The following is a 55437-nucleotide window of genomic DNA, read 5'->3' as shown; positions in this document are numbered from 1 at the left end:
TTTAATTTGTATAACGCTGCTAACTTTGGTGTTCCACAATCACGAGAGCGAGTAATTATAATTTGCAGTCGTGATAAAAATAGAGTTCCTTTTCTTGCTCCTACCCATTCTAATGATAAAAAATATGGCCTATTACCTTGGGTAACATTTAGAGAAGCAACAAAAGAATTAGATGAAGAGCAAGATTATATACCCTTTCCAGAAAAAAGATTAAAATATTACAATATGTTGACAGAAGGGCAAAACTGGAAAAATCTACCTGAGGCTTTGCAGGTTGAAGCGCTAGGAAAGGCTTATTATCTAGGGGGAGGAAAAACAGGCTTTCTTCGTCGAGTTGCCTGGGATAAACCTTCACCTACTCTTGTTACGCATCCAGCTATGCCAGCTACTGATTTGGCACACCCTGTGGAGAATAGGCCGTTATCTGTTCAAGAGTATAAAAGGCTCCAACAATTTCCTGATTCTTGGATCATTGAAGGGAAATTATTACAGCAGTATAAACAACTTGGAAATGCTGTTCCAGTTGGATTGGGTGAAGCTATAGGTAAAGCTATAACTAATCATATGAATGGAAAAGAAGAAAAATCTATCGAGGGTTTTAAGTATTCAAGATATAAAAACACTTCGGATATAGATTTTCAAAACAAGTTTTCAGACATAAAACAAGCAAATCTGTTTTAAAAGGGCCTGCCATTTTACAAGCCCTTTTAGACTGCTTACTGGAGATAAGTATATAGGAACTGTATGAAGTTTTCTTCAGATAGCCCATAACCTTGCATCAAATGTGGGACGTTATGCCAATTGGTTTCTGGTCTCTTGGAGAAAGTTCTAAACCATTTTTCAATAGTAGTTCCATTGCGTATAGCTGAACTTGATGAGTTCTCGGAGTTGTCACGGTTTTTAATTTGCAATGCATACCACTGATTTTTGCTTTGGTCATACATTATGAAGTCAACTGCTTTCACCATATCGCCACAGCACCAGCTCCAACCATGGGGACGAAGTTGTGAGTCTAGATAGCGTTCTAATAGTGAACCAACCGCATTTTCAGCACACATCGCATACTGATGATCCAGAATGGTCTGTTGCATGCCTTGAGGGTAGCCAAATGCTAACTGCATCACGATTGACAGAGCAGGGTCTGGGCAGGTTGAAGGATGTGCTGGGTGGTCGTTGCGCACATATGCATCGAAGTATTTTTTGGCTAGCATGCCAATATCGTTATCACTCATTGTGGCCACGTCAGGTTTCAGCTTGGCGCGCCAGGAAAGAGCATCTGGATTTATATGTAAAAAAGCACAGTTATCGGCAAATGCTCGCGCAATATGCGCCTGTTCATTTTGTGGTATACCGTAATTTTTTGCCCAATTTAAGCCAATTTGGTATGCATTTTGCAACATTGTGTTCCCTGCTGTTTGTTTCGTGGGATAGGCAGCATACCAGAAATAAAAAAATTATCTAAGTTGGCAGAGCTTTCTAAAAAAATCCTTATATTACAATTGGATAGTGATATGACAATCGCTGTAGCTTATGTTAGGTACTCCACGGCCGTCCAATCTGAAGGCGATTCAGTCGATAGGCAAACAACTCCACTTGAGGCTTTTGAGAAAAAGTTTGGTGTTAAAGTTCGTGACATATATATAGATGAAGGCGTTTCATCTTACAAAGGCGAAAACATTAAAAAAGGCAAGTTTAAAGAAATACTAGATGAAATAGATAACCAGGTTATATCAAGTGGAGATTATCTTGTAATAGAGAGCATTGATAGAGTTAGTCGCCAGGCTCTAAGTAAAACCACTAGTATTTTATATGGCATCCTTGATAAAGGAATAAATATATATACTACAAGCGATGAACATTTATATTCTATCGAGGACTATTCTAAAGATTTTGAAAACTATTTAATGATGGGGTTAATTGCAAAGCGTGCTAACGAGGAAAGTGAGACTAAAAGTAAACGTAGAAAATCAGCTTGGAACAAAGCAAAGAGATTGGCCGAAGATGAAGGAAAGGTATTTACCAGCTCCAATAATGTCCCTTATGGATTAACTGTAACAGAAGATGGTAGGCTTGAAATAGTTGATGAAGAAGCAGATGAAATACGAGCAATTTTTGAAAGCTTAAAATATGTTGGTGTTTTAAAAACAATAAGAGAAGTGAATAAATGGTCAAAAAGGAAATGGGCCTCTAAGCATATAGCTTATATGCTAAAGTCTAAATACCCAATAGGAGTTTATAGAGCTAGTAGAAGAGAGAATGGGAAGAAAGTTTTTGAGCATAATATAGAAAATTACTACCCTAAGATTGTTGACGAGGATGTTTTTTACAACGCTGTATCTGCAATGCAGGATAGAAAGAGAAAAACGCACTATGGTAACGAAAGTGTTGGAAGTTTAAATATATTTAAACATTGTGTAAAGTGTGCTGAGTGTGGTGAAACAATGTCTTTTACAAGGGGGAAAAACCCTTCTGGAAATCAATATGCTTATTTTAGGTGTAGCCGAAAAAAAGAAACGGCAACCGGTTGTGAAGAACAGTCCTTCCGCTTTGACTACGCAGTTGGAACGCTTCTGATATACTTGAAAATAATGTTTGAAAAACATTTGCGTGAACAAGAGTTTAAAATGTCTAGCGCTAGTGTATCAATAGACTTACCTGAGACTTATTTTTCTAAAGAAGCTATTGAAAAACAAAAGTTTGCCAACGCATCAAGTATGTTGATGCTTGAAATGACAAGGAAAAAAGATGGCGAAGCTAATAAACAACAAGAAGCCATAAGGATTGAGCTAGTTAAAGAAAAATCTATGTTGAGAGATTTAGAGGACTCCGCTAAAAAATATGGAGGTAAACTGCCACACTTTGTGATAAGAAGTATGGTTGAACAAGAAGATAAAATCTTAATGCTCAATAAGAAAATGGATGAACAAATATCTGAGAAGGAGTCCCTTGAAGTGGTTGATTTTAACCATTTTGTTGAGATGTTGAAATATGAAAAAAGTAGACAAAAAATCAACAAGTTTTTCAAAGATAATAATTTTGTTTTTAGTTTTCATTATGCACGAAAATATAGACGCGTTGATATGTTTGTCAAAAAGGATGGAATAGAGGTGGTTGGGATTACAGAGAAGTTTAATCTACATCATCCATTAAAAAACTTCGGTATTAAAAATATCAATGATTATTCTACACAATAGCTCTTCCTCAAGGTAGGTTTGTTTGTATTCCCATCTTACCTTGTAATCGTCTGTCAGGCTTTATTTTTAATGTTCATTGGCATCTTTAAAAATTAAAAGCCTGGCCTAAATGGCTCTTTATCTAAGTGTTTCCTTTTCAATAACTCGATTTTATTTTTTGAAATATTAAATCGCCTCGCAATAGACTCTGCATCTTCGTTTTTGTTTCTTTTAATATAAGATATTATTTCTTTTCTTTTTTCTTTTGATAGACTTTCAAACATCAACATATTAGCTCCTTTTTCCTTTATTATAACACAAATATTTATAATAACTTAAAATTAAGTTTATATGTTATAATGTTTTAAAAGGTTATAAGCCAGCATACACTTGTAATGACGCCACTTCGTGGCTCGCTTCGCGCATTACCGTGATACTGGCAAAGGGGCTCCGCCCCCTTGACCCCCGAAAACTATCCCCAGCAATGGAGACAAAAATAAAAATATGGAGGTTCATTTATGGCAAAGAAAAAAGAGGTTCGAGACTTATTTATATATGTTAGGGCGTCCCGAAACGAGAAAGAGTTATTAAAGGCTAAAGCTCATTCTTACGACTTGACCCTTAGTGAATGGCTTCGCCAACTTGCCTTTACAGGCAAGCCAAGAACGCAAGTTCGAACAGTTCCCGATGCTGACCCACTTTTAATTCGTGAAATTAACCTGCTCGGTAGAAATATGAATCAGTTGGCGAGACACGCCAACGAAAGAGCAAAAGTAGGGCTATCACTTGATGCCTTGGAGATTCTAACCGAGCTTAGCGTTATTCAGAAAGAGCTAGCAGTAATCCGCCAGAGCTATACGGCTTTTGGAGGTGCTGAATATGATAGTTAAATTATTCAAGCACGGTAAAAGCCAAAAAAACCCGCTTAGAGCTGTTAAAAACTCGGTGGGGTATTTGTTTAGCGATAAAGATGCGAACGGCCAGCAGAGAGCCATTGAACCCGCTTTAATGCGTGGTAGCGTGCAGGAGTTCAGCGACATTGTAGGCTATGGCAAGTTCGCTGGACGCTACACCAGTGGTGTATTGAGCTTTGCAGAGAATCGGTGATTTTCAACCCAGTTGTCCAAATGGCTGCGCTTAAGCAGCCTGTTGATTACGCTCGATTTCGTGCATTTTTCCCGGGTTAAGCGAGACTGGGCCGGTGACTTCCCAGTTTCGAGTGTGGCCCGACCAGCGTTGCGGATGTCGCTGCTTCGCACGTTGGTATACCGCGTTCCGGCGTTCCAGGCGCTCTTGGTCTACGCCGCGATGACGGTCCGCTGGCGTGACATACTGGATGCCACTGTGCAGGTGCTGTTCGTTGTAAGCCCGCTCGAACGCTAGCATCCATTCTCGTACCGCGCCCAGCGATGCGAAGCCCTTGGTGGGCCACGCTGGACAGTATTTGACGGTACGGAACAGCGCTTCCGAGTAAGGGTTATCATTGCTTACTCTCGGCCGACTGTAAGACATCAACATGCCCAGCTCTGTTAGCCTCGCTTTGAGCGTATAGGAGGTCATCGGTGCTCCGTTATCAGAGTGCAGTACTGGCGGCTGATGCCAGCAACCTTCTCGCAGCAAGGCACGTTCCAAAAGCTGTTTAGCCAACTCGCCCGATTCCGTGTCGTGGACTTCCCAAGCAATGATTTTGCGGCTGTAGATATCCATGATCAGGTAAAGATACCAGTGCTGACCTCGCACAACGGAGGCACAATAACTGATGTCCCAGCTCCAGACCTGGTTTGGCCCTGTAGCCGTAAAGCTAGTCGGCTCGGGGACTGAACGACGTGGTTTCATACGGCCACGATGGTGCTGCTGATGATGCTTTTTCAAGACCCGATAAAACGACGATTCGGAGGCCAGATAGACGCCTTCGTCGGCCAATAAAGGAACGATTTGAGACGGCGGCAAGCTCTGATACTCGGGGCGATGGCACGTGTTCAAAATGGCTTGCTCTTCCTCATGCGTCAGCTGATGCGGCTGCCTGTGTTGCCCTGCATGTGGACGCTGATCCTCGACAATAGCGCCGCGCTCAGATCGCCACCGCTTCAGTGTGCGTTCGCTTATGCCGATCACGGCAGCCGCTTGATAACGGGACGCGCCACCCATAACCGCTTCGTCAAATAGCGCGATGAGCCTTGCACGTTCCTTGAGAGGCGTTAGTCGTCCTCGCCGCTGTCCGGATCCTCGCCGTACAAGGCTTCGAGCTTTTTTGAAAGCACTAGCAACGACGTTGTTTCTGCCAGCACCTTGTCTTTGCGCCGTACTTCCGCTTTGAGCTGCTTGATGGTCTTTCGGTCTTCTTTGCGCTGTTTCTGCGCTGCTTTTGCCTGCTCTTCTTGCCGACCAGCTCCTTCGAGACAAGCGGCTTTCCATTGCTGGATTTGCTCGGGATAAAGGCCTTTTTCACGACAGTAAGCGCCAAGCTCTGTTTCTGACATCGTCGCGGTTTCGATGACAACGGCTAGCTTGGCGTCAGGTGACCATTCGTTGTCGCCTTGGGTGTAACCCGGCACAGGGACTCCTTTTTCTCGACACTGTTTTAACCAACTATACAGCGTCGCGTTGGAGATGCCTTCTTCCGTTGCTACCGACGCCACACTGCGATTGTGGGGCGGCAATAACTTTTTCAGGATGGCGGCTTTACGCTCTTCAGAATAACGTGGCACATGAATTCCATACCGCTCCCTCTGGACTGAGTTTAGGCGATATCGCCAACCGGACAACTAGGCTGACAGAGGGGGATACCTTATAAACTCACCTTCTCGGCCACCCCCCCCCCCCAGCCAATCAATCCCTGCCAGCGAGGCTTTTAGGTCGCTTCTAGCTTGCCCTAACTAGCCTCTTCCGGTAGAACAGGCACAACACGAACCGCGAGAACCTAAATGAAAGACATTATCGAAAATATTGAACGGCTATCACTACGAATCGTTCACATCGAACCACAAGCCGTATACATTAAGACGGAGCTAATGGGCGAGCACACCTTACCCTGTGACCTTAATGCGTTCAGAACCGACCCAGAAGCCCTAGAAAGCCCCGAGCTTGAGGAATGGGCGATGGAAGCCCTTGAAGAGCTTAGAAAGGCCGAGGATGCAGATTTTGACCCCAATCAGGAGCCAACAACGAGAGACGAATTGTATTTTTTAGAAATAAAAAGCTATGCGAAGGAACAGATAGAAGAACAGCTTGGAAATTGGTAATAAATATATAGGCCAGTTATTTGCTGGCCTTATCATTTTCTAAGCTGCTCTAAGCTTTACTTCAAATGGCCTATCAGCAAACTCTTCTTTTAATTCTCGCATTAAATCATAGTGGTCTTTTGCTTTCCCTCTCCAAATTATAAATGGAGAAACCAACACTTTTTCTAAAGCGTGGCCTGACTTCGTGAAGTTTATTATATTTAGCTCTTTAAGCTTTTTAAAAGCTCTTGATACTTCCGCGTTATCTAGACATAACTCATTTGCTATACTTGTTTGAGTTTTCTTAACCTTATCCATATCTACTTTATTGTTGTAGTCAATATGCTCAATAAAATAATATAAAACCGCATTATCAGTGTTGTTTAACAACCTTGACTTGAGCTGTTTGATCTCTTTTTCCATAGCTTTCAATGTGTCTTCCTTGGACACTAATTTCTTATCTTCTCTAAGCTGTTTTATTTTTCTTCTTATGCTTGTTTCATACTTTCTTAATCTCATAACATACCCCTCCTTATCAAAACTTAAAAAAGCGAACTTATTAAATCCAACTTTTGTTTTAAAGTTGTCGCTTGGATCTTTTTTAGATTTAGTGTTATTATAATCCATCCTCTTAGTCTCCCTGGTTAAGTAAAAAGTCTTTTGATTATTATTGGGCACTTGCCCGAGTGCCGATAAAAGTTTCTAAAATATATCAGACTTTGGATATTATCTCAATTACTTTGGATATTATCCAAAGTCTTTTTTTCGTTTTTAAAGCTCTTTTGCTTAACATATAACTTTTATTTTTTTTTGCTTATAGAGTAGTAATCAGTGGAGTGTTTTTTTTCTAAAATGTTAGTTTTTCTATATTGAAAAAAACTCCAAAGCTCGCTTCGCTCCCTTGTTTTATTGTTTTAAATCTCTCCCGCCCTTCGGTTGGGGTTATTGAGAAAGGAAGTATTAGTTTTTTTACAGGAAAGGAGTAGCAAAAGTCTAACCATCACACTTACTCAACTGCTAACTGTCACAGTTAGCTAATCTAATCAAGGCAGTTAGTTTTTACGAAATAAAGTGGTTGTGCGTATTTTTAAAGAACGATTCTCATTTCCTTTGCATATATACGTGGTTTTATAAGCCCGCCAATATAAGGTGTTGCTAAATCAAAGCAAAAGGGCGGGTAACAAAACATTTTTTTTGTTCATTGTCAAGTATTGTTTTAGGAAAACTCGCTTTCCGCGTGTAAGGCTTTCTATGGCGTTTCGGGTGCTTATGGCTATGTCGCCTAGGGTAAAGAGGTTGAAACGGCTAAAAATACGGTTTTTTTAGCTTCTAACGGGTTTGCTGAAGGTACTCATTGGGCAATTTTTGATGTATTTTCGCGTTTACGTAATTTGTTTGGTAATAACCCCTTCCTTTCTCCAGCGGTTGGCGTAATACTTCCAAGACGTTGCGGGAGAACTCCGGCAGCTCATCCAAAAACAGCACGCCGTGGTGTGCTAATGAAATTTCACCCGGTTTGGGTTTTGAGCCGCCGCCGACCAGCGCGGCGGCGCTAGCGCTATGGTGGGGTTGGCGAAAAGGCCGCTGGCCCCAGTCGGCTTCCAGCGCCAAGCCGCATACCGAGCGCACCGCCGCCACTTGAAGCGCATCGTCTTCAGAAAGCGGCGGCAGAATGCCGGGCAAGCGGCTGGCCAGCATAGTTTTGCCGGTGCCAGGTGGGCCAGCTAGCAGCAAATTATGGCCACCTGCCGCCGCCACTTCCAACGCTCGGCGAGCCTGATGCTGGCCGCGCACGTCGGCCAAGTCTGCCATGGGTGCGGTGGATTTAACGGACGCTGAGAGCTGATGCGGCTGAATTTTCTCCTGGCCGAGTAAGTGGGCGACCACTTGCCAGAGAGAGTCGGCGGGTAGCACCGGTAAATCGCCCGCCAGGGCGGCTTCATCGGCGCAGGCGCGGGGTACAATCAGCGCTTTGTTGGCGCGGCGGGTAGCCAGCGCAAAAGGCAGCATACCGGGCACCGCGCGCAGCTTGCCATCCAGGGCCAGTTCGCCCGCGCACTCCATGCCTTCCAGCGCATCCACCGGGATTTGGCCGGAGGCCGCGAGAATGCCCAGGGCAATGGGGAGATCAAAACGGCCCCCCTCTTTGGGCAGGTCCGCCGGGGCGAGGTTGAGGGTAATGCGCTTGGTGTTGGGGAAATCAAAACCCGCGTTGATCAAGGCGCTGCGTACCCGCTCGCGGCTCTCTTTCACGGCGGTTTCCGGCAAGCCCACCAGGGTTAACCCCGGCAAGCCGTTGGCTAAGTGAACCTCTACATGTACCGCCGGTGCTTCCAACCCCACGCCCGCCCGCGTGGCGACAATCGCTAGCGTCATCGCCTTTCCTCTGCTGTTGTCACTTACTCCAATGTAGGCTAAAGCTACATTAGCCTAAGCATTTAACCTAACGTAATTAAGAAGGCTTTGGTAGCGCTTAAGCAACCGGTTCAAGTAGCGGAGACGGCTTGACGAAGTAATGCGCTTGCATTAACTTCGTATGCATTACCTTTGCATTGCTATCAAGCGGAGAGCGACAGTGAGCACGCTTATCGAAGACGACTCAACTCTGACGGATCGCTATCAAACGACTGTTCCGGCATCGATTCGCCGGGCGCTAAAGCTGAAGCGCCGAGACCGTATCCATTATACCGTTCGTCCTGATGGAGAAGTGGTGCTTTCCCGGGCAAGTGATGAGGCCAAGCACGACCCTGTAATGGTCAACTTCCTCAATTTTCTAGAGCGCGATCTTCTGGCGCATCCAGAAAATATTCGCCCGGTGACTGCCAGTAGCTTTGCCGAGGCCGAACGGCTTACCGCAGGTATTGAGGTAGACCTCGAAGAGGCGCTGGAAGAGGATGATGACGACGAATGAAGCCTCTGGAGGTTAATGGATGGACGATTTATGCCCATCCGTTGTTCTTGGAACAAGTCGAAGCACTCACCTTGAAGGTGAGACATCTTCAATCGAAAGATCCTGCCGGTTATCGCAACAAGGCGGCCACCAAGCGCCTAGCAGCGATCATGAAGCTGGCCTTGAATGATATTCCGCAGGATCCATCAGGCACTCAATATCGCCAAGGGAACACGCTTGGCGCAGAGCACACTCATTGGCAACGAGCAAAGTTCTACCAGCAGTACCGGCTGTTCTTTCGCTACGATGCTGCGAGCAAAATCATTATTTATGCGTGGGTCAATGATGACGCTGCAAAACGCGCTTATGGCAGTAAGCATGATGCTTACTCTGTCTTTCAGAAAATGCTCAGCAGTGGCAACCCACCGGATAGCTGGAAAGCCTTACAGAAAGCCTCAATGAGCGAAGTTGAACGAATTCATTTACTTTTAGCGGCAGATAACAACGATAACTAAATCACACTAGATCTCTTTGGGGAGATCCGCCGGGGCGAGGTTGAGGGTAATGCGCTTGGTGTTGGGGAAATCAAAACCCGCGTTGATCAAGGCGCTGTGCACCCGTTCGCGGCTCTCTTTCACGGCGGTCTCCGGCAAGCCCACCAGGGTTAACCCCGGCAAACCGTTGGCTAAGCCTACTTTATTTAAAGCGTTGAGCGCTACTGGGCGTAAGGTGAGTGCGCTGATGGCGGTTCGGCACTATAGGCATTCAGCGCGCTGGTGAGCTCACGGGCAAAGCGCTGGGCGGAGGGGAGAGCGCCAAAGCTCCACACGGGGGGCAGGCGCAGTAGGCGGCCACTTTGAACGCTGGGCAGGTGCTCCCAAAGACCGCTTCCTGCAAGCTGCTCTTCCACGCCTGCGGGGAGTGGGTCGACGACCACCAGCGTGGCATCGGGGTAGCGTGCCAGCGCTTCAATACCGGCCAGGGCAAACCCCCAGGCGTTGGTGGGCTGGTCCCAGGCGTTGGGCAGTTCAAGCTGTTCTAGCACGGCGTTGTAGAGGCTGTTCTCGCCAAACACTCGCACATGGCGGGCATCCATAAACTGCACCATCAGCAGTGGGGGCGAGTCGCTGCGCTGGCGGCGCAGCTCGGCCATCAGCTGCTGGGTGTCCTCGATCAGCGCGTTGGCTTCGGCATTGCGCTCGGTGAGCTCGCCCAACTGGCGGGTAAGGCTCTGCATCTCTTGCCACGTGTCAGCGCCGGGTGAGTAGAGGGCGAAGGTACCCACCGGGGCGATTTTCTCCAGCCGGGGAATCAGCCCGATAAACATAGGCGAGAGCAGCGTTTGCTCGGGGGGCGATTGGGCCAGCAGCTCGAAGTTGGGCTGGGTACGTAGGCCAATATCGGTGACATGCTCGGGGATGCGCGGTTCGCCCACCCAGTCATGGTAGGCCGGCTGCTGCGCGATACCGCTGACCGGCGCGTCAATGGCCAGCAGCGTTTCGGCAATGGTCCAGTCGATGGTGGCCCACTGGGCGTGACTGGCAGTAGACAACAGCAGACCTGCCGCGAGCAGGCTGCGGCGAGCCAGGATAAGCAGTCGGGGAAAGCAGCGCATGGCGTTAGTACCTAGCAATAAGCGCCTTATTTAAACGAGTCTGTTTATCAATTGCAAATAGAAACACCCAGGCATGCACAGGGCGCGTATGCCTGGGTGTGGTCGCTGCTTAGAAACGGTAGTGAATGCTGGCGGTGACGCCGCGTTCGGCACCGAAATAGCAGTACTCCAGTGAGTTACACGACGCCACGTACTCTTTATCCAGAGCGTTGTGCACATTCAGGCGGGTTTCTACGCCATTAAGGCCTGCCTGGCTCCAGTCGTAGCCCAGCGTGGCGTCAACTAGGGTGTAATCCGGCACCGTGGCGGTGTTAGCGCGGTCGGCGGCAATGTCGGCGTAGTGGCGCACGCCCACGCCGATATCCACACCGCTTAGCCAACCCTCCTGCACGGCATAGTGGCCCCACAGCTGTACTTGATGGCGGGGTGAGTAAATGGCGTTATTGCCCTGGTTACCGTCGTCGCTTTTGGCGTAGGTAATGTCGGTAAAGCTGTAGCCTGCCTGAAGTGAGAGCGCCTCGGTGAGTTGCGTTTGGGCTTCTAATTCGATGCCTTGTGACTCAATCTCGCCCACGGCACGATAGGGGTCGGTGGGCTGCTCTTTAGTAGCCACGTTCTCCTGGCTGATGTGGAAGAGCGCTGCGCTGTACTGCTGCCGGTCGTTGGGTTGGTACTTCACGCCGGCTTCCCACTGTTCACCCTCCATAGGAGCGAGCAGGTCGCCATTGGCGTCCACGAAGCTGGTGGGGGTGAAGGACGTGGAGTAGCTGGCATAGGGCGCAAGGCCATTATCGAACAGATAGACCACCCCCGCGCGGCCGCTGAACTGGGTGTCGTTGAGCGCGCTGGTAGCGCCGCTGTCGCGGTTGGTGTTGTCGATAGACACCCAGTCGAAACGCCCGCCCAGCGTCACGCGCCAGTTATCCACGGCGATTTGATCCTGAAGGTAGGCACCGGTTTGTTCCAGCTCGTGGCTCTCCCGGAGGGGAGGGTAGAACGCTAGCGGCTCGCTGCCATACTCTGGGTTAAAGGCGTCCAAGGAAGGAAACGCACCGGAGGGCCAGGAAACCTCGTTCTCGCGGTGCTGGTAATCCACTCCAAACAGCAGGGTATGCTCCATAAAGCCACTGGTCAGGTGGGCTTCTACCTGGTTATCCACCGTTAATGCCTGCAGCGACTCGTCGCTGCCAGCGTAGTAGCGGGTCAGTTCGCTTGAAGTAGGCGATGTCCAGCCAAAGCCATACACCTGATTGAGTGTGACGTCTGAGTTGAGGTAACGCAGCAGTTGGCGGGCGGATACGCGGTCGTTAAAGCGGTGCTCAAGGGTGTAACCCAACATGCGCTGGGTGCGCTCATAGGCGTCGTAATCGGCTTCGCCATCGAAGAAGTTGTTGCTAATGGTACGGCCATTGCGAGGCACAACGGCACCTTCATAAGGCACGCCGGAGTGGTAGCCGCCCTCCGGCTCGTCTTGCAGGTAGGCCTCCACGGTTAGGCTGGTGGCATCGGTCATATCCCAGGTAAGACGTGGTGCAATAGCGAAGCGCTCCTCTTCGGCAGGGCCGAACTGGGTATCGGCGGCGCTGGCGATACCGGTGAGGCGAAACGCGACGCGTTGCTCTTCCCCCAGCGGGCCAGTGAGATCAAATGCGGCGCTGCGCTGATCATTATTGCCGACCCTAAAACGCAGTTCGCCGCCTTGCTCAAACTCAGGGCGTTTGCTGTTGAGGGCCACCACACCGCCCGGTGAGGCGCGGCCATACAGCACGGACGCCGGGCCACGCACTACTTCAATGCTGTCTAAAAACCAGGGGTCGATACGCATACTGCTATGGGAGTTGGTGTCGCCCATTACCTTTAGGCCATCCAGAAAAGAGTTGCCCAGGCTGCCATCGGAGAAGCCCCGCAGCACCAAGTAGTCAAAGCGGTTCGAGGCGCCAATCTGGTTGCTGTACACGCCAGGGGTGTAGTCGGTAGCGCGCTGCACCGTATTTACCCCCCGCTGTGCCATCTGCGCCTCGGTGATGGTCGAGACGCTCTGCGGTGTTTCAATAAAGGGCGTAGCGACTTTGGTGGCGGCCTGTTGGGCGGTCACGGTGACGGTATCCAACGCAGTATGCGACTGCGCCGCTACGGTTGGTGTCATCGCAATCAACAGGGCACTGCTTAACGGAGCCAATAGGAAGGTGCGGTGCGTGAAGGTCATAAGCACTCCTGGGGAAAAGGAACGAATGTTATTAATTAATGAGAATTATTGCTTTTAATGGTGGGGGAAAGGTATGCGCAGCGCCACGGAAGTTATGCGTACTGCCAAATGTCGGCTAGTAAGGGAACCTTCCGGTGGCCTATGAACCGGTCCGTTGGAGTGCGTGGGGGGCAATGCCGAAGTGGCGTTTAAAAGCGGTAGAGAAGTTACTGGCGTGGCGATAGCCGCAGCTATGGGCGGCTTGCTGAACGCTATGGCCTTGTAGCAGTGATTTGTACGCCTGCTGCAGGCGCGCTTGGCGAATGTAGTCGAACAGCGCACAGCCGTAGCAGGCGCGAAATTTCTGCCGTAGGCTGCTGGGGCTCATGGCAGCCTCTTTCGCCAAAGCCGTAAGGCTGTAGGGCTCGGCGGGGTGCTGGGCAATACGCGAATGCAGTGCTGCCAAGCGGCGGCGGTCGCGGGCAGAAAGGCCGCTGTGTTCAGGAAACGTTGGTGACGGTTCCGGCAAGCCTAAGCCAATGAGTTGCAGTGCCAACCCCTGCCACACCAGCGGCTGCCGCCAGGTGGAGGGCGGCTGCCTGCTAATGGTGCAAAGGGTATCCCGCAGCGCCTCGGATAATGGCCAGCAGTGCAAATGCGGTGAACCAGACGGGTCGGGTAGCCCTAATGGGGTGGTGGTCAATACGGCAAGATTAACGGTGCGAAGGCGCGGCTGGGCAGGTTGGTGCACTGTTAGCGGATGCTGTGCATCAAAGTGAACACAGACGCCGTCGCCCGCACCGAGTATCACCTGCTGTTTGTTCATGTGCAGCTGGATGGTGCCTTCCAGAATAATGCTCAAGAACCACGGTACGCTTTGATAGGAAGTGGAAGTATAGCCACGCTCTACCTGAAGATCCGAGAGCGTTAAGTGCATCCCTTGGGGCAGGCTAACGTCGTGGACATGGCCGATGGCGACTGGCTGGCGCGGCGAGTCGGAGCCTTCAATGCGGTAGTGAATGCCAAAGCGCTGGCCAAGCCGAGCCAGTGAACGGGGGGTGATTTCCGGCGTGGCGAAGCGTTGCTGCTGGGGCATAGGGCAGTTGCTGTCATGGAATTATGCTTGCGCCTTATTGGTGCTTAGCGGCACGCATGAGGCATGGGATAGGCGCACGATAGCACTATGACGGCCAGAGTCAATGATAGTGATTCTTGTTCGCTGCTTTGGTCTGGAGGCAAGGGTAGAGGCAAGTACCGGGAAGGAGCAATGAAGAGTGGGGCAGATGTCTGCCCCGTACCGTGCTGAACCGTGTGCTTAGCCAGCGTCGTTAGCGTTGGGCTTGGTGGCGTTGGTGGAATGTGACGGAGCGGGTGGAGCCTCGGCCTCCACGGGCGTGACGGCGGTGGTACTAGAGGCTTCTACCGCGGCTTCCAGGCTGGCGACTTGGCGCTCTAAGGCCTCAACGCGGGCGCGGGTGCGCTGCAGCACATCCATCAAAATATCAAAGTCTTCCCGTGATACCAGCTCCAGGCGGTCGAACGCGCCGCGCACGACCTGCTGGACGCCTTTCTGAATATCTTCCGGGGCTTGCGACGCATGTTGTAGACGGTCGCCGATCTGCTGGGCTAAGCGGCTAATGCGATCTTGGGGCGCCATGGCTCTCTCCTTAAACGATCACGCATAAATGTGAACTGCTTAGGGATAAGGATACGCAACCCGCCGACGATTCGCATGTGCCGTGTGTGAATTAAGGCAGCGGGTGCGTGTTGGTGAGTGCATCGAAATGGGGCGGTTAGCTTTTTTTAATGTTCTTTTATGGTGCAAGGCAGCGCTAGCCCTTTCCGAGCAGCGCCGTAGCACGACCTCCTTCTATTCATGGCTATTATTTAAGTTGTTGAATTTTAATAATTAAAAAATGAGTGGCACGGTATGAGCATTAGCTGGGCAAGCACTAAATTCGGGCGGCCACGCCGCTACTTACCGAGTGGGACTGATCCAGCAGGGGAGATCCGGTATGAAACTCATCACCGCTATCATCAAGCCATTCAAGCTTGACGACGTTCGTGAAGCACTTGCCGACAACGGCGTTCAAGGGATTACCGTCACCGAAGTAAAAGGGTTTGGCCGTCAGAAAGGCCATACCGAACTCTACCGCGGTGCCGAATATGTGGTCGACTTCCTGCCCAAGGTAAAAGTAGAGGTTGCCGTAGACGATGCGCGCTTGGAGAGCGTGCTGGATGCCATTTGCAACGCAGCGAACAGCGGCAAAATTGGCGACGGCAAAGTGTTTGTGACGCCGTTGGAAGATGTCATCCGTATTCGTACCGGTGAGCGCGGCGCCGACGCCGTTTAAGGGTCGCTGGCCGGCCTATCGATAACGCATAACTTCTCTATTAGTTCAACGGGGAACACCTCATGAATGAGTTAGCAGATTTGAGCTACGCGCTCGATACGTTCTACTTCCTGATCTGCGGCGTACTGGTCATGTGGATGGCCGCAGGTTTTGCCATGCTGGAAGCGGGTTTGGTTCGCTCCAAGAACACCGCCGAGATCCTGACCAAAAACATCGCGCTATTTGCGATTGCTTGCACCATGTATTTGCTGGTGGGCTACTACATTATGTACTCCAGCAGCGCAGGTGGCTTCCTGCCGAACCTGGGCTTCTTGATCGGTACCGAAAACAGCGCCGATGCGGTGCTGGCCGGTGGTGACGATGCGCCTTACTACGCCATGCGTTCTGACTTCTTCTTCCAGGTAGTGTTTGTGGCTACTTCTATGTCGATTGTATCCGGCGCGGTGGCTGAGCGTATGAAGCTGTGGGCGTTCCTGGCCTTTGCCGTGGTGATGACCGCGTTCATCTACCCGGTATCCGGTTACTGGACGTGGGGCGGCGGCTGGCTCTCCGCGTTAGGTTTCTCTGATTATGCGGGGTCGGGCATTGTCCACATGGCGGGTGCGGCCGCTGCGCTGGCGGGGGTGCTGGTACTTGGCCCGCGTAAAGGCAAGTACGGCAAGGATGGCTCTATCCACGCGATTCCAGGCGCCAATATGCCGCTGGCAACGCTGGGTACCTTCATTCTGTGGATGGGTTGGTTTGGCTTCAACGGCGGCTCCGAATTGAAAATGTCAGATATCGGCTCTGCCAATAACGTGGCTCAAGTGTTTGTTAACACGAATGCAGCCGCCGCTGCGGGGGTTATTGCGGCGCTGGTGCTTGCCAAACTGTGGTTCCGCAAGGCCGATCTGACCATGGCGCTGAACGGTGCGATCGCCGGCCTGGTGTCTATCACCGCCGACCCGCTCTCGCCCACGGCACTGGGCGCAGCGCTTATCGGTGCGCTGGGTGGCTTGCTGGTCGTGGCTGCTATCGTAACGCTCGATAAGCTGAAGCTGGATGACCCAGTGGGTGCAATCTCCGCCCACGGCGTAGCCGGTATCTGGGGCCTGCTGGCGGTACCGTTGAGTAATGGCGATGCCTCTTTCGGTGCACAGCTGGCGGGTATCGTGGGTATCTTCGGCTGGGTCTTCATCGCAAGCTTAGTGGTATGGCTGGTACTGAAAGCGGTCATGGGTATCCGCGTTAGCGAAGAGGAAGAGTATGAAGGCGTCGATATTGCTGAGTGCGGTCTGGAAGCCTACCCCGAGTTTAGCGTTAAGAAATAAGCTTTACGCTAATCATGTGAGCTGGCGTGCTCCTTTTGGCCCCCTCGTGGGGCCTTTTTGTCGTTAAGACAAAGCGTTGCTTTGGCTGTTATTAGCTAGGTACATACTGGTTTTTTATTCTCCGCCCATGGCGGTGTATGCTTAACCGACTGGGTAACGGGCTTGGCTATGCGAGCGCCCCGCTAACCTTGATGGGTTATGACAACCGTTTAACAATGCTGTTTTGAGAACAGTGGGCCACCAAGCTAGAGGATGTCGCAATGAAATTGATCTCAGCCATTATCAAGCCGTTCAAGCTTGATGACGTACGCGAATCGCTCTCTGATATCGGCGTGCAGGGCATTACGGTAACGGAAGTGAAAGGGTTTGGCCGTCAGAAGGGCCACACTGAACTCTACCGTGGCGCGGAGTACGTGGTGGATTTTCTGCCCAAAGTAAAACTTGAAGTGGCCGTCGACGATGATATGGCCGAGCAGGTGATCGACGCGATTACCCAGGTTGCCAACACCGGTAAAATCGGTGACGGTAAAATCTTTGTGATGCCCCTTGAGCAGGTCATCCGTATCCGTACCGGCGAAACCGGTAAAGACGCGGTATAACCCCCGCACGGTGCACAAACAAACACCCCGCCAACGCAACCGCTGGCGGTGTGTTTTAGGTTTAGCAGCGAATTAACCTTGATCGCTGAGCACCCTATTTTTCGACGAAGGCACGCTCAATCACGTAGTCGCCCGGCTCGCCCATGCGCGGGGAGATATTCAGGCCCAGCTCGTCAAGCAGCGCGCTGGTGTCGTCCAGCATGGCGGGACTGCCGCAAATCATCGCACGGTCTTGGCGCGGGTCGATGGGCGGCAGGCCGGTGTCTTCGAACAGCTTGCCGCTGCGAATATGGTCGGTCAGGCGGCCCATGGTGTGGAACTCTTCACGGGTGACCGTGGGGTAGTACACCAGCTTCTCGGCGATTTCTTCGCCCAGGTATTCGTGGGCGGGCAGCTCTTTGGTGATGAAGTCGGCGTAGGCCAGCTCAGAGACTTCGCGCACGCCGTGTACCAGCACGACTTTTTCGAAGCGCTCGTAAACTTCCGGGTCTTGGATCAGGCTCATAAACGGCGCCAAGCCGGTGCCGGTAGAGAGCATGTACAGGTTACGGCCCGGCAGCAGGTCGTCGCACACCAGCGTGCCGGTAGGCTTGCGGCTGACCATGATCTGGTCGCCTACCTGCAGGTGCTGCAGACGTGAGGTGAGCGGGCCGTCGGGCACTTTGATGCTGAAGAACTCCAGGTGATCTTCATAGTTGGGGCTGGCGATGGAGTAGGCGCGCATCAGCGGTTTACCGTCCACTTCCAGGCCAATCATGACAAACTGGCCGTTCTTGAAGCGCAGGCTGCGCTCGCGGGTGGTGCGGAAGCTGAACAGTGTGTCGTTCCAGTGGTGAACGCTTAGCACTTCTTCCAGGGCAAACTTGCTCATACTAACTCCTCCAAGGGCAGCGCGGCCTAAGCCTTGCTCGCCATATTCCAAAAAAGAATAAAAAATAGCTTTATCGACTGCTGCTAATTCTAAATAAAGGGTGGTATATCTGTTAAGCAAATTATCTTGATAACGCTTATCTTTAAAATCGATATAGCCCTTTTCGCCGATCACTTTTCTATGGATAGGTTTTGGCCATGCACTACACCCTGCGCCAGCTAGAAGTCTTTGTCGCGGTTGCCCAGCACGAGAGTGTTTCCCACGCGGCGCGGGCGCTAGCCATGTCGCAGTCGGCCACCAGCACAGCGCTGGCCGAGCTGGAGCGCCAGTTCGACTGCCAACTGCTTGACCGCATTGGTAAGCGGCTAAAGCTCAACGCGCTCGGCTTCCAGTTACTGCCTAAGGCGGTGGCCCTGCTGGATCGTGCCGAGGAGGTGGAAGAGCTGCTGCGGGGCCAGCAAGGTGTGGGCGCGCTGGACGTAGGGGCGACCCTAACCATTGGCAACTATCTCGCCACGCTGTTGATCAGTGACTTTATGCAGCGCTACCCCGGCAGTCGGGTGCGGCTGGCGGTGCGTAATACGCGGCATATTATCGAAGGCGTGCGCCAACACTCGCTGGATCTAGGGCTGATCGAAGGGCAGTGCGATGACGATATGATCATCAGCCAGCCCTGGGTCGAGGATGAGCTGTGCGTGTTCTGCTCGCCGCGCCACCCGTTGGCGGGGCGAGAGCACCTGGAGCTGGATCAGCTGCTGCGGGAGGATTGGATTATGCGCGAGGAGGGTTCCGGCACCCGGATGACGCTAGAACATGCCGCCCGCCACCGCCGTAGCCGGTTTAATACCCTGCTGGAGCTTGAACACACCGAGGGGATTAAACGGGCTGTAGAGTCGGGCCTAGGAATCGGCTGCGTTTCGCGGCTGGCGCTGCGCGATGCCTTCCGGCGGGGCAGCTTGGTGCCGCTGCCCACGCCGGAGTTGGATCTAAAACGCCAGTTCACGTTCATTTGGCATCGCCACAAATACCTGACCACCGGCGTGCGGGAGTTTTTACGCCTCTGCCGCGAAATGACCGCCGGGGCCAAGCGCAGTGACGATATCTCGCTGCCGCCGATTCCTTAACTGTTAGCGATCATTCTCTATCGGTGCTTGTAATGCAGGAGTCGCTGTTTCGCGGGATAGTTTGAAGCTACTAATCGTGCCGGTGAGGTGATCCGATTGCTCCTTTAGCTGCTCGGCGGCGGTAGTGGACTCCTCTACCATCGCGGCGTTCTCTTGGGTCATCCGGTCCAGTTCTGCTACCGCAATATTGACCTGCTTAATGCCATCGCTCTGTTCGCTGGTGGCAGCGTTGATCTCTTCCAGTACGTCGGAAACGCGAGTGATGTGCTCTACGATATCCTGCATGGTGCTGCCCGCGCTACGCACTAACGAGGTGCCGTTGTTTACCTTCGTCTGGGAGTCTTCGATCAGCTGCTGAATATCGTTGGCAGCGTCGCTGCTGCGTCCGGCCAGCTTGCGCACTTCATCGGCCACGACCGCAAAGCCTCGTCCATGCTCGCCCGCCCGTGCGGCCTCAACGGAAGCATTCAGCGCCAGCAGGTTGGTTTGGAAGGCGATGCTGTTCATCAGGGTCACGATCTCGCCAATCTTATTCGAGGCGTCGGAAATATCTTCCATGGTGTTGACCACGTTAGATACCACCTGACCACCCTCTTTGGCGACCTCAGTAGCCGCATAGGAAAGCTTGTTGGCCTCCTGAGCTGCCGCCGCAGTGTGCTGCACGGTGCTAGTGATTTGCTCTACCGATGCGGAGGTTTGCTGAAGGCTAGAAGCCGCGTTATCGGTACGGCGGGAGAGGTCTTGACCACCCATGGCAATCTCGTTAGCGGCGTGGTGGACCGATTCGCTGCTTTCGCGCACATCGATTAAGACGTGCTCCATTTTGTTAACAAAGCGGTTAAAGGCGCTAGCGATTTGAGTGACTTCATCGTTGCCGTCTTCAGGCAGGCGCTGGGTCAGGTCACCTTCGCCTGAGGCGATATTATCCATGGCGCTGCGCACCCCCAGCAGGCGGCGTAACAGCAGTGACAGCAGCACCCCAAAGACCACAGTGGTAACCGCCGCGACAATCAGTAGGGTAACAATGGACGTGGTGGCAATGGCTCTCAACCCTGCAGTGGCCTCCGCTTCATCCAGTGCCACCACAAGCTGCCAGTCGCTATTGCCACCGATGGAGCGGCTCAGCAGTAATTTACTGCTTTCCTCCAACTGCATCTGCTGTGGTTGCTTGGTGTTGGCCAGTTGCTCGATATAGGCTGCATTTAGTTTATCGCTTAGCACTGTCGTAGGTTCTAGCGATAGCTCACTGTTGGGGTGGGCGATTAGCGTCCCATCACCGGTGGTAAGGAAACCAAAGCTTGACGGTGTTGGAGCGATATCACGTACGATTGCGATCACATCGCGAATATTGACATCGGCTCCTACCACTGCCTGTAGTTGATTATTTTGATAGAAAGGGCGGGCAAAGGTCACAACTAAGTCGCCAGTTTGGGCATCGACATACGGTGCTGTGACAATGGTGTCCTGTGCGGCAACGGCGGCTTGGTACCAAGGGCGCTCGCGTGGGTCAAAATCGGCGGGTGGCTGCCAGCCGTTGAAAAAAATAGTCTCTCCGCTATCGGCCACGCTTAGGTAGGTGGCCATAAAGTCGCCCGAAGCCGTTAGCTGTCGCAGGGCAGTACGTGGATCATTGCTGGAGATAGCTTCTTCCATGCCGCTTAGCATGGTGCTGCGGGATGCTATCCATTCGTGAAGGGCGCTACTGTTGCCGCGCACAACAGCATCTAGGTTGCGGGTCACCTGTTGGGTATTGTGCTGCTTGACGGTGTAGTAACTGGCAACACCATTGATGATCAATGCAAGGGTGATGGCCGTGAGTGCGGTTAGCAGTATGCGTGCTCGCAGGGATGAAAACATGGTAGCTCTCAACGTCGTTTGGAATCAGTACGCGGGTGCCACGTACACTAAACTCGACGTTAGCTATCGGCGGAGAGCCACCAGGCCTTTAATAAAAATGTCAAATAGCGTTAATTTAATTAGCGGAGGTCGCTGACGGCATTTTGAATATCGGCCATTGATGCCTTACTAAGATCTTTCGAAAGCGTATGAATGACCAGCTTCTGGGTCGGGTGATCGAGTTTCTCCTTTAGCAACCCTAAAAACTTGGGCGGGGCGACCATAATTAGCTTTTCCATGCTGTTATCCACACGAGCGTTATACAGGCGTTGCGCCACCTCTTTGGCAAACAGCTCATTCTCATGTTGGGAAGCAGCGCCCTCTTCACCGGATGAGCGCGACGACGTTGACGTTGATTCATGGACATCGGCACCGCGGCGGTCAGTGATCAAGTCTCCTTCATGTAGCCTACCGGCTGCGTGTACCAAGCTCTCCTGCTCGGTAAGATGGAGCGCGTCACGGGTGAAAATGCGTGCGCGGGCGGCGTCAGCTACCACGATATAGGTGGTCATCGTCGTACGTCCTCCATGTCGTTGATTACCCTTTAAACATGGCAAGCGTTTGGCGTTTGGTCAAACGCTTACCTGTGGTGATCATCGCTTCGTTACAACACCTTACGACGCAGCAGGCTGGTAATGGCTTCGCCCAGCAATACCAGCACGATAATGGCCATCAAAATGGTAGCCACCGTTGGCCAGGCAAAAGTATCGATAGCACCTTGGAGAATCACCCCAATCCCGCCAGCGCCTACCAGCCCTAATACCGTAGATTCACGGATATTGATGTCCCAGCGCAAAATCACAATGGCAAAAAAGGCCGGCATCACCTGGGGCACAATGGCATATGCCACTACTTTAGCTTTTGTCGCCCCTGTGGCTTCCATGGCCTCCACAGGGCGGCGGTCGATCTCTTCAATGGCTTCACCCATCAGCTTGCCGATAAAGCCAATGGAGCGAAACACAATGGCTAAAATGCCTGCCAGCACGCCGGGGCCAAAAATCGCCACAAACAAAAGCGCCCAAATAATCGTATTGACCGAGCGGCTAGAAACCAGAATAAAGCGTCCCAGCCATAGGCAGGCGCGATTAGGCGTGGTGTTTTGGGCTGCGATATAGGCCACGGGTAGCGCTAGGAAAATTGTTAAAAAGGTGGCGAGGGTGGCGATATGCACAGTTTCTAAAAGGGCATTAAGGATATTGCTTAACCCAGCAGAACTCGGCGGCCACATACGGCCGGCCAAGCCAGAAATTTGGTTTGGGGCATCCCACACCCAGGGCCAAAAAATGTCGATATCGCGCACGGCCCAAAACACCAGCATGAGCGTGGCGAGTAGCACGCTATAGCGAATCAGGCGGGCTTTCCTGTCATAACGTTGCCAAACTCGATCGGCGAGTTGCTGCGCATGATCTACCATATTTTTTTCCTCACCCAGCCACTGATGCCTTCGCTAACTAAAATAACCGCGATAATGACCAATAAAATGGCAAACGCGAAATCGTAGTCGTAGCGCCCAAACGCATTCATTAGCGTGCCGCCAATACCGCCTGCGCCCACAATGCCGACTACCGCTGAAGCGCGTAAATTGCTGTCGAGCTGATACATCGAAAGCCCTACCTGGCGGGGTAATATTTGTGGAAACACTGCGTAGAACAGAGTGGCCAAATAGCCTGCGCCGGAGGCGCGCATTGCTTCAACTTGCCCCCAATCGATCTCTTCAATCTCCTCTGCAAGCAGCTTTCCCACAAAACCAATAGAGTAAAGGGTGAGTGTCAGAATCCCTGCAAGTGGGCCAAATCCGACGGCGGCCACAAATAAAATCGCCACAATCACCGGGTGAAAGCTGCGTGAGATGATGATCACCGCGCGGCCAATCACGTAAACAGGCATAGGGGCAATATTGCGAGCGGCCATCACTGCAAACGGGATAGAGAGCAGAACTCCCAGCAGCGTTGCTAGAACGGCAATTTGGAAGCTCTCTTTGAAACCGGTGAGCAGCAGCTCATAGCGCTCTAGGCTGGGTGGAAAGCCGCCGCTAAAAATTCGCGCTGCCCGCGGCAGCCCTTCTGAAATACGTGCCCAGTTGAAGGGCAACGAGCCGAAGGCCCATAACAAATACGCCGCAGCGATAATGATCAAACCGTAGCGCAGCAATGGGTTGGCGATAAACGGTGGTTTTTTCCAAGTGCGTGGCATATCAGACGGCATCATGGCGTAGTTCCTCCACGGCAGTGCCGGGCTGCTCGGTGATCGCATCGTCTGGTGCTTCAATGCCACCGTAAATCGCATCTAGCGCGTCTTTGTTGAAGTCAGTGGGTAGGCCATCAAAGATCATTTTACCGTGGCGTAGGCCCACAATACGTTCGGTATAGGTTTTCGCCTGGGCGACGTTGTGAATGTTGATCAGCACAGGCAGCGACAGCTCACTGGCTAAGCTCTGCAGCAGCATCATGATCTGTTCAGATGTGCGTGGGTCTAGGGAGGCTGTGGGTTCGTCAGCGAGCAGCACGTCGGGCTCTTGCATTAGAGCGCGTACTACGCCAACCCGCTGGCGCTCACCACCGGAAAGCTCATCGGCACGCTTGTTTGCGTAGTGGGCAATGCCGACCCGCTCCATTAGCGTAAACGCTCGCTCAATGTCGGATTGGGGGTAGCGTCTTGAGATGGCTTGATAGAGGTTGACATAGCCAAGCCGGCCTGCCAGCACATTCTCCATCACGGTTAGTCGATCAAGGAGATTAAACCCTTGAAAAACCATGCCGATTCTTCGCCGTGCTCGGCGCAGCTCAGCGCCTTTCAGGTTAACAAGCTCGGTGCCATTGAGTTTGATGGAGCCTGAAGTGGGCTCCACTAGCCGATTAATACAGCGCAGCATAGTGCTTTTACCGGCACCTGAAGCGCCTACGATAGACACAACGCTGTTGCCTTCTACCTTAAGGTCGAGACCTTTTAAAACAGCCTCGCTATGGCCGTACCGTTTGACCAGATTCGTAATTTCCAGCATGTATTCGCATCCATCAGTTAACCGAGAACTGCGCCGCTAACAAGCGGCGCAGTATGTGTTACTCCAGGTTTTCGGGCGTGTAGCTCACGCCATTTGCGGCCTGAATGGTGCGAATAACTTTCCAGTTGTCTTGGTAGTTGATGGGGATAAATTTCTCGACACCTTCGAACTCATCACCCAACTCGGTGCCGACGAAGTCGAAAGTGAAGAAGGCTTCTTCAATTTTCTCCACGAGGTCAGGGTGAAGATTGTGCGCGTAGTTATAGGAGGTCGTGGGGAAACGGTCGGACTCAAAAATCAGCCGAACATCTTCTTCGTCGTAAAGACCGCGTGCGGCCATACGTTCGACCACCTCAGATGCTACCGGTGCGGCATCGTAATCCCGCGCTACGACGCCTAACATGGATTGGTCGTGGCTACCGGAGTAAACCACTTCATAATCCTCTTCTGGTGTAATACCCAGCTCGGGCAGCAGTGCTCGTGGCGCTAAATTACCAGAGTTTGAGGTGGGGGAAGTGTGCGCTACCCGCTTACCCTTCAAATCCTCAAGAGTTTCAATATCGGAGTCGACGTGGGTAAACAACTGCAGGGTGTAACCGAATTGGCCGTCATCAGAACCCATGAGAGCGAAGGGCACGGCACCGGCTAAGTTGACTGCAAACGGCGTTGGGCCGGTTGAAAAGCCAGCGATATGCAGTCGGCCGCTGCGCATAGCTTCTACTTGCGCAGCGTTTGATTGCACGGCAAAGAAGCGCACATCGCGCCTCGTCACGTCAGATAAATGGTCGATGAAAGGCTGCCAAATATCGGAATAAATGGCAGGATCTTCCACCGGTGTATAGGCAAAGATCAGTGTATCGGGGTTAGCCCATTCGGATTCATCGGCAGGGCGGTCGGCGACCATATCGCCATTTTCGTCGCAATAGAGGGTATCCAAGTCGCCCCGTTCGCACTCGGCGTAGGCGTTGCTTGAGAGTAAAGCGAAAGGAAATAGTGAGATAGCCGTGAGCATAGCAAGCGGACGCTTGCGCAAACGTGGCGTTTTCATAGTCAGCCTCTTATGTGCATTATTGTTGTAGCGTATTGCCCTCTGCGATGCGCTTTGTTGCCAGATCAGTACTGCAATCAGCGTGTGTTTCGCAAATGGACATTTAAAGACGCAGATGTTTATTTTTCGAAAACGAGCACCTTCAATCTAGGGTTTGTTACAAAGATATGTCAAACACTTTCCTGACTCCCTCCTACCATTGGCGCAACCGCTATCTCCTTATGCGCCATGGCCATAGCCAAGCTAATGCCCAAGGGAAAATTATCAGCTCGCCAGAGCGAGGCCTGGCCAACTACGGACTCTCAGAGCAGGGCGAGCAGCAGTTGACTGACGCGCTGGCACAATGGCACTGGCCGATTCCTACGCAGGTGGTGCATTCGGATTTCTTACGCACTACGCACACTGCCGCCAGGGTAGCGGAGGTTTTTGGGCTGCCCATGGCGCAAGAGGTGCGCCTACGTGAGCGCTATTTTGGCGAATTGGAGGGAAAGGCTGATAGCCACTACCCGCAAGTGTGGGCTCTCGATGCTCAGAGTGCTGACCATACCCAATGGCAGGTGGAACCGGTAAGCCGGGTAGCCGCGCGTATGTGTGCCGCGCTGGAAGCGTTAGAACAGCGCTTTACTGGGGAAACAGTGCTGGTGGTTAGCCACGGTGACCCGTTGCAGATTCTGCTCACGGCACTGGCGGAGAAGCCCCTCACCCAGCACCGCGAGCAGCCAGCGCTACTACCCGCCAGCATTACGTTGGTGGGTGGCTAGGCTTCTTCTTTGGGGGGAATCCAGGCGATCATATCCACCTCGACATCTGCGCCGCCCGCAAGCCCTGTCACGCCGATACAGGTGCGGGTGGGTAGCGGTTTTTGGAAGTAGCTGGCATATACCTTATTCACTTCATCGAAGTGGCCCATGTTGGTGATGAACACCCGCGACTGCACAACGTATTCAAAGCTACTGCCGACCTCTTCCAGCACGATGGCAAGGTTCTGCATCACCCGGTGCGTCTGCTCAGTAAAGGTGCCCAGCAACATCTCGTTAGTTTCGGGCACCGTGGGCATTTGGCCGGTGATAAAGACTAAATCGCCCACCCGGCAGGCGTGCGAAAACGGGGCGATGGGCTGCGGCGCGCGGTCAATAAATAGCTTTTCCATGTGGCGACTCGTTTTAATGTGGTAACGGGGAGACACAAAAATGGGCCTCATAGGAGGCCCAGATTGGGCATCAAATGATGCTGTCGGTCGTGTTAATGGCCCAGTATCTGGCTCAAGAAGAGCTGGGTACGCTCGGATTGAGGGTTGTTGAAGAATGGCTCGGGTGCGTTCTCTTCAATGATTTGCCCTTGGTCCATAAAAATCACGCGGTCAGCAACCGTTTTTGCGAAGCCCATTTCGTGAGTGACGCAGAGCATGGTCATGCCCTCTTCGGCCAGCTCGATCATAACATCCAGCACTTCCTTGATCATTTCCGGGTCAAGGGCCGAAGTGGGCTCGTCAAACAGCATGACGTCTGGATGCATACACAGCGAGCGGGCAATGGCTACACGCTGCTGCTGGCCGCCGGAGAGTTGGCCGGGATACTTTTTGGCCTGCTCAGCAATGCGTACCCGCTCTAGATAGCGCATGGCCTGTTCTTCAGCCTCTTTGCGGGGCTTCTTTTGTACCCACATCGGCGCGATACAGCAGTTTTCCAGTACGGTTAGGTGAGGAAATAGGTTGAAGTGCTGGAACACCATGCCCACGCTGCGGCGAATTTGCTCGATGCGTTTAACGTCCTGGGTTAGCGGCACACCACCTACTACTATTTCGCCTTCTTGGTGCTCTTCAAGATGATTGATACAGCGAATCATGGTGGATTTTCCCGAGCCTGATGGCCCGCAAATAACAATCCGCTCGCCGCGTTTAACTTCTAGGTTGATATCGCGCAGCACGTGGAAGTCGCCGTACCACTTGTTAACGCCACGCATTTCAACCATCAGATCATTGGTCTTGGGGGCTGCTTGAGTCATGTCACTATCCTGCTAAAAATCGTTAATAAAAGCGGCGTTAGCGCTTGTGGCCGGTATGCAGCTTGCGCTCTAGGTACTGGCTGTAGCGCGACATGCTGAAACAGAAGACCCAGAACATGAAGGCGGCAAATACATAGCCTTCCAACGAGAATCCTAGCCAGCGTGAGTCGGCCAGTGCCGCTTGCACGACCCCTAGAAGGTCAAAAAGCCCGATAATCATCACCAGCGTGGTGTCTTTAAACAGTGAGATAAACGTATTCACAATACCGGGAATCATCATCTTCAACGCTTGGGGAAGGATAATCAGCCCCATCCGTTTCCAGTAGGTCATACCAAGGGCTGCCGCTGCTTCCTCCTGGCCTTTGGGAATCGCCTGCAAACCACCGCGAATTACCTCAGCCATATAAGCGCTCTGGAACAGGGTTAAGCCAATCAGCGCTCGCACTAAGCGGTCCACGTTCATTTCAGAAGGCAGGAAGAGTGGCAGCATCACCGAGGCCATAAACAGCACAGTGATCAGCGGTACGCCACGCCAAAACTCGATAAACACCACGCAGAAGCTCTTAACGATTGGCATATTAGAGCGCCGCCCCAGAGCCAACACGATGCCGATAGGTAGGGCGCCTACCATGCCGACGGTAGCCAGCAGTAGGGTCAGCATTAAGCCGCCCCAGCGGTGCGTGGGCACTTGGGGAAGGTCAAAGTAGCCGCCGTGGAGCAGTACAAAGGACAGAATCGGGAAAACAATCAGCGCAAAAATGGCGACCCAGCGCTTAGCTGGCAGGCGCGGTATGGCTAGCCAACCAATCAAGGCAAAGAACATGGCAAACACAATATTGGCGCGCCAGATCTCCTCGTTGGGGTACAGGCCATAAATGAACTGGGTGATGCGTGCATTGATAAACACCCAGCAGGCGCCTTCGCGGGAGCAGTCGTCACGGGTAGTGCCGATCCAGTCGGCGTTGATCAGCGCCCACTGCACGGTAGGCACCACCAACAGGTAGAGAATATAGAGGCCGATTAAGGTGAAGAGGGTATTCACCGGGCCGTTAAATAGGTTAGTGCGCAGCCAGGCAACAGCCCCCACAGAGCTACTGGGCGCTGGTCGCTGCTCAATCATTGTCTTGTTATGAATCATCTGTGACTCCTCGCCTCAACCTAGCGTTCAACCAGTGCCACGCGGGCGTTGAACCAGTTCATAAACATAGACACCAGCAGGCTAATGGTCAGATAGACGGCCATGGTCATGGCAATGACCTCAATGGCTTGACCTGTCTGGTTGAGCGTAGTGCCGGCAAATACCGAGACCAGGTCCGGGTAGCCAATGGCGGTGGCTAGCGACGAGTTTTTAATCAGGTTCAGGTACTGGCTTGTTAATGGCGGAATAATGACCCTCAGCGCCTGGGGAATAACCACTAAACGCAGGACCAAATTGCGCGGTAGGCTAAGTGCCTGTGCAGCTTCGGTTTGGCCATGAGAAATGGCCTGGATGCCTGAGCGCACAATTTCAGCAATAAACGAAGCGGTATAGATCGACAGTGCAAACCATAGCGCCAGGAATTCAGGAATGACCGTAATACCGCCGCGGAAGTTAAAGCCCTTCAGTTCAGGCATTTCCCAGGTGATGGGCACGCCAGTCACCACCATGACGAAAAGCGGTAGGCCAAAAATCAGCGCAAAAGAAATCCAGTAGGCAGGAATGCGTTGCCCCGTGGCTTCCTGGCGGCGCTTTGCCCATATGACCAGCGCGATACTGGCGACAATGGCTACCACAAAGGTCACGGGAATCAGCCCGAAGCCGGACTCAAACAGCGGTTCAGGCAGGTAAAGCCCGCGCACGTTGAGGAAAATGGCTTCCCCAAAGGCAAGGCTGTCTCTTGCACTGGGTAGCGCCCGCAGCACGGCGAAGTACCAGAAAAAGATCTGCAGCAGCAGCGGGATATTACGAAACGTTTCAATGTATGCCGCCGCCAACTTGGAGATCAGCCAGTTGGGCGATAAGCGAGCGATACCGACAATAAAGCCAATAATAGTGGCGGCGATGACACCTAATCCGCCTACAAGCAATGTATTCAGTAGGCCAACCAAGAAGGTGCGGCCGTAGGTGCTTTGGGAGGAGTAGTCGATCAGACTCTGCACGATCCCAAAACCGGCGGTATTGTTTAGGAAACCAAAGCCGGTGGTGATACCCCGTGAGGATAAGTTGTCTTGAACATTGCCGACAATATAGAACAGAAACACAATGACAGCGGCAATCAATAGACACTGGAAAATGAGCGCACGCTTGGCGCGGTCTCGCCAAAACGGTGGCTTGTGGCCAACCGGGCGAGCATTAGGTCTTACAGACATGGATGGCGTCTCCGCGATACGGCAGGTCAATCAGATGGCCCGCCATTCCCTGTTAAGAGGGAGCGGCGGGCCGGGGTCAAGCGAGACGCTTAGCGAATCGGCGGTGCGTACTGAATGCCGCCTTGGGTCCACAGAGCGTTAATACCACGCTCAATTTCCAGCGGTGAGCCCATGCCTACGTTGCGATCAAAGCTTTCGCCGTAGTTACCTACTTGGCTCAGAATGTTGTAAGCCCAGTCGGCTTCTAAGCCCATACCTTCACCGTAGTTGCCGTCCTGACCCAGCAGGCGAGCAATATCCGGGTTGTCTGAGTTGAGCATCTCGTCAACGTTTTCGCTGGTAATGCCATACTCTTCACCGTTGATCATGGCGAACAGCGACCATTTCACGATGTTGAACCACTCATCGTCGCCTTGACGTACCACTGGGCCCAGCGGCTCTTTGGAGATGATGTCAGGCAGAATCATCGCGGCAGAGGGGTTGTCGAGCTGGATACGTAAGGCCGCTAGCTGAGAAGTGTCGGAGGTCAGCACGTCACAGCGGCCAGCTTGGAAGCCGCCCACGGTTTGCTCAGACGTGTCGAATACGATGGGGTCAAACTCCATGCCATTGGCACGGAAGTAGTCGGCGACGTTAAGCTCGGTGGTAGTACCAGACTGGATACAGATCGCGGCGCCATCGAGCTCGTCTGCGCTGCTAATACCTAAATCCTTGTTCACCATGAAGCCGATACCGTCGTAGAAGGTAACGCCGGTGAAGTTCAGGCCCAGGGTGGTGTCACGGGTAGTGGTCCAAGTGGTGTTACGGGACAGTACATCCACTTCGCCAGACTGCAGCGCGGTGAAACGCTCAACAGCATTCAGGGAGATGTAGTTGACGGCATCCGCGTCGCCCAGTACCGCTGCAGCAACGGCGCGACATACGTCAACGTCGAGGCCCTGCCAGTTACCGCTATCATCTGGGGCGGAAAAACCTGGTAGGCCGTCGCTAACGCCACACTGCACAGCACCGCGCTCGCGGGTATCTTCTAACGTATTGGCTTGTGCGGTGGCGATACCGGCGAGGGAGATGGCACCCGCTGAGGCGAGCAGTACCAGGTGTTTCTTATTGATCATGTTTGTTCCCCTTCCTCGATTTAATGTCGTTATGCATGGTGATGCATCACTAAAAGCTAGCAAGGAAGGTGCCAAGAAAGATATGCCGTCAAATTCAGCGCTTTTCAACGTAAAATCAGCGGATTTGACGAAGGTCGTGGTGCAAAACGTAAGCCAGTGGCTAGGTGGTGCACCTTTAGAGAGCGTTAAAGAGCTAGTAAAAAGGCCGAGCAGTGCCCGGCCTAGTGCATGTCGTTATGGTGACGTTACGCAAAGGCTTTACGCATAAAGGGCGGCAACGCCAGGGCACCACGGTGGGCCTCTACGGTGTAGTACTGTAGCGGCATGTTGTGGCTGGCGGCCGCCTCTTCGCGGAAGCTTTCAACGTTGGTGCCTTTGCCTGCCAGCGTCACGCTCCACCAGCCGGAGGGGTAAACCGGCTGAGGGAAGGGCAGCGTGGCCACGCTATCAAAGCCCGCTTCGCGCATGTCGTTACGCAGTTCGCGGATGATTGAGCCGCTGTGATACAGCGGTGACTCGCTCTGCTGCACCATCACGCCGCCGCTTTTCAGAATGCGGTGGCAGCGCTTCAAAAAGTCGGTTTTAAACAGGCCTTCGGCGGGGCCGACCGGGTCGGTGGAATCGATGATCAACACGTCGATGCTCTCATCGGCGGCGTCATCGACCCACTTTACGCCGTCGGCAAACAGCAGCTCGGCGCGAGGGTCGCCGTTGGCTTCCACCAGTGATGGGAAGAAGCGCTCGGCGGCCTTGGTCACTTCTTCATCAATATCGATCTGGGTAACTTTCTCAACGCCCGGATGGCGCAGCACTTCTTTCAGCGTGCCGCAGTCGCCGCCGCCAATGATCACTACCCGCTTGGGGTCTTGATGGGTGAACAGTGCCGGATGGGCAATCATTTCGTGGTAGAGGAAGTTGTCGCGATCGGTCAGCATCACGCAGCCATCCAGTACCATCAGGTTGCCGTAGGTTTCGGTGGCGTACACTTCTAGGTGCTGGTAGGGGCTCTGCACATCCAGCAGTTTTTCGGTCACTTTCAGCGAGAAAGCGCTGCCGTGGCTATCAAAAACTTCGGTGAACCACTGGTCGTCGCGTAAGTCGCTCATTGCTGTGCTCCTGGGCATTGGTCGTTCGATTGGGTCGGAATGCCCTGATGGTATTGCGGGCTTAAGTCGTGCAGCGCCTCCATGAAGGCGGTGACATGATCGGGGTTGGTAAACTGGCTAATACCGTGGCCCAGGTTAAACACGTGGCCAGGGCCGTGGCCGTAGCTCTCCAGCACGCGGGCCACTTCGGCACGAATGGCCGAGGGGCGGGCGAACAGCACGTTGGGGTCCAGATTGCCCTGTAGCGCGACTTTATGGCCGACACGGGCGCGGGCGTCGGAAAGCTCGGTGGACCAGTCGATCCCCAGGGCATCGGCACCGGCACAGGCGATATGCTCCAGCCACTGGCCACCGTTTTTGGTAAACAGAATGACCGGCACGCGACGGCCATCGTGTTCACGAATCAGGCCGGAGACGATCTGTTCCATATAGCGCAGCGAGAACTCCAGGTAGGCAGGCGTGGAGAGCGCACCGCCCCAGGTGTCGAAAATCTGAACCGCCTGTGCACCCGCGCGGATCTGGGCATTCAGGTAGTCGGTGACCGCCTGCGCCAGGGTATCCAGCAGCTGATGCATGGTGTCCGGCGTGTCGTAGAGCATGGTTTTCAGGTGGCGGAAATCCTTGCTGGAGCCGCCTTCCACCATATACGTCGCCAGTGTCCAGGGGCTGCCGGAGAAGCCAATCAGCGGTACGCGGCCATTCAGCTCGCGGCGGATGGTGGACACCGCCCGCATCACGTAGTCCAGGTCACGCTCGGCGTTCGGTACGGTCAGCGCCGCCACTTCTTCCGGGGTACGCACGGTTTTTTTGAATTTAGGCCCTTCGCCGGTTTCGAAGTAGAGGCCCAGCCCCATGGCGTCGGGGATGGTCAAAATATCCGAAAACAGAATCGCAGCGTCGAGCGGGTAGCGCTCCAGGGGTTGCAGGGTCACTTCGCAAGCCAGATCATGATTGCGGCACAGGTCCATAAAACTGCCTGCATCGGCACGGCTGGCGCGGTACTCCGGCAGGTAGCGGCCCGCTTGACGCATCATCCACACCGGAGTGCGGTCGACGGGCTGGCAAGCCAGCGCGCGAAGAAAACGGTCGTTTTGCAAAGGTGTGGTGGTCATAAATACTTGCTCTTGAGAAATTTGCCCGCATTGTAAGGGAGTCATCGTACCCGAAGATAGGAATTGTACGTGAAGATCGGCGTGGTGGCGGCGTCAGTAGTGGCAAAAATCGTCGCACCCCGCTAAGACCGTGAGGCCAGCGCGGCTTCCTGGTAAACTATCCGCCCACTTCGCCAACACTGGTGTGGTTAACTGGTTTGGTTAATCAGCGAGGAAACCTGTGACCATTCGCTTCATTGCTGCCTCTCGGCTGCCCACTCCCTGGGCCACATTCACTATGCACGGCTTCGAAGACGACGCCACGGGTAAAGATCATATCGCCTTAACCCTGGGCGATGTGGACAGTGGCGAGCCGGTGCTAGGGCGCGTGCACTCCGAATGCTTAACCGGCGATGCGCTGTTCTCCATGCGCTGCGACTGCGGCTACCAGCTGCAAGAGGCGCTGAAGCGTATTGCGGAAGAGGGGCGCGGCGTGCTGCTCTATTTACGCCAGGAAGGGCGTGGCATCGGCCTGCTTAATAAAATTCGCGCCTATCATCTGCAGGACCAGGGGGCCGATACCGTGGAGGCCAATGAGCAGCTCGGCTTCGGTGCCGATATGCGCCGCTACGACCTCTGCGTGCCCATGCTCAATCACTTGGGGGTCTCCGCGCTTAAGCTGATGACCAACAACCCCCGTAAGGTGGATGCGCTAACCCGCGACGGCGTCAACGTCGTCGAGCGGCTGCCCATCACCACCGGCCTCAATCCCCACAACGAGCAGTACCTCTCCACCAAGGCGGGCAAGCTCGGCCACATGATGGCACTGGATGATTTCACCCAGGCCAGCGACGTGGATATTGAGCGTAAGGGCTAGGTTGGTGGCTGCTGCTCATTGTTTTAACTTAAATTGCTCTAAAAAGGGCGTGATTGTCGTCGAACGCCCATAAAAATGCTTTTCTTAACTTTGGTTGCCGGAAGTCTGGGCTATGGTGATACATGGCAGGAGGCTATGCGTACCCAGGTAAGGAGAAGCAACCATGAAAGCACTTTGTTGGCACGGTAAGAACGATGTTCGTTACGACACCGTGCCCGACCCTGCGATTGAACACCCCCGCGACGCCATTATCAATGTCAGTAGCTGCGCCATCTGCGGCTCTGACCTGCACCTCTACGACCACTATATGCCCGGTATGTCCTGTGGCGATGTCCTTGGCCACGAGTTTATGGGCGAAGTGATGGAAGTGGGCAGTGAGACGAAAAGTCTCAAGGTGGGCGATCGGGTGGTGGTGCCCTTCACCATTTTTTGCGGCGAATGCGAGCAGTGCCAGCGCGGCAACTACTCGGTTTGCGAGTGCTCCAACCGTAATAAATCCCTGGCGGATAAAGTCTTTGGTCATGGCGGCGCCGGGCTGTTTGGCTATTCCCAACTCACCGGCGGCTATGCGGGCGGCCAGGCCGAGTTTGTGCGCGTACCTTTTGCCGACACCACCCATATTAAAGTGCCCGATACGCTTACCGATGAGCAGGTGCTGTTTCTGGGGGATATTTTCCCCACTGGCTGGCAGGCCGCCGTGCAGTGCGACATTCAACCTACCGATACCGTGGTGATCTGGGGGGCAGGCCCGGTTGGCCAGTTCTGCGTGCGTAGCGCGGTGCTGCTGGGCGCCAAACAGGTCGTGGTGATTGATAACGTGCCCGAGCGGCTCTCGATGGCCGCTGCCGGTGGCGCGATCACCATTAACTTTGCCCACGAAAGCGTGCTGGGCAGGCTGCAGGAACTGACCCACGGTAAAGGGCCGGAGAAGTGTATCGATGCGGTGGGGCTGGAAGCCCACGCCACGCGCTCGCTGGACTCGGTGTACGACCGCGTCAAACAAGCCATGTGGCTGGAAACCGATCGTGCCCACGTGCTGCGCGAGATGATTTATGTTTGCCGTCCGGCGGGTATTTTGTCGATCCCTGGGGTGTATGGCGGGCTGGTCGATAAAATCCCAATGGGGGCGCTGATGAACAAGGGGCTCACCGTGCGAACCGGGCAAACCCATGTCAACCGCTGGACGGATGACCTGCTGCGGCGCATTGATGAAGGCCAGATTGACCCTTCGTTTGTGATTACCCACTCGGTGGATTTAGCCCAGGGGCCTGAGATGTATCAAACCTTTCGGGATAAACAGGATGGCTGCGTCAAAGTCATTCTGAAGCCGTGATACTGCACAGGGAGAAGAGCATGAAAACATCGATGAAACGCTATTCCCGCGCAACGCGTTCGATGTCGCCAGCGGACAAATTAGCTAGGGGCTTGGGTTGGCTAAGTCTGGGAGTGGGGCTGTATCAGCTGGTGGCTCCGCGCCGGTTGGGCCGTGCGCTGGGGATGCCCCACCGTGACAACAAGAAGATACGCGCTTGCGGTGCGCGGGAGATTGTCAGCGGTATCGGCGCACTATCGGATAACCCGACCAACGCGATTTGGAGCCGCGTGGTGGGGGATGTGTTGGACTTTTCCGTGCTCACCTTTGCCTTAAAGCGCCACACAGCGCACAAAGAGAATCTCTATTTAGCACTCACTGCGGTAGGCGTGCTGACGGTGGTGGATTATAGCTGCGCCAAAGCGCTGAGCCAGCGCCATGCCTACCAGGGCGGCATCACGCCGGATTACAGCCAGCGCAGCGGCTTCCCAGGTGGGGTGGAAAGCGCCTGGGGAGCCGCCCGTGCGGAAGGCAGCAAAGCACAGGTGCCGCCCCGGTTGCCTGCGCCTAACGCGATGTAATTAAGTAGCCTGCGCCGCCGCCTGCTCTTTTTCGGCGGCGCGGGCCAGCGTTGGGCGGTTGGCGTGGCGGGCGCGGTAGGCTGCCAGCGGTTCCGGCAGGCGGTGCTTCATGCTGGCTGCCCAGGTAAGCGTATGGGTGAGGAAAAGATCTGCCAGGGTGAAGGTGTCGCCGACCAGCGTTTCCTGGCCGTGATAGCGCCGCTCTAGCGCTAGCAGCGCTCGCTGGAACTCCCAGGCTGCGGTGGGCAGAACCGAAGGCACGCGCTTATCCTGGGGCAGGGCGAATTTGTGCTTGGCCTGCAGCCACAGCGGCTGCTCGATCTCGGTAATGATAAAGCTGAGCCACTGGTCGACCTGGGCGCGCTCGGCAGCGCTGTTTGGCAGCAAGTTGCCGTCTCCATACTGTTCTGCAAGGTATCGGCAGATAGGCGCGGACTCAAACAGCAGTAGCTCGCCATCTTCCAGCACCGGCACCTTACCATCCGGGTGACGGGCAAGGTGCTCAGTACTTTGCCCTTCGCCTTTATCCAGCGCCACATGGTGGCACTGGTACTCCAGGCCCAGCTCTTCAAGCGTCCAAGCGGCGCGTAGCGAGCGGGAGTTGGGGAAGCTGTATAGCGTGATCATTCGGTGGCTCCAGGCGGCACAGTGGCGCTTTCACAATAACGCTTTCAATGTAGCGACTCCCTGAAAGCCTGTCACGGGCTACTGGCCGCGGGCAGCGCGGATGCGCTCGTAGGCGTTGCCGATTTCACTGGTGCGCGCCTGGGCCACTTCGCGCATGCTCTCCGGCAGGCCTTTCCCCGCCAGTTTGTCTGGATGGTTTTGACTCATCAGGCGGCGGTAGGCTTTCTTAATCTCGGCATCGCTGGCGTCTTCTGATACCCCAAGAACGCGGTAAGCATCTTTTAAGGCTTCTTCGCTGGCCCCTTGGGAATTCGCGGCCGCACCGTGGAGCATGGCTTCGATTTGCTGTACCTCAGCGTCGCTACAGCCAATGCCCCGGGCAACGCGCAGAATCATCTCGTGCTCGGCGGGGTGCAGCACGCCATCGGCGGCAATCGCGCTGAGCTGTACCTGCAAAAACACCTGGCGCAGCACTGGCTGGCGCTGGGTGAGGCGGTTGACCTTGGCCAGCTCGGCTTCCAGGTTGAAGTCGTCGCCACGGCCACGCTCGAAAGCGGCGCGGGCCTTGGCGCGGTGCTCGCCCTGCAGGCGCATTTGATCGAAAAGCTTTTCGGCCACGCCAAGCTCGCCCTCGGTGACCTTGCCATCCGCTTGGCAAAGACAGCCCATCACCGAGAAAATCGACTCCAAAAAGCCCTCTTGAAGCTGCATGCGGGCCGCGTACAGGCGGCGACTAATGCGCCGACCCAGCCACCAGCCAAGGCCGCCCCCCACCAGCAGGCCAATGGGACCACCGGCGGCAAGACCAATCAAACCAAACAGAACAATCAGCAATAACATAGCTATCTCAGTAGGTTAAAAATCGCGTGGAGCGCACGCGCGGGTTACGGCAGCCGGGCGCGAATGGCGCGCTCGATGCCTTCGGCATCCAGGCCGCAGTCGCGCAGCAGCTCGGCAGGGGTGCCGTGTTCCACAAAGGCGTCGGGTAGGCCTAGGTTCAGCACCTCCACCTGGACGCCTTCGGCGTTGAGCAGTTCGTTCACCGCGCTGCCCGCACCGCCTGCGATCACGTTCTCCTCGAGGGTAACCAGCAGTTCATGCTCGTCCGCCGCGTGGAGCACGGTGTCCCGGTCCAGCGGTTTCACCGAGCGCATATTGATATGAGTGGCGTTGAGCTTTTCAGCCACTTCGGCGGCGGCGCTGTTCACGCTGCCAAACGCCAGCAGTGCAATGCGCACACCGTCGCTGGTGCTCTCGCGGCGCACCTGTGCTTGGCCAATGGCGAGCGGCTCCAGGTGTTCGGGAATAGCGGCACCAGGGCCGGTGCCGCGCGGGTAGCGCACGGCGGCCGGGCCAGGGTGGTGGTAGGCGGCGCTGAGCATGGCGCGGCACTCGGCTTCATCGGCAGGTGCCAGAATCACCATGCCTGGTACGCAGCGCAGGAATGAGAGATCCATACTGCCGTGGTGAGTGGGGCCGTCTTCTCCTACCAGGCCTGCCCGGTCGATGGCGAAGGTGACGTCCAGATCCTGCACCGCCACGTCGTGAATCAACTGGTCGTAGCCGCGCTGCAGGAAGGTGGAGTAGATCGCCACCACTGGCTTCATGCCTTCGCAGGCCATACCGGCAGCTAGGGTGACCGCGTGCTGCTCGGCAATGGCGACATCGAAGTAGCGCTCGGGGTAGGTTTGCGAGAAGCGAATCAGGTCCGAGCCTTCACCCATGGCAGGGGTAATGCCCATCAGCCGTGAGTCGGCGGCGGCCATATCGCACAGCCAATCGCCAAACACGTTGCAGTACTTTTTCTTCAGGACGTTCTTCGGCGCGCTGGGGGTGGCCGCTTTGCTCACCAGCGGGGCGCTCACCGTCGTGCTGGTTTTTTCCAGCTTGGTGATCGCGTGGTAGCCAATCTGGTCTGCTTCGGCGGGCAGGAAGCCTTTCCCTTTGACCGTTTTGATATGCAGGAACTGTGGGCCTTTTTGGTCGCGCAGGTTACGCAGCGTTTGGGTCAGCGCCTCTAAGTCGTGGCCGTCGATGGGGCCGACGTAGTGGAAACCCATCTCTTCGAACAGCGTGGCGGGGCTGACCATGCCCTTCATGTGCTCTTCGGTACGCTTGGCAAGCTCCAGGGCGCCCGGCAGGTGGGAGAGCACCTTTTTACCCTCCTCACGCATTTTGAGGTAGGGCTTGCTGGAGAGCACCCGTGCTAAATACGTGGCAATGCCGCCGACGTTTTCGGAGATCGACATCTCGTTGTCGTTCAACACCACCAGCATGTTGGCGTTGACGTGGCCAGCGTGGGCCAGCGCTTCAAACGCCATCCCTGCGGTGAGCGCGCCGTCGCCAATAATGGCGCACACCCGGCGCGGGTCGTTCTGCGCCTGGGCGGCCAGGGCCATGCCCAGCGCCGCCGAGATGGAGGTGCTGGAGTGGCCCACACCAAAGGTGTCGTATTCGGACTCCGCTCGGCGGGGAAACGCCGCCAAGCCGCCGTGCTGGCGGATGCTCAGCATGGCATCGCGCCGCCCGGTGAGGATTTTATGCGGGTAGGCTTGATGCCCCACGTCCCACACTAGGCGGTCTTTCGGCGTGTGAAAGGCGTTGTGCAATGCAACGCTTAGCTCAACAACGCCCAGACCTGCGCCAAAGTGGCCGCCGGTAACGCCGACGCTGTACAGCAGGTAGGCGCGCAGCTCATCGGCTAGCTGGGCGAGCTGCTTAGCATTCATGGCCCGCAGCGCGGCGGGGTGGTCAAAGGAGTCGAGCAGTGGCGTCGCCGGGCGCTCGCGGGGTATCTCGTCGAACAGCTTCATAGGCATGTGTTAGTGGTCGCGCTCGATCATATAGTGGGCAAGGTCAGCCAGGGGTGCGGCCTGCTCGCCTAACGGGGCGAGGGCGGCAATGGCCTCGTCAATAAGCATGTTCGCTTTGCGCTGCGCCCCCGCCAGCCCCAGTAGGCTTGGGTAAGTAGGCTTGGCGCGGGCGGCATCAGCGCCGGAAATTTTGCCCAGCGTGGCGGTGTCACCCGTCACATCTAGGATGTCGTCATGAATCTGGAAGGCTAGCCCAATGGCGCGGGCGTAGCGAATCAGCGCCGCCAGACGCGGGTCGTTTTCGTCAACCACGATCAGCCCACCCAAACGCACGGCGGCAACAATCAGCGCGCCGGTTTTATGGGCGTGCATATGGGCCATCGCCTCGGCATCCGGATGGCCGCCCACGGCGGCTAAATCCAGCGCTTGGCCAGCCACCATCCCGTTGCGGCCAGAAGCCACCGCCAGGGTCGTGACTAACTGACCCAGGCGCGGGTGCGGGCGGCTGGCCAGCACTTCAAACGCCAGCGCCTGCAGGGCATCGCCCGCCAAAATGGCGGTGGCCTCGTCAAAGGCTTTATGTACCGTGGGTTGGCCGCGCCGCAGGTCGTCGTCATCCATAGCGGGCAGGTCGTCGTGGATCAGCGAGTAGGCGTGAATCAGCTCGATGGCTGCCGCAGGGGCGTCTAACGCCTCCTCATCGGCCCCCAGTGCTTGGCCTGCTAGATAGACCAGCAGCGGGCGCAGACGTTTGCCGCCTACCAAGAGACCGTGGCGCATGGCCGCTTCCAAACGCTCATCCACTGCTGGCCGGGCATCAAACAGTGCGGCCAGCGTGGCATCCACGCGGGTACTGCTGGCATGGCGCAGCGTGGCTAATCGGGAGGCGTGGGCGGTTACCATGGCGGCGTCTCCTCGCTGTCGTTACCGGCATCCGGTGCGGCGGTAAACGGGGCGACTTCCGGCTTACCGTCGGGGGCTTCGCTTAGCGCCCGTACTTTCAGCTCGGCGCTGTCGAGGCGCTGCTGGGCATCGCGGGCCAGCCGAACGCCCTGCTCAAAGGCGGTCAACGCATCTTCCAATGAGAGTTCGCCGGACTCCAGGCGTTCCACAATGGTCTCAAGCTGGGTAACCGTTGCGGCAAAATCTTGTGAGGGTGTGGTGTCGCTCATTGGGCAGTGCCTACCGTTTTCCGGGTGCCCTGGCATCAGCAGGGCGACAAGTGTGGCTGCGGGTGCTGTTAAAAAGCGTACAGTATACACCGAGGCGAGGGGGTGGCGTCTGCCCTCGCTGTGGGTCGATTGGTAGACTTGTATTCAGTTCATCTTGAAAGCGCACACTTTTCATCACGCCAAGCCACCGAGAGCGCAAGCGGCTGTGCTACCATACGGGCCTCCCGTGAACCGATACACGGCGCATGCCGCCGACCATAGAGGTTGATTCAGCCATGGCCAAAACGTCCCTGGAAAAGAGCAAGATCAAGATCCTGCTACTCGAGGGCGTCCACCAAAGCGCGGTGGACAATTTTCACAACGCAGGTTACGAGAACATTGAGCATCTGCCGACATCGCTGGATGAAGAGGCGTTGATCGAGAAGATTCGTGATGTTCACTTTATCGGCATCCGCTCCCGTACCCAGCTCACTGAGCGTGTGTTTGAGGCAGCCGATAAGTTAGTAGGCGTTGGCTGTTTCTGTATCGGTACCAACCAAGTGGACCTGGATGCAGCGCTGAAGCGCGGTATCGCGGTGTTTAACGCGCCGTACTCCAACACCCGCTCGGTAGCCGAGCTGGTATTGGCGGAAGCGATTATGCTGCTGCGCGGCATCCCCGAGAAGAATGCCCGCGCCCATCAGGGTGGCTGGCTGAAGTCAGCGAAAAATTCCCACGAAGCCCGTGGTAAAACGCTGGGTATCGTTGGTTACGGCAGCATCGGCGCGCAGCTTTCTGTATTAGCGGAATCGCTAGGCTTCAACGTGATTTACTACGATGTAATCACCAAGCTGGGCATGGGGAACGCCAGTCAGGTGGCCAGCCTGGAAGAGCTGCTGGGTCGTTCGGATGTGGTCAGCCTCCACGTGCCAGACCTCGCCTCTACCCGCTGGATGATTGGCGCGAAAGAGATCGCGGCCATGAAGGATGGCGCGATCTTGATTAACGCCGCCCGTGGCAGCGTGGTGGAAATCGAACCGCTGGCGGACGCCATTAAGGCGGGTAAGCTGAACGGCGCGGCCATTGACGTTTTCCCGGTGGAGCCGAAAGGCAACGACGAGGAGTTCCAGAGTCCGCTACGCGGCCTGCACAACGTGATTCTAACGCCGCATATCGGTGGTTCTACCCTGGAAGCCCAGGAGAACATCGGTATCGAGGTGTCCGAGAAGCTGATTACTTACTCGGATAACGGTACTACGGTTACCTCGGTCAACTTCCCGGAAGTGGCGCTGCCCGCGCATCCAGACAAGCACCGTCTGCTGCATATCCACGACAACGTGCCTGGCGTGCTCTCCCAGATCAACCGCGTGCTGTCGGAAAACGACATCAACATCTCTGGCCAGTACCTACAGACCAACGATAAGGTCGGTTATGTGGTTATCGATGTGGATAAAGCCTACGGCCCGCAAGCGTTGGAAGCGTTAAAGCAGGTGGAGCACACGCTGAAAATTCGCGTGCTCTACTCGGCGCAGAATAGCTAGGCGTAGCTTTTACGACCCGAACAACCCTTGGCGGGGGCGCTGTAAACCCATCCTTGGGCGCTACTTTCGCCATCCCTGGCGAAAGACCCCCGCTACGGGTTGGTTCGGGTCTTAGTTTGCAGTGTAGCCTTCAGCGCACAACGGCCCACAGCTGGGCCGTTGTGCGTTATGCCACCTGTCAGGCAGGTGCTGTTAGGCCAGATCAAACAGCAGCACTTCGCTGGCGTCGCTGCTGGTAAGCTCGAAGTGCTCATCGGGCGTAAAGGCGGCGGCATCGCCGGTGGTCAGCCGCTCGCCGTTTACCTCAACAGCACCTTTCACCACGTGCAGCCACGCATAGCGGGCAGGCGGTGCCGATACCTGATCTCCGGCGCTTAGTAGGCTGGCGTACAGGTTCACATCCTGGTTCACGCTCACCGAGCCGTCGCGGCCCTCCTGGGAAGCCACTAAGCGCCACTGCCCCTGGCGCTCTGCGCTGGGAAAATGCTTCTGCTCGTAGCTAGGAGGAATGCCGCGCTGGGCGGTTTCGATCCAGATTTGCAAGAAGTGCAGGCCGTTCTCTTTGGAGTGGTTGAACTCGCTGTGCAGCACGCCCGTACCTGCCGACATCCGCTGCACATCGCCGGGGCGCATGACTTCGCCATTGCCCATGTTGTCCTTGTGCTCCATCTCGCCTTCCAGCACGTAGGAGATAATCTCCATATCCCGATGGGGGTGAGCGCCAAAGCCGTGGCCGGGGGCCACGCGGTCTTCGTTAATCACCCGCAGCGCCCGAAAGCCCATATGGTTGGGGTCCATGTAGTTGGCGAACGAGAAGGTGTGGTAAGAGCGCAGCCAGCCGTGGTCGGCGTAGCCCCGCTCGTGGGAGCGACGAATCTTCATTAAAGCACCTCATCACTGAGTTAAGTTACCGCCTACTATACGACCGAGTGCGCTCGATGTGGGGTGAAGCTTTCTCAATGGTGGCGACGAATAAATCGACGAATGTGCGGGTGGGCAAGTCGGCAGTGCCGAGGTGCACCGAGGGCGCGCTTTTTGCTATCATACGCGCGTTTATTTCACCCGGTCCGCCCTTTGCGGGGGCGACTACCAGGAGCACTCCATGACGACCCCTACCCCAATACCGCCCATCGTGGTGGCAGCGCTGTACAAGTTTGTCACCCTGAATGATTTTGAAGCCCTGCGCGAGCCGCTGCGCCAAACCATGCTGGATAACGGCGTAAAAGGCACGCTGCTGCTGGCCAAAGAGGGCATTAACGGCACGGTGGCCGGTAGCCGCGAAGGTATTGACGCGCTGCTAGCATGGCTCACCGCCGACCCGCGCCTTGCCGATATCGACCACAAAGAGTCGTTCTGCGACGAGCCGCCGTTCTACCGTACCAAGGTGAAGCTGAAGAAAGAGATCGTGACCCTCGGCGTGCCCGGCATCGACCCCAACGACACCGTGGGCACCTACGTGGAGCCAGAGAACTGGAACGACGTCATCTCCGACCCCGAAGTGTTGGTAATCGATACTCGCAACGACTACGAAGTGGCGATTGGCAGCTTTGAGGGGGCGGTCGACCCGAAAACCACCACCTTCCGCGAGTTTCCGGAGTATGTGCGCAAGCACTATAACCCGGAGCAGCATAAGAAGGTTGCCATGTTTTGCACCGGCGGTATCCGCTGCGAAAAGGCCTCCAGCTTTATGCTGAAAGAGGGCTTTGAAGAGGTGTACCACCTGAAAGGTGGCGTGTTGAACTACCTGGAAAAAGTCCCGGAAGAGAAGTCGCTGTGGCGGGGCGAGTGTTTCGTGTTCGATAACCGTGTCACCGTGCGCCACGACCTCACCGAGGGCGAGCATGAACAGTGCCACGCTTGCCGGATGCCGATCTCCCAGGAGGATATGCAGTCGTCGGCCTATGAGCCGGGCATTAGCTGCCCCCACTGCATCGACTCGCTGCCCGAGAAAACCCGCGCCGCTGCCCGCGAGCGTCAGCGCCAGATTGAGCTGGCTAAGGCGCGCGGTGAACCCCACCCGCTGGGCTATAATCCTCGCCAGGACGCCCGCGAGAAAGCGTAGCCAGCCTCGTGGCCTCCCGCAGTGCGGGAGGCCACTTTGGTCGTATCCCGCCAACAGAGGCCCAAGCAAGCGCTAGACTGAGCAGCAACATCTGCTCAGGAGCCTGCTATGTATTCACTCACTTCCGTACTAAATGACTGCCTGCAATACCACCAGCACCATGAGGGTGTGGTGACGCTTACTCTCAACCAGCCCGAGCGCTTCAACGCACTCTCTGAATCGATGCTGGAAGCGCTGCAAACGGCGCTGGATAAGATCGCCCAGGATGACCAAGTGCGCTGTGTAGTGCTGGCAGCAAACGGTAAGGCCTTCTGTGCGGGGCACGATTTGAAGCAGATGCGCGCGAACCCGGTTAAAGCCTATTACCAAGCGCTATTCGAGCGCTGTGGCAAGGTAATGCAAACCATTGTGCACTTTCCCGTGCCGGTGATTGCCAAAGTGCAGGGCATCGCCACTGCGGCAGGGTGCCAGCTGGTGGCGAGCTGCGATTTAGCCGTAGCCACCAGCAGCGCCCGCTTTGCGGTCTCTGGCATTAATGTTGGCCTATTTTGCTCAACCCCGGCTGTGGCGCTCTCGCGCAACGTGCCCCGTAAGCGGGCCATGGAGATGCTGCTAACCGGCGAGTTTATCAGCGCCGCCCAAGCCGCCGAGTGGGGGCTGATTAATCGCGTCGCCGAAGAGGGCGAGCTTGATACAGCGGTTGAAGCGCTCACCGCGAGCATCTGCGCGAAAAGCGCGGTGGCGGTACGCACCGGCAAAGCCATGTTTGCCCGCCAACTTGCCATGCCCCTGGAAGAGGCTTACGCCTTTGCCGGAGAAACCATGGCGTGCAACATGCTGGCCGAGGATGTGGCCGAAGGCATTGATGCGTTTATCGAGAAGCGCCCGCCCCAGTGGCAGCACCGCTAGCAATCCATTGGTGGAATTTGTTTCCGTAAACGCGACAGCGCCCGCGCGGCGCGTTATCCTGCTGGCTTTTTACGTCATTCAGCGCCTTCAGGAGAGTATCAGGTGAGTGAAGCCAAGCGCAGGTCAGTCGGACGTCCAGCGGGAGCCACCAAAGCAAGCGGTGGGCATAGCCAATCGTTGGTACGCGGCCTCACGCTACTCGAGTATTTATCCGCCAGCCCCCTGGGCCTTGCACTCTCGGAGCTGGCGGAGATGGCCGACCTTGCCCCGTCCACTACTCACCGCCTGCTGCAGGCGCTGCAAAGCCAGGGCTTTGTCACCCAAGAGAGCGAGCAGGGCCTGTGGCGTATCGATGTCAAAACCTTCCGCATTGGCAACAGTTTCCTTGAAGCTCGCGACGTGGTGGCCAAAAGCCGCCCGTTTTTGCGCCGCTTGACCGCTGAAACCGGCGAGACCGCTAACCTGGGTATTCGGGATGGCGCGACTGCCGTGTTTCTTGCCCAGAACGAGTCGCCGCAGATGATGCGTATGATCACCCGCTTAGGCTCCCGTGCCCCGCTTCACGCCTCCGGTGTAGGCAAGGCGCTGCTGGCCTGGATGAGCGAGGAGGATCGCAGCGCGCTACTGGAAGGCGGCTATGAACTGGCCCGTGTCACTGAAAACACTCTCTACCAAACCGATGCGCTGCAGGCGGAAATGGCCGCGATTCGCGCCCAGGGCTTTGCCTGCGACCGGGAAGAGCATGCCATTGGCTTGCACTGCGTGGCGGCCTGCATTTTCGACGAGCACGCCACTCCGTTAGCGGCGATTTCTGTCTCTGGCCCCATGGCGCGTATTCCCGAAGAGCGCCTGCTGGTGCTGGGTGAGTTGGTGCGCCGCATTGCCGAAGAGATTACCCAGCAGCTTGGCGGCCAGCTGCCCCGCTAACGGCACCTGAAGGTCACGCCTCGTGTTTAGCCTGTTTTGGGTAGCGCTGGCCAGCGCCACCTTGCTGCCCGGTGGCTCCGAGATATGGTTAGCGCGGCTATGGTGCCTGGGCGAGCCTGCCGCTGCCCTGTGGTTCTTCGCCACGGCCGGTAACACGCTCGGCAGCCTGATCAACGTGGCTTTTGGTCGCTACGCTCGCCAATTTCAGCATCGCCGCTGGTTTCCGGCGTCGCCCCAAGGGCTTGCCCGCGCCGAGCGCTGGTATCACCGCTTCGGCGAGGCGAGCCTGTTGCTCTCCTGGCTACCCATCATTGGCGACCCGCTCACTGTACTGGCGGGGGTGATGCGCCTTGCCTGGTGGCGGGCGCTGCTCTGGATTGTGTTAGCGAAAGGCGGCCGCTATGGGCTGCTGCTGGCGCTCTCCCACCAATGGTTAGCCCCTTACTGCCAATGAACCACGGCTAGCGGCGACAGGCGTCATTAGTGCACCCCACAGGCGCATTAACGCCTCACTCATAGAGGCGTGTTACCCTAGCCAACGTTATACAAAGTTTGCACTCTTCGCGGATTCATCATTCTGTGGTTAACATGAATGCGTTAAATCTTAGCGAGTCGCGGGATTGCAAATACTCACCCAAAGGGAGGTTATGGTGTGACGTCACTACGTTTACTACCCTGGCTAAGCGTCTGGTTGTTGACGCTGTTGGCCATGCTGGCAGGGCCAGCCATGGCGCAAACCACGCTGGGCGCTGGGAGTGAAGCGCCTGCTACCGAAGAGCAACCCTCGTATGCGGCGCTTGCTGATTTGTTGGAAGACGAGCAAGCCCGCCAAGAGCTGATTGAACTGTTACGTAGCCAAGCCTCGGAGCTACCCGCCGGTGTCGCGACCGAGCTGTCTCCCGAAGCGGCGGCGGCTGGCGGCAATGTGGCACCTGAGGATGTCTCGCTGCCCCGTCAATTGGCGGAGCTGACCAGTCGGGTGGTGGGCGATGTGGGTGGCCAAATCGAGCAGGCCGTGGTGATTGTCGGCAATATGTTCACCGGCCAGGGGGCTGCTGGCAGCCGCTTTGAGATGGCGGCGTTTATCAGTGCTGCCATTAATCTTGGCATCGTAATCGTGGCGACCTTCGCCATTTTCATGGTGTTCCGCCTTTTGGCGAAGTCCCTGTTTACCAAGATTAGCGGCTGGTCGCAGCAGGGTAGTGGCTTAACGCCAGTACTGCGTTTAGTGATTTGCGTAGCTATTGCCGCCGTGCTGGATGTACTGCTGGTAGCATTTGCGTATGTAGGAGGCAACTTGATTGCCACCTTTGCGGTGGGGGAGACCGGCGAGCTATCCACCCGCGCATCGCTATTTTTAAACGCCTTCCTGGTTATCGAGTTATTAAAAGCTGGTGTGCGGATGCTGTTCTCTTCCCGCTATGAAGGCCTGCGCCTGCTGCCGATCTCAGCGCAAGAAGCTTCCTACTGGAACCGCTGGCTAGCCCGTCTGGTGGGTATGGTGGGGTATGGCCTGATGGTGGTGGTGCCACTGGTTAATTTCTATATCGCCGCCTCCCTGGGCCAAGCGGTCGGCACGCTGATCATGCTGCTAGCGTTTATTTATGCGGTTGGGGTGGTGCTTAAAAACCGTGTGCGCCTGCGCGATAACCTGAACCAGCTGGGCGCGCGTGCAACGCTGACCGCTAGCCGTGTATCGCTGCAGCTGTTTGCCCGCACCTGGCACCTGTTTGCACTGCTCTATTTCTTAATGGTGTTTGTGCTAACCCTTACTCGCCCTGGGGATGCACTGCCTTTCGTGCTATTTGCCACCTTGAAAACCTTAGGGGCGGTGGTCGTTGGCCTCTTGCTGTCTGCCTTCCTGACCCAAACCATTGGCCGCCGTATTCGGCTCTCCGACGACTTACGCCGTAAGCTGCCACTACTGGAAGTGCGTTTAAACAGCTATGTGCCCAATGCGCTGCGCGTGCTGCGCACGGTGATCGTCGTCGCTGTGGTGATGGTGGTGCTGGATGCCTGGGGTGCGTTTAACCTGGCTGCTTGGTACGCTTCTGAACGCGGTGCCAACCTGGTAGGTAACCTGATTAGCGTTGCGGTGATCCTGGTGGTTTCGCTGGGAATATGGCTGGGTTTGGCGAGCCTAATTGAGCATAAGCTCAATCCGGAAACGGGCAGTGGTGAACCCTCTGCCCGTGCTAAAACGCTGCTAAGCCTGTTCCGTAACGCCTTGGCGATTGCCATGGTGACCATCACCGGCATGATCGTGCTGTCGGAAATCGGCATCAATATCGGCCCGCTGATCGCTGGTGCCGGTGTATTGGGTCTGGCAATTGGTTTTGGTGCCCAAAAGCTAGTGCAGGATGTGATTACCGGGGTGTTCATCCAGGTGGAGAACGCCATGAACACCGGCGATGTGGTGACCGTGGGCGGTATTACCGGCACCGCAGAGCGCTTGAGTATTCGCTCAGTGGGTATCCGTGATCTCTCTGGCACTTACCATATCGTACCGTTCTCCAGTGTGGATACCGTTTCAAACTATATGCGCGAGTACGGTAACCATGTGGGCGAGTACGGCATTGGCTATAACGAGAGCATCGATGATGCCATCGAGCAGCTACAGCTCGCCTTTGAAGACCTCAAGGCCAGTGAAGAACATGGCAAACACCTGCTGGCAGATCTGACCGTGGCAGGGGTTACCGCCCTGGCCGACAGCTCGGTGAACATCCGTGTGGTGATCAAAACCACGCCGGGTGACCAGTGGGCTGTGGGCCGTGCCTATAACCGCCTTGTGAAGCTACGCTTCGATGCGGCGGGGATCGAGATCCCGTTCCCGCATACCACGCTTTACTTTGGCGAAACCAAAGGCGGCAAAACGCCACCTGCCAACGTGCGTATTCTGGAAGCAAAAGCACAAAGAAAACGTACCGAAACGGCGCCGCTTGCCGAGCGCAGCGAAGACTCGCTGGCGCATGAACCGGACCATCACAAGCCGGACCATGATGATGTAGAGGAAACCTAAACCTCGGTTTAGGTCAGCCAGCGGGGCCGCCTTGGGGCGGCCCCGCTGCGTTTAGGCTGCCGCTAGCGGCTAGCCAGGGTAGTTTTCGGAATGGCGACCCTCAAGGTTGATCGATTCGCCGCCGTCGACAAAGAGAATCTGCCCGGCCACAAAGGCGTTATCCAGCAGGTAGTGCAACGCCTGTACAAGGTGGGCAGGGTCGCCCTGGTGGTTGACCGGAATGCCATCGATGCGCCACTGGATATAGTCGCTGGTACGCTGGGAGGCGGGCAGCACCACCCCAGGGGCGATACCGTTAATCCGTAGGCGCGGGGCAAACTCTAGCGCCGCCATCCGGGTCATCTCCGCCAGGCTTTTCTTGGAGAGCAGGTACGCCGCATAGGGGTACTGGTGATAGGCCACCTTGTTATCGATGATGTTAATCACCTGGCCTTCCTCTACCGCCTCGGCAAAGTGGCGGGTCAGTAGCAGCGGCGTGAACATATTGACCCGAAACTGGGTTTCCAGCATGGCCATATCAGTATCAGCGATAGGTGCCGGCTCATAGGCGGAAGCGCTATTGAGCAGCACGTTTAAACCAGGAAAGCGCGCTTTGGCCCGGGTAATTAACTCTTCCAGCGAATCTTCCAGAAAGTTGCAGGGCAGAATCTCGCACGCACGCCCTTTGCCGCGAATCACCTCGGCCACTTCCTCGGCTTCGCCGCGGGAGCTATTCACATGCAGTGCGATATCAAAGCCCTTATCGGCCAACGCCTCAGCAAAGTAACGGCCCAGGCGGGTGGCGCCGCCGGTCACAAGTGCAGCAGGTCTCTCCATTACGTTGTTCCTCGCAGCAGGTAGTGTCTGGTAACTAGCCGAAACATGGTTATCCAAAGACTCTCTGCGTGAGCGTAGCGTTTGTCAATAACTTATACAGAGATTGAACAAAATAGCCGACAGACTACTCTGTTGTAACGCCCGCTGATTGCTATACGCCCAATCGGCGTTGCCAGATCAGCGGCACGACCGCTATGGGTCACCCTGTCTCTTACATTGGGATGTAGCTATGTCATCAAGGTCATCACACGCCATGCCCGCGTCGGCCCCGCACGAGTGCATTATCTCGCTCGGTACGAATATCGAGCCAGAGCATCACTTTGCCCAGGCCCTGGAGATTTTAAACAGCGAGTGCGAGTTACTGGCCCGTTCTGAGGCAGTACGCACTGCTCCAGTAGGCTTTCAGCAGCAGCCTGATTTCCTCAATGCCGCGCTGGTGGTACGAACCACCCTTGAGCGTGACGCCTTTAAGGCCTATCTAAAGGACGTTGAGCATCGTTTAGGCCGCGTGCGCGGCCCTATCAAGTCCGGCCCCCGCACCATGGATTTGGACATCGTTGCTTGGGATGGTGAGGTGGTCGATGACGGTTATTACAAACACGACTATGTGCGCGGGCCGGTGGATGAGGTACTAACGGCAAGCGGCCGATTCCTTACGGTTCGTGCCAGACCATAATTACTAACGCCCCCCAGTGACGTACTCAATACGCCGGGAGTTTTCAGCCTTGCGACGAGCCGATGATGCCCTGCTCACTTGCCATGGCGTAAGCCGCCTGCGGGCCGTTCCATAGCGAGGGCAGCAGAATCAGCGACACTGGAATCGCGGTGATCACGATAAACTGCTGCAGCGCGCTAATTTGACCTGCACCCATATACAGCAGCACGGCCGCCATCAGGGCCATCGCAATGCCCCAAAAAGCGCGCATGTAAGGGCTCGGGTCATCATGGCTTGCGCCGACAACGGCAATCGCGTAGCTCATGGAGTCGCCGGTGGTGGCCACAAAAATCGTGGTCAGCAGCAGGATCGCCAGCGCCATCCAAGTGCCACCGGGCAGCGCTTGAGCCACCGTGAGGGTCGCCACGTCAAACTGGAAGTTATTGAGCGCTTCGGTCAGGTCGATCACACCCGTCAGCTGGTAATAAATGCCGGAGCCGCCCAGTAGCGTAAACCATACGGTAGTGGCAATCGGGGCGAGTACAGCAACCGCCAGAATCATTTCACGAATGCTGCGGCCCCGTGAAATGCGCGCCACGAAAATCGCCATCAGCGGTGCATAGCCGATAAACCAAGCAAAGAAGAACACCGTCCACCACTGCATCCACCACGCCGGGGCGGTTTCAGCGGTCATGGTGGCCATGGTGAAAAACTCGCTGACATACGCCCCCATGCTGGAAACGTAAGTGTTCACCAGGAACAGCGTTGGGCCGAACACTACAATTACCGCGCCGATGGCTAAGGCCAGCAGCACGTTGAAGCGGCTCAGCAGTTGGATACCTTTATGCACCCCGCTCATGGAGGAGAGCACATAGATGGCCCCTAACACGGCCAGGATGATGAGCTGGCCCGTGTAGCCTTCCGGCAGGCCAAACAGCTCGTGCAGGCCAAAGCTCACCTGGGTCGCCAAAAAACCGATGGGGCCTACTGTGCCCGCCACTAGGGCAATCACGCAGCAGGCATCCACTAGGCTGCCCAGCAGGCCATGCATTAAGCGCTCCCCAAACACTGGGTAGAGCAGTGTGCGGGGCTGCAGCGGCTGGCCTTTCACGTAGTGCGCGTGAGCCAGCACCACGGCGGTGAGAGAGCCTAGCACCGCCCAGGCCATAAAGCCCCAGTGCATAAACGACTGCGCCAGCGCGCCGGATACCGCTTCAGCGGTGCCAGCTTCGGTATCAAAGGCGGGAGGAGTGACCACAAAGTGGTACACCGGCTCGCCTGCGGCAAAAAACACCCCGCCACCGGCTAACAGCGTACATAGAATGATCGAGAGCCACTTAAACGTGCTCATTTCTGGTGCATCTAGATTGCCGATCTTAGCTTTTGCCGCAGGCGTTAAAGCCACGCCAATGGCGATAAAAAACGTCAGCAGAAGCAGCAGCTGGAAATAGCTGCCCAGCACCAGCGCGGTCCAGGCAAAGCCTGCGCTGATGGAATTGGCGACTAGGTCAATGTCGTAAAACGAAAGCGCCAGAAATGCCACGATGAAGCCGATGCTAAGCACCAGCACAATAGGGTCACCGAGGGAAAACCGCGAGGGCCCCTCGGCGCGTTGGGCAGGTTGGTTCATGAAGAGCACCTATTTGGAATGGGAGGTTGCAGGAAAGAGCGGGAGCAGAACCTTTAGCTTAATAAACCCAAGAGGGAGCCGACTTAACGCCGCTGGCCACAGGTTTTCAAAGCAAAAAAAAGCGCCATTCAATGAATGGCGCGAGGACAGGAAACTGCGCATAGTATACGTGGTGTATAGACGAAAGTCTAAAAAAGTTGCTATTTGGTGCATATGGTTATGTCTACGCACCTTCATAAGGCATGTTGGCTTGGGAAGATAAGGCGATAGACGGCGATATCTTCCTAAGTATTATCTATCAATGCTTATTAACGTATTGAGATAATTATAGTTGTAAAAGATTGGCAGCATTCATGCTTGGTACGTAGCACAATTTTGTATACAAGGTGTGCTTGCTATGAATGCTTCAACAGCGGTTTTTCCGGGATTAAAACGCGTTGCATTAGTGGGGGCGACGGCTCTTTTATGGCTGCCTGGGGTCAGCCAGGCGGAAGAGACAACCATCCGCTTCCAGTTAGATTGGCGCTTTGAAGGGCCTTCTGCCCCCTTCCTATTGGCTGAATCCCGCGGCTACTTTGCTGAAGAAGGCCTTGATGTACAAATTGATTCCGGCAGCGGGTCAGCAGGCGCGATTAACCGAGTGGCCTCGGGTGCCTATGAGATGGGCTTTGGTGACCTTAATGCGCTAGTGGAATTCCTAGCCGAGAACCCCGATGGCCCCGGTATTAGCGGCGTCTATATTGTATACGATGGTACGCCTGCCGCCGTTTTTGCTCGTAAGGATAGCGGGATTGAGACGCCCGCTGACTTAGCAGGCAAAACCATCGCTGCCCCTGCCTTTGATACCGGCTACCGCGCTTGGGGTATTTTTGCAGCGGCCAATGATCTAGCGGCCGATGCGGTGGAGTGGCAAAACGTCGACCCTACGCTGCGCGAAACACTGCTTACCCGAGGTGATGTAGATGCCATTACCGGCTTCTACTTCACCAGCCTGCTGAACCTGGAAGAGCGGGGAATGAGCGAAGATGAGCTCACCATCATGCCGTTCCCCGAGTATGGGGTCCCGCTTTACGGCAATGCCATCATTGTTAGCGAGTCCTTCGCCAACGAGAACCCTGAGGCCGTGCAAGGTTTTTTGCGAGCGTTCAACCGTGCCCTGGGCGACACCTTGGATGATCCCGAAGCGGCGATTGAGTACGTGCGCGAGCGCGATAGCTTGATTGACGTTGAAATGGAAACCCGCCGTCTGAAGCTGGCCCTGGAAAGCGTGGTAGACACCCCAGATGCCCGCGAATATGGCGTGGGGGGAGTGGACGATGAGCGCCTACGGGATGCTGTTGCGCTAGTGGCTAAGGCCTACGACCTACCCACACTGCCATCCCCCAGCCAAGTCTTCGACTCCCGTTTCTTACCGCCCATCGATGAGCGCATGCTGCTGCCGGAGGCTGAGTAATGTCGGCAGCGTTTGTCCGCTTTGATGACGTGAGCCTGGCCTATGACGGCACAGGCAACGCGATTGAGGATATTAATCTTTCCATCCGCGAGGGCGAGTTTGTCGCCTTCGTGGGGCCATCCGGGTGCGGTAAATCCACCTTTATGAAGTTATGCACGGGGCTGCACGCACCCACCCAAGGAAGTGTTAGCGTGGATGGCGCGCCGGTCACCGGGCCTTTGAAAATCTCTGGTATGGCGTTTCAGAATGCCAACCTGCTGCCCTGGCGTACCACGCTGGATAACGTGCTGCTGCCGCTGGAAATTGTTGAGCCCTACCGGCGTCAGTTTCGTAAGCGTCGCGAGGAGTTTGTGGGCTGGGCGCGCTCATTGCTGAAAACTGTCGGGCTCGCCGAGCATGAAAATAAATACCCTTGGCAGCTCTCCGGCGGTATGCAGCAACGGGCGTCCATTTGCCGGGCGCTGATCCACCAGCCGCGTCTGCTGATGTTGGATGAACCGTTTGGCGCGCTGGATGCGTTTACACGCGAAGAGCTGTGGTGCGTACTGCGGGATTTATGGGAAGCCCAGCGATTTACCGTTGTGCTGGTGACCCATGACCTTCGTGAAGCGGCCTTCTTAGCCGATACGGTGTATGTGATGAGCCGCCGCCCAGGTCGCGTTATTGAGCGTCGCTCCATTGAGCTGCCTCGCCCCCGAGCGTTGGAGACCACCTACGAAAAACCCTTTATTGATCTGGTGCAGGAACTACGCGCCCAGATTGGCGAAGTGCGTAGCACCTGATCGATGACTCTCTGCGTCGGCACCATTAAGGCATTTTTTTATGACCGTAAATAGCAAACTGATTGAACGTCTGGCGCCCTGGATCGCGGTGGTGGTGCTGGTGATGATCTGGGAAGTCACGGTGCGGCTATTTAACGTACCGAGCTTTATCTTCCCCAGCGCCTTGGAAACCGCGCAGGCGTTGATTACCTATGCAGGCCCCATTGGTCAGCACTCTTGGCAAACCTTCTGGACTACGCTGATCGGCTTTGGGTTGGGAGTGGTGGTCGGGTTAGTGCTGGGCTTTATCATCGGCTCGTCGCGCTTTTTGTATAACGCCTGCTACCCGCTGCTGGTGGGGTTTAATGCCATTCCTAAAGTGGCCTTTGTGCCAATTCTGGTGGTCTGGTTTGGCATCGGCTCGGTTCCTGCGATTCTCACTGCCTTTTTAATCTGCTTTTTTCCCATTGTCGTGAATGTGGCCACAGGGCTGGCAACCCTGGAGCCAGAAATGGAAGACGTGCTGCGAGTACTGGGTGCGCGGCGCATGGATGTGCTTTTGAAAGTAGGGCTGCCGCGTTCGCTGCCGTACTTTTTTGCCTCGTTGAAAATCGCCATCACCCTAGCGTTTGTGGGCACCGTCGTATCGGAAACCGTCGCCTCTAACCAGGGCATCGGCTACCTGATGATGAGCGCTGGTTCGCAAATGCGTATGGGGCTTGTATTTGCCGGGCTGCTGGTGATCAGCGCGATGGCTATGGTGATGTACGAACTGTTTGCCCAACTAGAAAAGCGTATGACCGCTTGGGCACATCGTAGTTAAGGAAAGAAACGCCGCAGTGGCCAAGTACCGCTGCGGTTTGACTGAATTTGCTGGCATAGCCAGTGTTGATCAATAAGGGGACCCAATGAAATATTTACCCATCGCTAGTTTAGCCGCTGCCATGTTGATATCACCGCTTGCCTCGGCTGAAAAACTGTTTTCAGACTCAAGTATCTCTCTGTTATATAGCGATCAGTACCAAGCGTTTGGGCGTAATGAGCGCACTGATACCTACGTAACCTTTGAAAATGTGACGGCACACGACTGGGGCGGCACTTTTTTGTTTGTGGATCGTAACCAAGGGCGGGGCAGCGCCGATGGTGACGACGATCTGTATGGCGAATTCTCTCCAACGCTCAGCCTGGGATGGCTAAGTGGCGTCGATTTGCAGCGGGGCGCGCTTAAAGATGTGTCGCTGGCGGGTACCTATGAATTTGGTGGCGGTACCAATGCTACCAATATTCTGACAGGCGTGAGCTTCGCCTGGGATGTGCCAGGCACAACGTATTTCAACAGCACGTTCTACTA

56 protein-coding genes and 3 pseudogenes (2 of these 59 running past the window's edge) are annotated in these 55437 nt (G+C 55.3%); 26 read left to right on the top strand and 33 right to left on the bottom strand.

Translation table 11 applies throughout. The annotated features are described in order from the left end of the window. Positions 1-681: the 3' portion of a DNA cytosine methyltransferase gene (locus LG300_RS15635; RefSeq protein ID WP_404376212.1), read on the top strand. 582 nt of this gene lie to the left of the window's left edge; the window shows 681 of its 1263 coding nt (coding positions 583-1263); its start codon lies off the left edge, out of view; the stop codon is at positions 679-681. A 35-nt stretch (positions 682-716) separates the two neighbouring features. Here LG300_RS15635 and LG300_RS15630 read toward each other — a convergent pair whose 3' ends face one another. Beyond that, complete coding sequence (locus LG300_RS15630) at positions 717-1400, bottom strand: SinI family restriction endonuclease (RefSeq protein ID WP_404376211.1); 684 nt, start codon at positions 1398-1400, stop codon at positions 717-719. A gap of 111 nt (positions 1401-1511) precedes the next feature. Here LG300_RS15630 and LG300_RS15625 point away from each other — a divergent pair, with 111 nt between their 5' ends. Further along, positions 1512-3194, top strand: coding sequence for a recombinase family protein (locus LG300_RS15625; RefSeq protein ID WP_404376210.1), 1683 nt, complete (start codon positions 1512-1514; stop codon positions 3192-3194). A 92-nt stretch (positions 3195-3286) separates the two neighbouring features. On the opposite strand, the gene LG300_RS15620 is transcribed toward LG300_RS15625, so the two are convergent. Beyond that, positions 3287-3463 carry a hypothetical protein gene (locus LG300_RS15620; protein WP_404376208.1) on the bottom strand — a complete coding sequence of 59 codons (177 nt, stop codon included), beginning with the start codon at positions 3461-3463 and terminating at the stop codon, positions 3287-3289. A gap of 228 nt (positions 3464-3691) precedes the next feature. Between LG300_RS15620 and LG300_RS15615 the strand changes: the two genes are divergently transcribed. Beyond that, on the top strand, positions 3692-4063 hold the full coding sequence (locus LG300_RS15615) for a plasmid mobilization protein (protein WP_404376207.1): 372 nt from the start codon (positions 3692-3694) through the stop codon (positions 4061-4063). Then, positions 4053-4280, top strand: coding sequence for a hypothetical protein (locus tag LG300_RS15610; RefSeq protein ID WP_404376206.1), 228 nt, complete (start codon positions 4053-4055; stop codon positions 4278-4280). Before LG300_RS15615 ends, LG300_RS15610 begins: the two co-directional genes overlap by 11 nt. 30 nt (positions 4281-4310) lie before the next feature. Here LG300_RS15610 and LG300_RS15605 read toward each other — a convergent pair whose 3' ends face one another. Together LG300_RS15605 and LG300_RS15600 are read right to left on the bottom strand one after the other, a co-directional pair. After that, the gene (locus LG300_RS15605) at positions 4311-5588 is read right to left on the bottom strand and encodes an IS3 family transposase (protein WP_404375620.1); all 1278 of its coding nucleotides are present in this window, start codon (positions 5586-5588) and stop codon (positions 4311-4313) included. Positions 5589-5797: 209 nt separating this feature from the next. After that, a pseudogene (locus LG300_RS15600) lies at positions 5798-5881 on the bottom strand (hypothetical protein); the annotation flags it as partial. 216 nt (positions 5882-6097) lie between these two features. On the opposite strand from LG300_RS15600, the gene LG300_RS15595 reads away from it, so the two are divergent. Then, on the top strand, positions 6098-6415 hold the full coding sequence (locus tag LG300_RS15595; protein WP_404376205.1) for a hypothetical protein: 318 nt from the start codon (positions 6098-6100) through the stop codon (positions 6413-6415). Between the two features lie 39 nt (positions 6416-6454). Here the strand turns inward: LG300_RS15595 and LG300_RS15590 are convergent, their stop codons facing one another. Together LG300_RS15590 and LG300_RS15585 are read right to left on the bottom strand one after the other, a co-directional pair. Then, positions 6455-7021 (bottom strand): hypothetical protein, encoded by a 567-nt coding sequence (locus LG300_RS15590; protein WP_404376204.1) that lies wholly within the window; start codon positions 7019-7021, stop codon positions 6455-6457. Between the two features lie 783 nt (positions 7022-7804). Further along, positions 7805-8770 (bottom strand): annotated as a pseudogene (locus LG300_RS15585) (YifB family Mg chelatase-like AAA ATPase); the annotation flags it as partial. Positions 8771-8969: 199 nt separating this feature from the next. Here LG300_RS15585 and LG300_RS15580 point away from each other — a divergent pair. Together LG300_RS15580 and LG300_RS15575 are read left to right on the top strand one after the other, a co-directional pair. After that, positions 8970-9305 (top strand): type II toxin-antitoxin system PrlF family antitoxin, encoded by a 336-nt coding sequence (locus LG300_RS15580; protein ID WP_137093994.1) that lies wholly within the window; start codon positions 8970-8972, stop codon positions 9303-9305. Then, positions 9302-9799, top strand: a complete 498-nt coding sequence (locus tag LG300_RS15575) for a type II toxin-antitoxin system YhaV family toxin (RefSeq protein WP_404376203.1) — start codon at positions 9302-9304, stop codon at positions 9797-9799. Before LG300_RS15580 ends, LG300_RS15575 begins: the two co-directional genes overlap by 4 nt. 12 nt (positions 9800-9811) lie before the next feature. On the opposite strand, the pseudogene LG300_RS15570 reads toward LG300_RS15575, so the two are convergent. The 5 genes and pseudogenes from LG300_RS15570 to LG300_RS15550 all read right to left on the bottom strand — a co-directional run. After that, a pseudogene (locus LG300_RS15570) lies at positions 9812-10027 on the bottom strand (magnesium chelatase domain-containing protein); the annotation flags it as partial. Next, positions 10000-10899 (bottom strand): ABC transporter substrate-binding protein, encoded by a 900-nt coding sequence (locus LG300_RS15565; protein ID WP_404376202.1) that lies wholly within the window; start codon positions 10897-10899, stop codon positions 10000-10002. The gene LG300_RS15565 and the pseudogene LG300_RS15570, both read right to left, overlap by 28 nt. A 109-nt stretch (positions 10900-11008) precedes the next feature. Continuing rightward, positions 11009-13105 (bottom strand): TonB-dependent siderophore receptor, encoded by a 2097-nt coding sequence (locus LG300_RS15560; RefSeq protein ID WP_404376201.1) that lies wholly within the window; start codon positions 13103-13105, stop codon positions 11009-11011. Between the two features lie 139 nt (positions 13106-13244). Then, entirely contained in the window at positions 13245-14180 is a 936-nt protein-coding gene (locus LG300_RS15555; RefSeq protein ID WP_404376200.1) for an AraC family transcriptional regulator, read from the bottom strand. A 219-nt stretch (positions 14181-14399) separates the two neighbouring features. Continuing rightward, complete coding sequence (locus LG300_RS15550; protein ID WP_404376199.1) at positions 14400-14741, bottom strand: accessory factor UbiK family protein; 342 nt, start codon at positions 14739-14741, stop codon at positions 14400-14402. Between the two features lie 358 nt (positions 14742-15099). Here LG300_RS15550 and LG300_RS15545 point away from each other — a divergent pair, with 358 nt between their 5' ends. The 3 genes from LG300_RS15545 to glnK all read left to right on the top strand — a co-directional run bounded on the left by LG300_RS15545 (position 15100) and on the right by glnK (position 17347). Then, positions 15100-15438, top strand: coding sequence for a P-II family nitrogen regulator (locus tag LG300_RS15545; protein ID WP_058579766.1), 339 nt, complete (start codon positions 15100-15102; stop codon positions 15436-15438). A 62-nt stretch (positions 15439-15500) separates the two neighbouring features. Then, a complete protein-coding gene (locus tag LG300_RS15540) occupies positions 15501-16748 on the top strand; it encodes an ammonium transporter (RefSeq protein WP_404376198.1) in 1248 nt (415 codons plus the stop codon). Positions 16749-17008: 260 nt separating this feature from the next. After that, complete coding sequence (gene glnK / locus LG300_RS15535) at positions 17009-17347, top strand: P-II family nitrogen regulator (RefSeq protein WP_009098335.1); 339 nt, start codon at positions 17009-17011, stop codon at positions 17345-17347. Between the two features lie 94 nt (positions 17348-17441). Here the strand turns inward: glnK and LG300_RS15530 are convergent, their stop codons facing one another. Next, a complete protein-coding gene (locus tag LG300_RS15530) occupies positions 17442-18218 on the bottom strand; it encodes a ferredoxin--NADP reductase (protein ID WP_404376197.1) in 777 nt (258 codons plus the stop codon). A 197-nt stretch (positions 18219-18415) separates the two neighbouring features. Here LG300_RS15530 and LG300_RS15525 point away from each other — a divergent pair, with 197 nt between their 5' ends. Beyond that, a complete protein-coding gene (locus LG300_RS15525) occupies positions 18416-19342 on the top strand; it encodes a LysR family transcriptional regulator (RefSeq protein WP_404376196.1) in 927 nt (308 codons plus the stop codon). 3 nt (positions 19343-19345) lie between these two features. Here LG300_RS15525 and LG300_RS15520 read toward each other — a convergent pair whose 3' ends face one another. From LG300_RS15520 to phnD, 6 genes are all read right to left on the bottom strand, one after another. Beyond that, positions 19346-21199, bottom strand: coding sequence for a methyl-accepting chemotaxis protein (locus tag LG300_RS15520; protein WP_404376195.1), 1854 nt, complete (start codon positions 21197-21199; stop codon positions 19346-19348). A gap of 119 nt (positions 21200-21318) precedes the next feature. Continuing rightward, complete coding sequence (locus LG300_RS15515) at positions 21319-21750, bottom strand: host attachment protein (RefSeq protein ID WP_404376194.1); 432 nt, start codon at positions 21748-21750, stop codon at positions 21319-21321. Between the two features lie 92 nt (positions 21751-21842). After that, complete coding sequence (gene phnE / locus LG300_RS15510) at positions 21843-22652, bottom strand: phosphonate ABC transporter, permease protein PhnE (RefSeq protein WP_404376193.1); 810 nt, start codon at positions 22650-22652, stop codon at positions 21843-21845. Continuing rightward, positions 22646-23446 (bottom strand): phosphonate ABC transporter, permease protein PhnE, encoded by an 801-nt coding sequence (gene phnE, locus LG300_RS15505; protein WP_404376192.1) that lies wholly within the window; start codon positions 23444-23446, stop codon positions 22646-22648. Before phnE (LG300_RS15505) ends, phnE (LG300_RS15510) begins: the two co-directional genes overlap by 7 nt. Continuing rightward, positions 23433-24239 carry a phosphonate ABC transporter ATP-binding protein gene (gene phnC, locus LG300_RS15500; RefSeq protein ID WP_404376191.1) on the bottom strand — a complete coding sequence of 269 codons (807 nt, stop codon included), beginning with the start codon at positions 24237-24239 and terminating at the stop codon, positions 23433-23435. The genes phnE (LG300_RS15505) and phnC overlap by 14 nt, the downstream gene beginning before the upstream one ends. 58 nt (positions 24240-24297) lie before the next feature. Beyond that, positions 24298-25287, bottom strand: a complete 990-nt coding sequence (gene phnD / locus LG300_RS15495) for a phosphate/phosphite/phosphonate ABC transporter substrate-binding protein (RefSeq protein WP_404376190.1) — start codon at positions 25285-25287, stop codon at positions 24298-24300. Positions 25288-25454: 167 nt separating this feature from the next. On the opposite strand from phnD, the gene LG300_RS15490 reads away from it, so the two are divergent. Continuing rightward, complete coding sequence (locus LG300_RS15490; protein WP_404376189.1) at positions 25455-26048, top strand: histidine phosphatase family protein; 594 nt, start codon at positions 25455-25457, stop codon at positions 26046-26048. On the opposite strand, the gene LG300_RS15485 is transcribed toward LG300_RS15490, so the two are convergent. The 7 genes from LG300_RS15485 to hemE all read right to left on the bottom strand — a co-directional run bounded on the left by LG300_RS15485 (position 26045) and on the right by hemE (position 32973). Beyond that, positions 26045-26437 carry a RidA family protein gene (locus tag LG300_RS15485; RefSeq protein WP_404376188.1) on the bottom strand — a complete coding sequence of 131 codons (393 nt, stop codon included), beginning with the start codon at positions 26435-26437 and terminating at the stop codon, positions 26045-26047. The genes LG300_RS15490 and LG300_RS15485 overlap by 4 nt on opposite strands. A gap of 92 nt (positions 26438-26529) precedes the next feature. Next, positions 26530-27258, bottom strand: a complete 729-nt coding sequence (locus LG300_RS15480) for an amino acid ABC transporter ATP-binding protein (protein ID WP_404378056.1) — start codon at positions 27256-27258, stop codon at positions 26530-26532. Between the two features lie 70 nt (positions 27259-27328). Next, positions 27329-28429 carry an amino acid ABC transporter permease gene (locus tag LG300_RS15475; RefSeq protein ID WP_404376187.1) on the bottom strand — a complete coding sequence of 367 codons (1101 nt, stop codon included), beginning with the start codon at positions 28427-28429 and terminating at the stop codon, positions 27329-27331. A 20-nt stretch (positions 28430-28449) separates the two neighbouring features. Then, on the bottom strand, positions 28450-29640 hold the full coding sequence (locus LG300_RS15470; protein WP_404376186.1) for an amino acid ABC transporter permease: 1191 nt from the start codon (positions 29638-29640) through the stop codon (positions 28450-28452). A gap of 89 nt (positions 29641-29729) precedes the next feature. Next, positions 29730-30755 (bottom strand): amino acid ABC transporter substrate-binding protein, encoded by a 1026-nt coding sequence (locus LG300_RS15465; RefSeq protein WP_404376185.1) that lies wholly within the window; start codon positions 30753-30755, stop codon positions 29730-29732. Positions 30756-31000: 245 nt separating this feature from the next. Then, the gene (gene speE / locus LG300_RS15460) at positions 31001-31861 is read right to left on the bottom strand and encodes a polyamine aminopropyltransferase (RefSeq protein WP_404376184.1); all 861 of its coding nucleotides are present in this window, start codon (positions 31859-31861) and stop codon (positions 31001-31003) included. Beyond that, entirely contained in the window at positions 31858-32973 is a 1116-nt protein-coding gene (gene hemE, locus LG300_RS15455) for a uroporphyrinogen decarboxylase (protein WP_404376183.1), read from the bottom strand. The genes speE and hemE overlap by 4 nt, the downstream gene beginning before the upstream one ends. A 220-nt stretch (positions 32974-33193) precedes the next feature. On the opposite strand from hemE, the gene ribA reads away from it, so the two are divergent. The 3 genes from ribA (at position 33194) to LG300_RS15440 (ending at position 35722) form a co-directional block, all read left to right on the top strand. Beyond that, positions 33194-33829, top strand: coding sequence for a GTP cyclohydrolase II (gene ribA / locus LG300_RS15450; RefSeq protein ID WP_404376181.1), 636 nt, complete (start codon positions 33194-33196; stop codon positions 33827-33829). 163 nt (positions 33830-33992) lie between these two features. Continuing rightward, entirely contained in the window at positions 33993-35162 is a 1170-nt protein-coding gene (locus tag LG300_RS15445; protein ID WP_404376180.1) for a zinc-dependent alcohol dehydrogenase, read from the top strand. Positions 35163-35182: 20 nt separating this feature from the next. After that, positions 35183-35722 carry a hypothetical protein gene (locus LG300_RS15440; RefSeq protein WP_404376179.1) on the top strand — a complete coding sequence of 180 codons (540 nt, stop codon included), beginning with the start codon at positions 35183-35185 and terminating at the stop codon, positions 35720-35722. Here LG300_RS15440 and LG300_RS15435 read toward each other — a convergent pair whose 3' ends face one another. The 5 genes from LG300_RS15435 to LG300_RS15415 form a co-directional block, all read right to left on the bottom strand. Continuing rightward, entirely contained in the window at positions 35723-36349 is a 627-nt protein-coding gene (locus tag LG300_RS15435) for a glutathione S-transferase family protein (protein ID WP_404376178.1), read from the bottom strand. A gap of 78 nt (positions 36350-36427) precedes the next feature. Next, positions 36428-37189 carry a co-chaperone DjlA gene (gene djlA / locus LG300_RS15430; RefSeq protein ID WP_404376177.1) on the bottom strand — a complete coding sequence of 254 codons (762 nt, stop codon included), beginning with the start codon at positions 37187-37189 and terminating at the stop codon, positions 36428-36430. 44 nt (positions 37190-37233) lie between these two features. Then, a complete protein-coding gene (dxs, locus tag LG300_RS15425; protein ID WP_404376176.1) occupies positions 37234-39168 on the bottom strand; it encodes a 1-deoxy-D-xylulose-5-phosphate synthase in 1935 nt (644 codons plus the stop codon). A gap of 3 nt (positions 39169-39171) precedes the next feature. Further along, the gene (locus LG300_RS15420; protein ID WP_404376175.1) at positions 39172-40065 is read right to left on the bottom strand and encodes a farnesyl diphosphate synthase; all 894 of its coding nucleotides are present in this window, start codon (positions 40063-40065) and stop codon (positions 39172-39174) included. Then, positions 40059-40334, bottom strand: coding sequence for an exodeoxyribonuclease VII small subunit (locus LG300_RS15415; protein WP_404376174.1), 276 nt, complete (start codon positions 40332-40334; stop codon positions 40059-40061). Before LG300_RS15415 ends, LG300_RS15420 begins: the two co-directional genes overlap by 7 nt. A gap of 275 nt (positions 40335-40609) precedes the next feature. Between LG300_RS15415 and serA the strand changes: the two genes are divergently transcribed. After that, positions 40610-41854 carry a phosphoglycerate dehydrogenase gene (serA, locus tag LG300_RS15410; RefSeq protein WP_404376173.1) on the top strand — a complete coding sequence of 415 codons (1245 nt, stop codon included), beginning with the start codon at positions 40610-40612 and terminating at the stop codon, positions 41852-41854. A gap of 192 nt (positions 41855-42046) precedes the next feature. Here serA and LG300_RS15405 read toward each other — a convergent pair whose 3' ends face one another. Then, positions 42047-42736 (bottom strand): pirin family protein, encoded by a 690-nt coding sequence (locus LG300_RS15405; protein WP_404376172.1) that lies wholly within the window; start codon positions 42734-42736, stop codon positions 42047-42049. Between the two features lie 220 nt (positions 42737-42956). Between LG300_RS15405 and LG300_RS15400 the strand changes: the two genes are divergently transcribed. The 5 genes from LG300_RS15400 to ybiO all read left to right on the top strand — a co-directional run bounded on the left by LG300_RS15400 (position 42957) and on the right by ybiO (position 48771). Further along, positions 42957-43916, top strand: a complete 960-nt coding sequence (locus tag LG300_RS15400) for a rhodanese-related sulfurtransferase (protein WP_404376171.1) — start codon at positions 42957-42959, stop codon at positions 43914-43916. A 108-nt stretch (positions 43917-44024) separates the two neighbouring features. Beyond that, positions 44025-44825: an enoyl-CoA hydratase gene (locus tag LG300_RS15395; protein WP_404376170.1), complete on the top strand. Its 801-nt coding sequence runs from the start codon at positions 44025-44027 to the stop codon at positions 44823-44825. A 102-nt stretch (positions 44826-44927) separates the two neighbouring features. Continuing rightward, on the top strand, positions 44928-45752 hold the full coding sequence (locus LG300_RS15390; RefSeq protein WP_404376169.1) for an IclR family transcriptional regulator C-terminal domain-containing protein: 825 nt from the start codon (positions 44928-44930) through the stop codon (positions 45750-45752). 22 nt (positions 45753-45774) lie between these two features. Then, positions 45775-46206, top strand: coding sequence for a YqaA family protein (locus LG300_RS15385; RefSeq protein ID WP_404376168.1), 432 nt, complete (start codon positions 45775-45777; stop codon positions 46204-46206). Positions 46207-46404: 198 nt separating this feature from the next. Beyond that, a complete protein-coding gene (gene ybiO, locus LG300_RS15380; protein WP_404376167.1) occupies positions 46405-48771 on the top strand; it encodes a mechanosensitive channel protein in 2367 nt (788 codons plus the stop codon). A gap of 69 nt (positions 48772-48840) precedes the next feature. Here the strand turns inward: ybiO and LG300_RS15375 are convergent, their stop codons facing one another. Next, positions 48841-49587 (bottom strand): SDR family oxidoreductase, encoded by a 747-nt coding sequence (locus LG300_RS15375; protein ID WP_404376166.1) that lies wholly within the window; start codon positions 49585-49587, stop codon positions 48841-48843. 253 nt (positions 49588-49840) lie between these two features. Here LG300_RS15375 and folK point away from each other — a divergent pair, with 253 nt between their 5' ends. Beyond that, the gene (gene folK / locus LG300_RS15370; RefSeq protein WP_404376165.1) at positions 49841-50263 is read left to right on the top strand and encodes a 2-amino-4-hydroxy-6-hydroxymethyldihydropteridine diphosphokinase; all 423 of its coding nucleotides are present in this window, start codon (positions 49841-49843) and stop codon (positions 50261-50263) included. 43 nt (positions 50264-50306) lie between these two features. Here the strand turns inward: folK and LG300_RS15365 are convergent, their stop codons facing one another. Then, positions 50307-51872 (bottom strand): BCCT family transporter, encoded by a 1566-nt coding sequence (locus LG300_RS15365; protein WP_404376164.1) that lies wholly within the window; start codon positions 51870-51872, stop codon positions 50307-50309. Positions 51873-52269: 397 nt separating this feature from the next. Between LG300_RS15365 and LG300_RS15360 the strand changes: the two genes are divergently transcribed. From LG300_RS15360 to LG300_RS15345, 4 genes are all read left to right on the top strand, one after another. After that, complete coding sequence (locus LG300_RS15360; RefSeq protein WP_404376163.1) at positions 52270-53325, top strand: ABC transporter substrate-binding protein; 1056 nt, start codon at positions 52270-52272, stop codon at positions 53323-53325. Next, positions 53325-54107 carry an ABC transporter ATP-binding protein gene (locus LG300_RS15355; RefSeq protein WP_044629919.1) on the top strand — a complete coding sequence of 261 codons (783 nt, stop codon included), beginning with the start codon at positions 53325-53327 and terminating at the stop codon, positions 54105-54107. Before LG300_RS15360 ends, LG300_RS15355 begins: the two co-directional genes overlap by 1 nt. A 40-nt stretch (positions 54108-54147) precedes the next feature. Continuing rightward, positions 54148-54909: an ABC transporter permease gene (locus LG300_RS15350; RefSeq protein ID WP_404376162.1), complete on the top strand. Its 762-nt coding sequence runs from the start codon at positions 54148-54150 to the stop codon at positions 54907-54909. Positions 54910-54994: 85 nt separating this feature from the next. After that, positions 54995-55437: the 5' portion of an outer membrane protein OmpK gene (locus tag LG300_RS15345; RefSeq protein WP_404376161.1), read on the top strand. It continues 304 nt past the right edge of the window; 443 of the gene's 747 nt are visible here — the first part of the coding sequence; the start codon lies at positions 54995-54997; its stop codon lies beyond the right edge, outside the window.

This window comes from Vreelandella aquamarina (assembly GCF_044805175.1).
Classification (GTDB): Bacteria; Pseudomonadota; Gammaproteobacteria; order Pseudomonadales; family Halomonadaceae; genus Vreelandella; species Vreelandella aquamarina_B.
Note: the sequence above shows the minus strand (reverse complement) of the source record. Positions and strands in the feature narration are given on the sequence as shown.

What these genes read in the sequence shown, in the direction of transcription:
- LG300_RS15630 (WP_404376211.1), bottom strand. Translation starts at nt 1,400, where the DNA reads ATGTTGCAAAATGCATACCAAATTGGCTTAAATTGGGCAAAAAATTAC.
- LG300_RS15625 (WP_404376210.1), top strand. Translation starts at nt 1,512, where the DNA reads ATGACAATCGCTGTAGCTTATGTTAGGTACTCCACGGCCGTCCAATCT.
- LG300_RS15620 (WP_404376208.1), bottom strand. Translation starts at nt 3,463, where the DNA reads ATGTTGATGTTTGAAAGTCTATCAAAAGAAAAAAGAAAAGAAATAATA.
- LG300_RS15615 (WP_404376207.1), top strand. Translation starts at nt 3,692, where the DNA reads ATGGCAAAGAAAAAAGAGGTTCGAGACTTATTTATATATGTTAGGGCG.
- LG300_RS15610 (WP_404376206.1), top strand. Translation starts at nt 4,053, where the DNA reads ATGATAGTTAAATTATTCAAGCACGGTAAAAGCCAAAAAAACCCGCTT.
- LG300_RS15605 (WP_404375620.1), bottom strand. Translation starts at nt 5,588, where the DNA reads ATGGAAAGCCGCTTGTCTCGAAGGAGCTGGTCGGCAAGAAGAGCAGGC.
- LG300_RS15595 (WP_404376205.1), top strand. Translation starts at nt 6,098, where the DNA reads ATGAAAGACATTATCGAAAATATTGAACGGCTATCACTACGAATCGTT.
- LG300_RS15590 (WP_404376204.1), bottom strand. Translation starts at nt 7,021, where the DNA reads ATGGATTATAATAACACTAAATCTAAAAAAGATCCAAGCGACAACTTT.
- LG300_RS15575 (WP_404376203.1), top strand. Translation starts at nt 9,302, where the DNA reads ATGAAGCCTCTGGAGGTTAATGGATGGACGATTTATGCCCATCCGTTG.
- LG300_RS15565 (WP_404376202.1), bottom strand. Translation starts at nt 10,899, where the DNA reads ATGCGCTGCTTTCCCCGACTGCTTATCCTGGCTCGCCGCAGCCTGCTC.
- LG300_RS15560 (WP_404376201.1), bottom strand. Translation starts at nt 13,105, where the DNA reads ATGACCTTCACGCACCGCACCTTCCTATTGGCTCCGTTAAGCAGTGCC.
- LG300_RS15555 (WP_404376200.1), bottom strand. Translation starts at nt 14,180, where the DNA reads ATGCCCCAGCAGCAACGCTTCGCCACGCCGGAAATCACCCCCCGTTCA.
- LG300_RS15550 (WP_404376199.1), bottom strand. Translation starts at nt 14,741, where the DNA reads ATGGCGCCCCAAGATCGCATTAGCCGCTTAGCCCAGCAGATCGGCGAC.
- LG300_RS15545 (WP_058579766.1), top strand. Translation starts at nt 15,100, where the DNA reads ATGAAACTCATCACCGCTATCATCAAGCCATTCAAGCTTGACGACGTT.
- LG300_RS15540 (WP_404376198.1), top strand. Translation starts at nt 15,501, where the DNA reads ATGAATGAGTTAGCAGATTTGAGCTACGCGCTCGATACGTTCTACTTC.
- glnK (WP_009098335.1), top strand. Translation starts at nt 17,009, where the DNA reads ATGAAATTGATCTCAGCCATTATCAAGCCGTTCAAGCTTGATGACGTA.
- LG300_RS15530 (WP_404376197.1), bottom strand. Translation starts at nt 18,218, where the DNA reads ATGAGCAAGTTTGCCCTGGAAGAAGTGCTAAGCGTTCACCACTGGAAC.
- LG300_RS15525 (WP_404376196.1), top strand. Translation starts at nt 18,416, where the DNA reads ATGCACTACACCCTGCGCCAGCTAGAAGTCTTTGTCGCGGTTGCCCAG.
- LG300_RS15520 (WP_404376195.1), bottom strand. Translation starts at nt 21,199, where the DNA reads ATGTTTTCATCCCTGCGAGCACGCATACTGCTAACCGCACTCACGGCC.
- LG300_RS15515 (WP_404376194.1), bottom strand. Translation starts at nt 21,750, where the DNA reads ATGACCACCTATATCGTGGTAGCTGACGCCGCCCGCGCACGCATTTTC.
- phnE (WP_404376193.1), bottom strand. Translation starts at nt 22,652, where the DNA reads ATGGTAGATCATGCGCAGCAACTCGCCGATCGAGTTTGGCAACGTTAT.
- phnE (WP_404376192.1), bottom strand. Translation starts at nt 23,446, where the DNA reads ATGATGCCGTCTGATATGCCACGCACTTGGAAAAAACCACCGTTTATC.
- phnC (WP_404376191.1), bottom strand. Translation starts at nt 24,239, where the DNA reads ATGCTGGAAATTACGAATCTGGTCAAACGGTACGGCCATAGCGAGGCT.
- phnD (WP_404376190.1), bottom strand. Translation starts at nt 25,287, where the DNA reads ATGAAAACGCCACGTTTGCGCAAGCGTCCGCTTGCTATGCTCACGGCT.
- LG300_RS15490 (WP_404376189.1), top strand. Translation starts at nt 25,455, where the DNA reads ATGTCAAACACTTTCCTGACTCCCTCCTACCATTGGCGCAACCGCTAT.
- LG300_RS15485 (WP_404376188.1), bottom strand. Translation starts at nt 26,437, where the DNA reads ATGGAAAAGCTATTTATTGACCGCGCGCCGCAGCCCATCGCCCCGTTT.
- LG300_RS15480 (WP_404378056.1), bottom strand. Translation starts at nt 27,258, where the DNA reads ATGGTTGAAATGCGTGGCGTTAACAAGTGGTACGGCGACTTCCACGTG.
- LG300_RS15475 (WP_404376187.1), bottom strand. Translation starts at nt 28,429, where the DNA reads ATGATTCATAACAAGACAATGATTGAGCAGCGACCAGCGCCCAGTAGC.
- LG300_RS15470 (WP_404376186.1), bottom strand. Translation starts at nt 29,640, where the DNA reads ATGTCTGTAAGACCTAATGCTCGCCCGGTTGGCCACAAGCCACCGTTT.
- LG300_RS15465 (WP_404376185.1), bottom strand. Translation starts at nt 30,755, where the DNA reads ATGATCAATAAGAAACACCTGGTACTGCTCGCCTCAGCGGGTGCCATC.
- speE (WP_404376184.1), bottom strand. Translation starts at nt 31,861, where the DNA reads ATGAGCGACTTACGCGACGACCAGTGGTTCACCGAAGTTTTTGATAGC.
- hemE (WP_404376183.1), bottom strand. Translation starts at nt 32,973, where the DNA reads ATGACCACCACACCTTTGCAAAACGACCGTTTTCTTCGCGCGCTGGCT.
- LG300_RS15445 (WP_404376180.1), top strand. Translation starts at nt 33,993, where the DNA reads ATGAAAGCACTTTGTTGGCACGGTAAGAACGATGTTCGTTACGACACC.
- LG300_RS15440 (WP_404376179.1), top strand. Translation starts at nt 35,183, where the DNA reads ATGAAAACATCGATGAAACGCTATTCCCGCGCAACGCGTTCGATGTCG.
- LG300_RS15435 (WP_404376178.1), bottom strand. Translation starts at nt 36,349, where the DNA reads ATGATCACGCTATACAGCTTCCCCAACTCCCGCTCGCTACGCGCCGCT.
- djlA (WP_404376177.1), bottom strand. Translation starts at nt 37,189, where the DNA reads ATGTTATTGCTGATTGTTCTGTTTGGTTTGATTGGTCTTGCCGCCGGT.
- dxs (WP_404376176.1), bottom strand. Translation starts at nt 39,168, where the DNA reads ATGCCTATGAAGCTGTTCGACGAGATACCCCGCGAGCGCCCGGCGACG.
- LG300_RS15420 (WP_404376175.1), bottom strand. Translation starts at nt 40,065, where the DNA reads ATGGTAACCGCCCACGCCTCCCGATTAGCCACGCTGCGCCATGCCAGC.
- LG300_RS15415 (WP_404376174.1), bottom strand. Translation starts at nt 40,334, where the DNA reads ATGAGCGACACCACACCCTCACAAGATTTTGCCGCAACGGTTACCCAG.
- serA (WP_404376173.1), top strand. Translation starts at nt 40,610, where the DNA reads ATGGCCAAAACGTCCCTGGAAAAGAGCAAGATCAAGATCCTGCTACTC.
- LG300_RS15405 (WP_404376172.1), bottom strand. Translation starts at nt 42,736, where the DNA reads ATGAAGATTCGTCGCTCCCACGAGCGGGGCTACGCCGACCACGGCTGG.
- LG300_RS15400 (WP_404376171.1), top strand. Translation starts at nt 42,957, where the DNA reads ATGACGACCCCTACCCCAATACCGCCCATCGTGGTGGCAGCGCTGTAC.
- LG300_RS15395 (WP_404376170.1), top strand. Translation starts at nt 44,025, where the DNA reads ATGTATTCACTCACTTCCGTACTAAATGACTGCCTGCAATACCACCAG.
- LG300_RS15375 (WP_404376166.1), bottom strand. Translation starts at nt 49,587, where the DNA reads ATGGAGAGACCTGCTGCACTTGTGACCGGCGGCGCCACCCGCCTGGGC.
- folK (WP_404376165.1), top strand. Translation starts at nt 49,841, where the DNA reads ATGCCCGCGTCGGCCCCGCACGAGTGCATTATCTCGCTCGGTACGAAT.
- LG300_RS15365 (WP_404376164.1), bottom strand. Translation starts at nt 51,872, where the DNA reads ATGAACCAACCTGCCCAACGCGCCGAGGGGCCCTCGCGGTTTTCCCTC.
- LG300_RS15360 (WP_404376163.1), top strand. Translation starts at nt 52,270, where the DNA reads ATGAATGCTTCAACAGCGGTTTTTCCGGGATTAAAACGCGTTGCATTA.
- LG300_RS15355 (WP_044629919.1), top strand. Translation starts at nt 53,325, where the DNA reads ATGTCGGCAGCGTTTGTCCGCTTTGATGACGTGAGCCTGGCCTATGAC.
- LG300_RS15350 (WP_404376162.1), top strand. Translation starts at nt 54,148, where the DNA reads ATGACCGTAAATAGCAAACTGATTGAACGTCTGGCGCCCTGGATCGCG.